The sequence below is a fragment of the Hymenobacter latericoloratus genome, from assembly GCF_014199535.1.
GTDB lineage: Bacteria > Bacteroidota > Bacteroidia > Cytophagales > Hymenobacteraceae > Hymenobacter > Hymenobacter latericoloratus.
Genome location: NZ_JACHNV010000002.1, coordinates 455,607 through 512,396, shown reverse-complemented (window position 1 = coordinate 512,396; position 56,790 = coordinate 455,607). Strand labels below are relative to the sequence as shown.

The following is a 56,790-nucleotide window of genomic DNA, read 5'->3' as shown; positions in this document are numbered from 1 at the left end:
CCGGCGAGTGTAACTTCTCTGACCACGGCGCTAACCGCCTGGGGGCCTCGGCCCTGATGCAGGGTCTGGCCGACGGCTACTTCGTGATTCCCTACACCATTGGGGACTACCTGGCCCAGACGCCGCCCAAGCCGGTTACCACCGAGCACCCCGCCTTCAAGGAGGCCGAAGCCGAAGTGCGCGCCCGCGTCCAGAAGCTCATGAGCATCAACGGCACCCGCACCCCCGATGATTTCCATAAAGCGCTGGGACACCTTATGTGGGAATACTGCGGCATGGCCCGCACGGCCGAGGGTCTGCAATACGCTAAAGCCGAGATTCAGAAGCTGCGCCGGGAGTTCTGGAGCGACTTGAAACTGGTAGGAACCGAGGCCGAAATGAACCAGGCTCTGGAAAAAGCCGGCCGCGTCGCCGACTTCCTCGAGCTGGGTGAGCTGATGGTGGACGATGCTTACCACCGCAATGAAAGCTGCGGCGGCCACTTCCGCGAGGAATACCAGACGCCCGAAGGCGAAGCCCTGCGCGACGATGAGAACTTTACGTATGTAGCGGCCTGGGAATACACCGGTGATAACCGGGCTTCGGCACTTCACAAGGAAGATTTGCGTTTCGAGAACGTGAAGCTCACCCAACGCAGCTATAAGTAGTGAGCCCGAAGGCAGGGGTAGCATTTTTCCTACCCCTGCCCTCCGCTTCACCCGCTCACTACCTTCTACTAACTACTCAATACTCTTGAAATAAAATGGCTGGAAGTAACCCCAATGCCAAACCCATGAACCTCACGCTGAAAGTGTGGCGGCAGAAAAACCGCAACGCGCAAGGCGGTATCGTGGATTACCAGGTAAAAGACATTTCGCCCGATATGTCATTCCTGGAAATGCTGGACGTACTAAACGAAGATTTGCTGCGCCAGGGCGAAGAGCCGGTTGCCTTTGACCACGACTGCCGCGAAGGTATCTGTGGCTCGTGCAACCTGTTCATCAACGGCCGGGCTCACGGCCCCGAGCCGGGCACAACTACCTGCCAGCTGCACATGCGCAAGTTCAACGATGGAGATACTATCACCATTGAACCCTGGCGTGCCAATGCTTTTCCCGTCAATAAAGACCTGAGCGTGGACCGCTCGGCCTTCGACCGGATTATTCAGGCGGGCGGCTACATCTCGGTAAACACCGGTGGCACCCCCGATGCCAACGAAATTCCGATTCCCAAGGACATTGCCGATCGGGCATTTGAAGCGGCTACCTGCATTGCCTGTGGCGCTTGCGTAGCATCCTGCAAAAATGCTTCGGCCATGCTGTTCGTGTCGGCCAAGGTGTCGCAGCTGGCGCTACTGCCCCAGGGCCACGTAGAGCGCAAGTCGCGGGTAGAAAACATGGTAGCCCAGATGGACAAGGAAGGTTTTGGGGCCTGCACCAACATTGGCTCCTGCGCGGCGGAGTGCCCGGTTGGCATTTCGCTGGAAAATATTGCCATCCTGAACCGCGAATTCCTGTCGGCTAAAGCTACTTCGAATAACCTGGCGTAAGGTTTCTGGTTATCTCAACAGGACTCCAGAAAAGCGAAACGGAAATCCGTTTCGCTTTTTTGTTGCTTTTTCGACCCACTATGCCGCGCCCGGTAAAGTTGTCGGCGCGGCTGCTTCATCATTTATCTTTTCTTTGATGATAACCATTATTGCCGGTACCAACCGGCCCAATTCACGCGCCCGGCGCGTAGCCGACTTTTATGCTCAGTTGCTGGCGCGGCAAGGAGCCTCCTCCCAACTGCTGGACCTAACGGAGCTTCCTCTGGATTTTACAACCTCCGCCCTGTACGGCAACACCGGCCGCCACGACGAATTTAACCGCCTGGCGGCCTTGGCTGAGAGTGCGGAAAAGCTGGTTTTTGTGGTGCCGGAGTATAACTGCTCCTTTCCCGGGGTATTGAAGGCGTTTATTGACGGGCTGCCCTACCCCGGTGGTATTCGCGGAAAGAAAGCCGCGCTGGTGGGCTTAAGCAGCGGCAGCCAGGGAGGTATTCTGCCCCTTAATCACCTCACCGACGTGCTCATGTACCTGGGCACCGCCGTTTTGCCCCAACGGGTGCGCCTGCCTTTCATTGATAAGTTTCTGACCGCCGAGGGCCTGATTACGGAGCCCCTCTATCAGCAGCTGCTGCAAGAACAGGCTGAAGCGTTACTGGCCTTCTAGCCTATGGTACAAAACGCTACTCGGCTGCAACCAAGCCTTCGTGAATGTTTCTACAGCCGGGCCATGAAGCGGAACCTGCCAGTGCCGGGCCTACGTTCGAGCTGAAAGTGCTATCTTGAAGTATCTGCTTACGCAACGCTGCTTATGGTTTCTTTTACCGGCATCCGCTTTCCGCAGTGGCTGGCGCCTACCCTAGTACTGCTCGGTAGCCTGCTGGTAGCCTGCAGCCCCACCGGCACGGAGGAAACCGACGAAAACCCTACCTCTGCTACCCCCTACACGCTGATTTTACCGACTAATCTGCCACAGAAAGTAGGTATACCCAGCGACAATCCGCTTACCGTGGAGGGCGTGGAGTTGGGTCGGAAGCTGTTTTATGAGGTTCGGCTTTCCCGGACCGGAACTCAATCCTGCGGCAGCTGCCACCAACAAAGCAAAGCCTTCACGGATGGGTTGGCGCGCGCCGTGGGGGTAGCAGGTCAGCCGCACCCACGCGGCACCATGTCGCTGGCTAATGTCCTGTGGGAAAAGACTCTGAACTGGGATGGCGCCGCTACCAGCTTGGAACAGCAGGCCCGGCTGCCCATCGAAAATCCCTTGGAGATGCACCAGTCGCTGGCCGATGGCGTGCGGAAACTGCAGCAAACTGACCTCTACCCGCCCCTGTTCCAGAAAGCCTTCGGTAGCTCCACTATCAGCGAAACCATGGTATTGAAGGCGCTGGCCCAGTTCGAGCGTACCCTGATTTCGGCCAACTCCCGCTACGATAAGTATCTGCGCAAGGAAGCCTCCCTGACGGCAGCGGAGCGGGCCGGGGCCGGCTTGTTTATCAATCATCCCAGCGAAGTGAGCGGCCTGTTTATCAGGGGCGCTACCTGTCATCACTGCCACACCAGCGAGGATGGCTTGTTCAGCTCCCCAGACTTCTTTAATAATGGCTTGGATGTAGCCTTCGCCGATGTAGGCCGCGCCGGTGTGACTGGCCAAAGCGCCGACCGGGGCAAATTCCGGGCTCCTACCCTTCGCAATATCGCCCTGACGGCCCCGTACATGCACGATGGTCGCTTCCAGACGCTGGAGCAAGTGCTGGACCACTACAATGAGCACGTTCAGCTTAACAGTCCGGGAATAGATCCGAATATGCTGCTGTCCAACACCCCGGGCGGTACCCGCCTGGATCTTACCCGTACGGAGAAAGCCCAGCTGATTGCTTTCTTGAAAACCCTGACTGACTCCACGTTCATTACGGATCAGCGGTTTTCTGATCCATTCAAACCCTAGCGTCACTTTCAGTACGCCGGAAAGCAGTAGGTTTGGCGTGTATTCGCTTTTGCTACGTGGCCACTTCTGCTACTCTTTCTACTCCGGCTGCTTCCCGAATCTATCTGCCTGCTTTTACCGGGGTAAGGGCGCTGGCCGCCTACCTGGTGTTTTTGCATCACTTCAACCCGTTTCGCCATAACCCCGAGTGGCCCCGGCTACACGCCTGGGTCTTGGAATTTCACATCGGTGTTCCGGTTTTCTTTGTTCTGAGCGGCTTTCTGATCACGCTCCGCTATGGGCAGCAACCGGTGCCGTGGCGGCGTTATATGGGCCGGCGTCTCGCGCGCATTTATCCGCTATACTTTTTGCTTTGCCTGGCTACTTACTATGCTTTCTGGCGGGCCAACCACTTTCTGCCGCATCATTTCTTCTTTAGTCTTACGCTTACGCAGGCCTTCTTCTCTGATGCCAAATACGCCGGCATTGCGCAGGCCTGGACCTTAACGGTGGAGGAAAGCTTTTATCTGCTGGCGCCCATAGCCTTCTGGCTGCTGCGCCGCCGCGTGCCGTTGTGGGTTCAGCCATTCGCCTTGCTGGGGGTAGGCCTTTTGCTGGTGTTAATGCTAAGTCCGGTGGGCGCCCACACGTATGGCTTCCTGGGCTCCTTTCGGCTTATGCTCCTGTTCTCTATATTCGGCAGGGGCTTTGAGTTTTACGCCGGCATGCAGCTGGCCAGGTGGTACCAGCAGGGACGGCTGCGCCGCTACCAGCAACCCGCTTTTCTGACCCTGCTGGGTAGTGGCCTGATAATAGCGGCCCTCAGCGGTATGGTCTGGACCAAAGGAGGCTATACGTACGGGCAGGAGCATGCTTTTGGCGTAGCTCTTAACAATGTAGTACTGCCTGGCGGAATTATTATGCTTTTTGCGGGCTTACTCACTGAGCCTACCTGGCTACGGTACCTGCTTTCTACCCGCATTTTCCAGATTCTCGGCAAAAGCTCCTACGCCTTTTATCTGATTCACCTGGGTTCCGTACGCGACTGGCTGGCGCTGCATCTGACCCCACACAATGGGTTGTTGTTCATCGTGCTTAATCTGCTGGCCATTGGATTGCACTACGTCATCGAGGAGCCGCTTAACCGGTGGTTACGGCCTGCTGTTGCGACAGTTCGCAGTGTTTAAGAACCTGTACCCCTACCTTTCCTTCCTATGCTACATTTTCGCCTAGCTGGCTTTCTTTGTTGCGCGGTGCTGGCTACGGCCTGCACGCTCACGCCCCAGGCCAAACACGGTCGCATGCTCAACCCCGATCGGGAACTAGCCGCTCCAGCGCTTATCCCCACTGATTCCGTTACATTGCCGGCCGATTCTCTAACATCCAGGCCCTAAAAAAAACACGCGCAGCTTCGTCCTAACCAGGAAAAAGCTGCGCGCGTGTTTTATCTGGCTGGAAAGTATTTTTTCAGCGCCAGGTTGGTGGGGTGTTAGTCCACGTTGTCGTGCAGGAAGCGGTTGTCGCCCAGCAGTTCGTTGTCGTCAGAGAGGTTAAAACGGCTGATGTTCTGCTCTGAGGAGGGTACCACGTTTTCCAGCTTCACCTGCCGCCGCAAATAGGCCGGCGTTTCCAGCTGGTCCTTGATGGCGTCGTTGGTGAGGCCGTTGCTCAGGGCTTGCAGACGTTGGCGGCGCTCCTCGGCCCGCGCATCCAGGGAAGGCCGCGGGAGTGTATGGTGAGTTACAGCCGGCTGAGTTGTCTGCTGCTGATACAACACAGGCTCCGGTGCCGGCGCGGAGGGAGCCGAAACCGCCGGGGGCACGTAAGCGGCCGGGGCAGGAGAAGCCTCCAGATCGTACTTCACTGGCTGGGCCTCCGGGGCTGCCGGCACTTGGGTACCAAAGGTAGGCACCACGGGCGCTTCCTGCCGATCCTTATCAAAGATGTTGATCTGCGGGTCGGGTTGGGTTGTGACCGTAGTGTTTTCGGGCTCACTGCTACGTGCTACCACATTGGTGATGTTGTGCGCGTCGCGGGCGAAGCCGGTGGCAATAACCGTTACCCGAATGCTCTGGCCCAAGGTAGGATCAATGCCGTGCCCGAAAATAACTTCGGCATTCTGGCCCGCCTTGTCCTGGATGTACTCCGTAATTTCGGTGAGCTCATCCATTTCCAGCTCGGCCTGGTCGCCCGACATAATGCTGAGCAGGATTTTCTGCGCCCCGTGAATGTCGGTGTTGTTAAGCAGCGGCGAGGCCAGAGCCTCTTCGGCAGCGCGCTGGGCCCGGTTCTCGCCTTCCGTGATGCTGCTACCCATTACGGCCGCCCCGGAGTCCTTCATGACGGTTTTCACGTCTTCAAAGTCCACGTTCACGTCGGCGGTAACCGTAATGATTTCGGCAATAGATTTGGCGGCAGTGCTCAGCACGTTATCGGCTTTGGCGAAGGCCGAGCGGATGGGCAGGTTGCCGTAAATCTCGCGCAGCTTATCGTTGAGAATTACCAGCACCGTGTCGCAGTTGTCGCTCAGCTCCTTGATGCCGTGCTCCGCCTGCTGACGCTTTTTCTTGCCTTCAAACATGAAGGGTGCCGTCACGATGCCAACCGTCAGGATGCCTAGCTCCTTGGCTACTTTGGCAATAACCGGGGCCGCGCCGGTACCGGTGCCACCGCCCATCCCGGCCGTGATAAACACCATTTTGGTGCCGTTACTAAGTAGCTCCCGAATTTGCTCGCGGCTCTCGATGGCCGCCTGCTTTCCCCGCTCGGGGTTGGCACCGGCCCCAAGGCCCTCGGTTAAGTCGGCCCCAATCTGCAGGCGGTTAGGCACGGTGGAAGACGCCAGCGCCTGCTTGTCGGTGTTGCAGATGACAAATTCTACATCCTTGATGCCTTGGCTGAACATGTGGTTAACGGCGTTGGAGCCGCCGCCCCCCACGCCAATCACCTTAATGATGGACCTAGACTGTGCCGGAATATCGAAAGTAAAATTCATGAGTTGGGGTCTTCGGGTCGTGGGGACTTGGGGTCTTGGCTGGTGGGTACTTGCAGTCTGACTTTGGTTGCCACCAAGGCAAAACCAAGACCCCAAGTTCCTAAGACCCCATCACCTAATATTGCTTATCGTCGAAGTCATCAATCAGCAGCCCTTTGGTGCGGCTGATGATCTTCTGAAAAAAGTCGCCAGCACCCGACGATTTCTTGGGTTGCTCGGGCGTCGGTTGTGCGGCCTGCTGGGGCTGGGGAGCCGCCGGCTGGGGCACGGTTGGTTGGGGCGCCGGCGCGGGAGTAGGCCGCACCTCCGGAGCCGTGCGGTAGTAATTCTGCTCAGGCTCCTCGTAGCTGCGCTGGGCTACCCGGTCATCGATGGAGCGGTAGCCGGCCAGCACCAACCCCACAGTGGTAGCGTACATCGGCGACTTTACCGCCTCGATTTTGCTCTTACCCAAGTGTTCGTTGGGGTAGCCAATGCGGGTATCCATGCCGGTTACGTACTCCGTAAGCTGCACCAGATTCTGCAGCTGCGAGCCACCACCCGTCAGTACAATGCCGGCGGCCAGCTTATCATGAAAGCCCAGGCGCTGAATCTCAGCGTACACCAACTCAATGATTTCCTCCATCCGGGCTTCGATGATGTACGCCAGGTTTTTGAGGGAAATTTCCTTGGGTGCCCGGTCGCGCAGGCCCGGAATGCTCACAATTTCGTACTCCGAGGCTTCTTCGGCAATGGCCTTGCCAAACTTCACCTTCAGCTGCTCGGCCTGGTTTTGCATAACCAGGCAGCCCTGCTTAATATCGGAAGTGATGATGTTGCCGCCGAAGGGTAGCACCGCCGCGTGTCGGATGATACCGTCCTTGAAAATGGCCAGGTCGGTGGTGCCGCCGCCAATGTCAATCAGAGCTACCCCAGCTTCCTTCTCCTCGTCCGAGAGTACCGACATGCTGGAGGCCAGCGGCTCCAGAATCAGGTTGTCGATTTCCAGCCCGGCTTTGGTAACACACTTATTGATGTTGTTAATGGCCGTGCTCTGCGCCGTGATGATGTGGAAGTTGCCCTCCAGGCGTACTCCCGACATACCCACTGGGTCCAGAATTCCCTCCTCGTAATCCACCTTGTAATCCTGGGGCATTACGTGGATGATTTCGGAGCCGGGCGGGGTTACCAGCCGGTACATATCGTTGGTGAGGCGGTTTACATCGCCCAGCGTGATTTCGTTATCCGTGGAAGTGCGCGTGATGCTGCCGTTATGCTGCAGGCTTTTGATGTGCTGCCCGGCAATGCCCACGTTTACTACCCCAATGTTGATGCCCGACTGTTCCTCGGCCTGCCGGATGGCTTTCCGGATAGCGTCCACGGTTTTGTCGATGTTGGATACAATACCACGCACCACTCCCTCCGACACGGCTTTGCCCATGCCCAAAATTTCGAGCTTGCCAAACTCATTCTTACGCCCTACCAGGGCGCAGATTTTGGTGGTGCCGATGTCGAGGCCGACTACAATCTTATCGTGTTGCATGGAAGGGAGGGCGAGAGAGTTGCGGTTGGTTGCAGGAAGTAGGCGGCTTAATGCGCTATAAGATAGCGCTTTAAACCAATAGTTTTATTCGCAGATTATCTGGTCTTTGAACTCGACGTTGACCCGATGGTAGGTATCCCAGCCGAGAACAGGGGGAATTTGACGGTAAAATACCATCAGTTTCGCAAATTTTTCCGAAATATTCTCAGGAAAGCCAAATTCAATACGTTGGTCGCCTACTTGCTGGGTAAAAGAGAGCTTGCCGTTAGGTTCAACGAATACTTCTGCTACCTGGGCGCGCCAGAAAGGCTTTTCATCGATGTAGCGCAAAAACTCCAGGTAGCGCCGGCCGGTGCTGTCCTGGAAAAAGCTGGCCGACAGGGGTTGTCCTCCGAGCCGGGAAATGGGCACTACCCGGGCCGTAAACAGCGGCGACAAGGGCAGTCGGCGGCCGTCGGCATCAAGGTAGCTGTCCCGACGGGTATCGCTGTGCACCAGGCGGGCAATGGGGCGGTTCTGGCGCACGTCGGCGTGCAGGTTGCCGGCCAGGTCGCGGTACACTTGCGCTTCCTTCACAAAGCTGTGGGCCTTAAGACGGGCCTCCAGATCCTTCAGATCCACGTCGGCGGGGGAAGCACCTTCCAGGCGGTCTTCCCCGTGGCGGGTCAGCAGGCTGGTCACCTCCCGCTCACTGATAAAGAAGTTATTGAACTCGTTGCTGATGGACACAATAACCCCGTTTACCGGCCGGGTAGCCTGGCGCACGGCTGCAAAGGTACCCAGCGCAATTAGCAGCACCAGGCAGCCCGTAGCAAACAGTAGGTTATTGGCTTTACGCTTCAGCTCCATTCCAGCGAAGATTCAAAATATTCCTTAATCTAGGCACCAACTGGTCAATATCTCCGGCCCCGACGGTGGCTAATACGTCAAAATTCGGATTGGTTTCGGCATTCCGCAAAATTTCTTCTTTTGTCTGGAGAGATTTTACGGGGGCGGTTATTTGGGATAAAATTAATTCCGACGTTACGCCGGGCATGGGCAGCTCCCGCGCCGGGTAGATATCCAGCAGCACTACCTCATCGGCAAGGCTCAGGCTCTCAGCGAATCCCGGCGCGAAGTCGCGGGTGCGGCTGAACAGATGGGGCTGGAACACTACCCGCAGCTGCCGGCCCGGGTACAGCGCCCGCAGAGAACGGAGAAACGCCTCAATTTCGCGTGGGTGGTGGGCGTAATCATCCACGTACACCTTGGGCTTGCCGGGCGTACCGGCCGTGAGAATAAATTCGAAGCGCCGTTTTACGCCCCGGTAGGCAGCCACAGCCGACTGCAGCTGCGCCGCCGAGAGGCCATGGAGCTGCGCCACGCAGGCGGCGGCCAGCATATTCTCGACATTGTGGTAGCCCGGCACGGCCAGTTCAAGCTCTTCCACCGAACCTTGCGGGCCGTGCAGGTTAAAGCGGAACCGGTGGCCTTCGGCCGTAATGTGGTCGGCGTACAGTTCCGGGCCCTGCTCCGGCGAGAGGCCATAGCGGATCACCTGCACCCCGGCCGGCGCGGCGGCTGCCACGCTGGGGTCGGCCGTGTGGTTGATGATGAGGGTGCCGCCGGGCTGAATCTGCCCCACAAACTGCCGGAACGACTCCACCAGAGCTTCTTTGTGGCCGTAAATGTCGAGGTGGTCGGCGTCGGTGCTTGTGACGATGGCCACCGTAGGAAATAAGGTCAGAAAGCTCCGGTCGTACTCATCCGCCTCCACAACTACTGGCGTAGTGGCGGTTGGGGCCGAAGCAGGGGGTAGCAGCAGGTTCGAGCCGAGGTTGACGGCAATGCCCCCCAGGAAGGCCGCGCTGGGTACGCCGGCGTGGTGTAGCAGGTGGGCCACCATGCTGCTGGTGGTAGTTTTGCCGTGGGTGCCGGCCACGGCAATGGTCGGGCGGCCCTGGGTGAGCAGACCCAGCACCTGGCTGCGCTTGCGGATATCGTAGCCCTGCTCCCGCAGCCAAGCCCACTCCTGGTGGTCCTGGGGGATGGCCGGGGTCAGGACGACCAACGTTTGGGCGGAGTTCTGGCGCACCTCAACCGGAATGTTGGCTACCGCGTCCTCGTAGTGCACGGCTATACCTTCGGCGCTCAGAGCTTCCGTTAGGGGGGTAGGCGTTTTGTCGTAGCCACTAACGGAGTGGCCGTTGGCCTGGAACCAGCGGGCCAGCGCCGACATGCCGATGCCGCCGATGCCCAGGAAGAATACGTGAGGAAAAGCCGCAACAGGGTTCAAGGTCGAGGAGTTGGTAAGGGGTAGTACTTAGGAACGGACGGTGGCGGGCAGCAGCTTTTCCAGCTCATCCACGATGGTAGCCGTGGCCCGGGGCCGGGCCAGCGCCCGGATGTTGGCGGCCAGCTGCCGCTGCCGGGCGGGGTCCTGGAGCAAGGCCAGGGCCTGGTCGTAGAGGGTGGCAGCCGCGTCGGCGTCGCGGACCAGCAGGGCGGCATCCTGGCGCGTGAGGGCCAGGGCGTTCTTGGTTTGGTGGTCTTCGGCCACATTGGGCGAGGGCACCAGAATGCTAGGCTTGCCGGTCAGGCACAGCTCCGACACCGACAAAGCCCCGGCCCGGCTAACCACCACATCGGCGGCGGCGTAGGCCAAATCCATGCGGCGTACAAACTCCAGGGCCTGCAGGTTACGAGCCGCGAAGGGAGCGGCTTGCTCCTGGGCCTGGGGGTAGTACGCTTTGCCCGTCTGCCAGAGCAGCTGCACCCCTGCTTCCTGCAGGCGCGGCAGCGCGGCGGCCGTGGCCTGGTTGAGGGTGCGGGCCCCCAGGCTGCCGCCAATTACCAGCAGCACCGGGCGGGCAGGGTCCAGACCGAAAAATGGTAGGGCCTCGGCCCGCTGCCCGTCGGCAATTTCGGTGCGCACAGGGTTGCCGGTGAGCACCAGCCGGTCGGCGGGAAAGAACTCCTCCATGCCCTCGTACGCCACGCAGATGCGCTGCACGCGCCGGGCCAGCAGCTTGTTCACCAAGCCGGCGTAGGAATTCTGCTCCTGAATTAGGGCGGGGATGCCGCGGGAGGTAGCGGCCAGCAGCACGGGAGCTGAGGCGTAGCCCCCTACCCCTACTACAGCGTCGGGCTTGAACATGTCAATGAGCTTGCCGGCCTTGCGCACGGCGCGCATCAACCGGATGGGGAACAGCAGGTTTTGGGGCGATAAGCTGCGCTGCAACCCCGTAATGTCAAGGCCCACAATCTCGTAGCCGGCCTCTGGCACGCGGGTCATCTCCATGCGGCCGTTGGCGCCCACAAACAAAATTTCCGCGTCGGGATGACGGCGACGCACCTCGTTGGCAATGGCTACGGCCGGAAAAATGTGCCCGCCGGTACCCCCGCCGGATATGATTAGCTTCATTGTTAAGCTGTTAGCTGATGGCTGATAGCTTTTCGGTGCAAAAGCCAATGGCCAACAACCATCAGCTAACAGCCACTATTTACGCGTACTGCGACACCCGCGGAATGCGGGCCGTGTCTTCGGGTTCGCCTACCATAGGCCGGATTTCCCGCTCGCCTCGGCTCACGGCCAGAATAATCCCGATGCTGATACCGGTGAAAATCAGGGAAGTGCCACCCATGCTCAGCAGGGGTAGCGGCAGGCCGGTAATCGGGCCCAGGCCCACGGCCACGCCCATGTTCACCATGGCCTGCAAGACTAGGCTAAAACTCAGCCCCGCCGAAAGCAACCCCCCGAAGGCCCCGTAACTGTTGATTACCGTTTTCAGCCCCCGATACAGGAACGCCAGGTAGAGAAACAAGACGACTACCCCCCCGAACAGGCCGTACTCCTCAATGATGATGGCGTAGATAAAGTCGGAGTACGGGTGGGGCATGATGTTGCGCTCCGTGCTCTTGCCAGGTCCCTTGCCGAACAGCCCGCCCGTGGCCTCGGCGATGTAGGCGTGCTCTAGCTGGAAGGGCACCGGCTTGCTCTTATCGGTGAAGCTTTCAATGCGGGATTTCACCGTACCCCACCGCTGCCCTACCGTCAGGGCCACGCCGCCTAAGGTCATTACAATCAGCACGGTAAGCATCATATGCTTGAGCGGCACCCGGCCAATAAACATTAGCAGCAAGCAGGTAGCAAACAGCAGCACTGCTGTGGAGGCATTGGATAGAATAATCAGCCCGCAGATAACGCCGACCCATATTATAACCGGTAGCAGGGTATTCTTGAAGTCTTCAACATGCTGCTGACGACGACTAAGCATAGAAGCCAGGTGCGAAATCAGGGCCAGCTTGGCTAAGTCGGAGGGCTGGAAGGTTTGGTTGATAACCGGAATAGTCAGCCAGCGGGAAGCGCCATTTACTTCACCGCCCATGATGAAGGTGAAGATGAGCAGGGGCACCGAAATGAGCAGGGCGTAGAGCGAGAGGCGGGAGTAGTAGCGGTAGTCGATGCGGTGGGCCAGCCACATAAAAAACAGGCCCACGAAAATCAGACTGGTGTGCTTGAAGAGGAAGTACTCCGTGTTGCCGCCCATTTTCTTATAGGCCAGCGTACCCGTGGCCGAGTACACCACGGCAATGGAAATAAACGAGAACAGCAGCACGATGCCCCACAGCACGGGGTCACCCTTCAGATTCTGCCGCAGCCAATTGGTAACAGGTTCCATACGGTGAAGTGGTGAGGTGGTGAGGTAGCTTGCCGGCCGGCTACCCCCGGCGGCTTAGTTAGAGGTTTGCTGTTCCTGCAGCGCGGCTACGGCCGCCGTAAACTGCCGGCCCCGGTCCTCGTAGTTGCGGAACAAGTCGAAGGAAGCGCAGGCGGGCGAGAGCAGCACTACGTCGCCGGGGGCGGCCAGCGCGGCGGCGCGCTGCACGGCCTGGGTTACGCTCTGGGTTTCCTCCAGGTGAGGCACTACGCCGCCAAAGCTGGCTTTCAGCTTCTCGTTGTCCACGCCCAGGCAAATCAGGGCCTTCACCCGCGACTTGGCCAGCGGAATCAGCGTCGTGTAGTCGTTGCCTTTGTCGGTGCCGCCGGCAATCCAGATGATGGGCTCCCGAATGCCGTCGAGGGCGTACCAGGCGGCCTCCACGTTGGTGGCCTTGCTGTCGTTGATGAAGGTAGCGCCGCCTACCTCGCCCACGGGCTGCAGGCGGTGGTCGGCGTTGCGGAAAGAGGCCAGGCCGGCTTCAATCTGCTCGGCCGAGAGGCCCGCAATGCGGGCGCAGAGCACAGCGGCCAGCATGTTCTGGCGGTTGTGCTGCCCAATCAGGGGCGAGCCGGCCACGCTGACTTCCTCCCCGTCGAGGCCCAGGCCGGGCACCAAGTTGGTGCACAGGCAGTCCTCGCGGGTGTAGTAGCCGGCCAGCTGAAAATCGGGGCGGCGATGCAGGCTGAACGGCAGCTGAATTACGGGCCGCAGCGCCGCCGGGAAGTAGCGCTGAATATTCTCGTCGTCGGCGTTGTAGATGAAGTACTGCTCGCTGTCCTGGCTCTGGGTGATGCGCAGCTTGGCCTGGGCGTACTGTTCCAGGGAGTAGCCGTACCGGTCAAGGTGGTCGGGGGTGATGTTGAGCAGCACCGACACCCAGGGCTGAAACTCGTAGGTGTCATCGAGCTGAAAAGAGCTTAACTCCACCACGTAGTACTCGTGCTGGTCCTCCATTACCTGCTCGGCCAGGGAGTAGCCCACGTTGCCGGCCAGGCCCACGCTCAGCCCCGCCTCCTTCAGCAGATGGTAGGTGAGCAGGGTGGTGGTGGTTTTGCCGTTGGTACCGGTAATGCAGATGCACTGGGCCTTGGTGTAGCGCCCGGCCAGCTCGATTTCTGAAATAATGGGCGTATTCTGGGCGCGCAGGGCCTGAATGACCGGGGCTTTTTCCGGAATGCCGGGGCTTTTCACTACCTCATCGGCCCGCAGAATCTCCTCCAGCGTGTGCTGGTTTTCCTCGAAGGGAATACCAGCCTGCGTCAGCTTCTGCTTGTAACGCTCCTGAATCGGGCTTTTATCCGACACGAATACGGTGTGGCCTTTGGCCTGCGCCAGCAGCGCAGCTCCTACCCCACTTTCCGCGGCTCCTAAAATGACGTAGTGCATGATTCGTTCTTTATAGATTTCCCGCAGAGGAGCGCAGAGGTTTCGGGGAGGCTCGCGGAGGACGTTCTTCTGCGAACCTCCCCGAAACCACTGCGCTCCTCTGCGGGAACCATCATTAGCGCAATTTGAGAGTAACCAGCGTCAGGACAGCCAGCATGATGCTGACAATCCAGAAGCGGGACACGATTTTCGATTCGTGGTAGCCCAGCTTCTGGTAGTGGTGGTGCAAGGGCGACATGCGCAGCAGGCGGCGACCTTCGCCGTACTTGCGCTTGGTGTACTTAAAGTAGCTCACCTGCACCATAACCGAAAGGTTCTCAATGAGAAACACCCCGCACAGCACCGGAATCAGCAACTCTTTGCGCACGATGATGGCCAGCACCGCAATAATGCCGCCAATAGCCAGGGAGCCGGTGTCGCCCATGAACACCTGGGCGGGGTAGGAATTGTACCACAGGAAGCCCACGCAAGCCCCCACAAAGGCGGTGCAGAAGATTACCAGCTCCCCCGAGTTGGGAATGAACATCACGTCGAGGTAGTCGGCCAGCAGAGCGTTACCGCTTACAAAGCAGAAGATAGCCAGCGTAATGCCGATGATGGCCGAGGTGCCCGCCGCCAGCCCGTCGAGGCCATCGGTGATGTTGGCCCCGTTGCTCACGGCCGTGATAATCAGGATGACGATGGGAATGTAGAAGAAGGCGTAGTACTCATTAAAGAAGTCGCCGGCGGTGGCAAACAGGTCGCCGTAGTTCAGCTCGTTGTTTTTTAGGAAGGGCACCGTGGTAATCATCAGCTTCACATCCTGGTACACGGTACTGGCATCCACAGCCGAGAAGGAGCCGTTGGGCAGGGCGTACTGGCGCACGGTCACGTCGTTGGAGAAGAACAGCACCCAGCCCACCGTGATGCCCAGTCCTACCTGCCCCAGTACCTTGAACCGTCCGGCCAGGCCCTCCTTGTCCTTCTTCACTACCTTAATATAGTCATCCACGAAGCCAATCAGCCCCAGCCACACCGTGCTCAGCAGCATCAGCACGATATAGATATTGTCGAGCTTGGCGAAGAGCAGCACCGGCACCAGAATGGCCAGCAGAATGATGAGCCCGCCCATGGTGGGGGTACCTTTCTTTTCAATCTGGCCCTGCAGGCCCAGGTCGCGCACCGTCTCGCCGATTTGCTTGCGCTGCAGCGCCCGGATAAGCGGCGCGCCAAAGAACTGCGCGATGATAAGCGAGGTAACTACCGCCAGCGCCGCCCGAAAGGAAATGTACTGAAACACACCCGCGCCCGGCAGGTGGTGCACTTTGTAGAGGTAGTCAAAGAGGTAATAGAGCATGGGCGCGAGGGTCAGCAGTTGGGGTTCAGAGGGTAGCCAAGCTGCAAAGGTTCAGGTTTTTTAAAGCTGGTCAAACGTTGCGTTTGTGCGTATTTTGGATTATTCAGCGCTATTTGCCTAATAACCCGAACATTTCGGTAAGCACCTGCTTGTCGTCGAAGTCGGTTTTCACCCCTTTAATTTCCTGGTAGGTTTCGTGGCCTTTGCCGGCTACCAGCACAATGTCGCCGGGCTGGGCCAGGGCTACGGCCGTCTTGATGGCTTCGCGCCGGTCGGCAATGGTCAGGACTTTGCCCTGGTTCTCGGTAGGCACGCCGGCCTGCATCTGGGCCAGAATATCGTTGGGGTCCTCGAAGCGCGGGTTGTCGGAGGTGAGCACGGCGCGGTCGGAGAGCTGAACGGCCAGGCGGGCCATGACGGGGCGCTTGGCCCCGTCGCGGTTGCCGCCGCAGCCCACTACCGCAATCACCTGCTGGCTGGGCTGGCGGATGTCGGCAATGGTTTGCAGCACGTTTTCCAGGGCGTCGGGGGTGTGGGCATAGTCCACGATGCCGGTAATCCGGTTTTTCGGCGACACCACCGGCTCGAACCGCCCCGGCGCCGAGGTCAGCCCCGACAGTACCGTTAGCACCTCGGTGGGCTCCTCCCCTAGCAGCACGGCGGCGCCGTAGATGGCCAGCAGGTTGTAGGCGTTGAAGACGCCAATCAGACGAAACTGCACTTCCCTACCATCCACTTCCAAGTGAAGGCCGTGCACGGCGTTTTCAATCAGGCGGCCGCGGAAGGTGGCGGCATTACGCAGCGAATAGGTTTCGCGGCGGCCCGCCACGTTCTGCAGCATCACCGGGCCGCGCTTGTCGTCCTGGTTGGTCAGGGCAAAGGCCGACTTGGGCAGCTGGTCGAAGAAGCCCTTCTTGGCCTTGAGGTAGGCGTCGAAGGTGCCGTGGTAGTCGAGGTGGTCGTGGGTAAGGTTGGTGAAGATGCCCCCGGCGAAGTGCAGGCCGGTAATGCGGTGCTGCACCACGGCGTGGGAGCTGACCTCCATGAACACGTGGGTGCAGCCGGCCTGGAGCATGCGCGCCAGCAGCTCATTGAGCCGGATGGCATCCGGTGTTGTGTGGGTGCTGGGAATTACTTCCTCGTCAATCTGATTCTGCACCGTGCTCAGCAGCCCGCAGTGGTAGCCCAACTCCCGGAACAGCTTGTGCAGCATGGTGGCGCAGGTGGTTTTGCCGTTGGTGCCCGTTACGCCCACCAGCTGCAGCTGGCGCGAAGGGTGCCCGTAGAACTCGGCCGCCATGCGGGCCATGGCTTCAGCGCTATCCGGCACCTGCACGTAGGTAGTGCCTGGGTGCAATTCGGCGGGCAGGTCCTCTACCACTACTACCGCAACGCCCTGTTCCAGGGCTTTGGAAATGAACTGGTGCCCATCGGTGGCCGTGCCGCGCAGGGCGAAGAATACGGCACCGGGCCCAGCCAGCCGCGAGTCGAGCGTGAGGCTGGTGACGGCTGCATCCGCCGGGCCGTGCTGGGAGCGGACCGGTACGGCGGCGAGGAGCGCAGAAAGAGAAGCGGAGTTATTCAACGTGGAGTTGGGTAGTACGTGGAGCCGGTTGGAGGGGGTAGCGGGGGCGCCCTCCGCCATCAGGCTTTCAGCTTATACTTGGGGGTAGGAGCCGCTTTGGCAGCGGCGCTCTTGGTAGCAGATGCAGGCTTGCGGGCGGCTGGTGCTACCGCCGCCGTTTTCTTGGTTGCCGCGGCCAGCTTGCCGCCGTTGTGGCTCTCGGCGCTGGCCGTGGCTTTGGGGGTGCGACCATCCGCCAGGGTAGCCAAGCCGGGGGTAGGCGGCGCAGCCGGGACCGGGGCCTGCTGGCGCCCGCCAATGGGCTCCAGCTGTAGCACCACGGTAGTGCCGCGCCGCGCCGCCGCACCCGCCGCCACCGACTGCGTTTTTACCCGGCCCGTACCCAGGGCCCGCACGCGCAGGCCGCGGTTTTCGAGTAAGAACAGGGCGTCCCGCAGGGTCAGGCCCTGCACGTTGGGTACCCGCCCGGGCCGCACGGCCAAGGGTTTCAGGTGCAGACTCTCGCCTTCCGAATCGGCGGGCATAGTGCGCACCCAGTCTTCGGCGCCGGTGGCGCCCTGGTGGGTTACGCCCAGCTTGGTGAACACCATCGACAACTCCTCCTGCATGCCGGCCGGCACGGCCGGCACCCGCGACTTGCGCACCGGCGCGCGGGCCAGCAGGGGCCGCTGCGAGGCCACGTCGCGGGCCATGGCCTTATCGGCAACCTCGCGGAAGACGGGCGCAGCTACATCGGCGCCGTAGATGCGCCCGTTTTTGGGCGAATCGACTACGACGATGCAGCTGTACTTGGGATTATCGGCGGGGAAATAGCCGCAGAAACTGGTAGAATAGGTGCGGGTGTAGGCGCCGTTCTTAAACTTCCAGGCCGTGCCCGTCTTGCCCGCAATGAGGTAGTCGTTGGTGCGGATGCCGCGGGCCGTGCCGTGCTCCACTACCCCCTCCATCATGGCCCGAACCTTCTGCAGGGTTTCATCGGAGCAGATTTTGGGAATGAGCACCTGGGTTTCAAACCGCTCCAGCACCTTATCGGCCTGCTTAATTTCCTTGACGATGATGGGCTGCACCTTCACCCCGCCGTTGGCTACGGCGTTGTAGAAGGCCAGCGTTTGCAGCGGGGCCAGCTTCAGCTCGTAGCCGATACTCATGGTAGTGAGGGAGGTACGGCTCCAGCTCCGGTCACGCGGGTCTTTGATGTAGGGGCGGGCCTCGCCGGCCATCTGAAAGCCCAGCGGCTTGTCCAGCCCGAAGTTTTTCAGATAAGTCGTGTACTTCTCGGGGGTTTTACCAAACACCTGGTCGGCCAGCATGGCTACCCCAATGTTGGAGGACTTCTCGAACACCTGCTGCAGGGTAATGCGGCCGTAGGGGTGGGAGTCGGTTTTCACGGCTCCGCCTATCTTTTTGGAGCCGGTGTTGCCCGTGTTAATCGTGTCCGTCAGCTGCAGGTCGGGATTTTCCTCGAAGGCGGCCATCATGGAAGCCAGCTTGAAGGTAGAGCCCGGCTCGGTGCGGCCCTGGTCGGCAATGGCGTAGTTGTAGTCCTCACGGTACACTCCTTCGTCCACCTTGCCTAGGTTGGCCACCGCCTTGATTTCGCCGGTTTTCACCTCCATCAGAATCACGGTACCGTACTGGGCGTTGTTTTCCACCAACGACTTGTATAGGGCATTTTCGGCCACGTCCTGGAGGTTAATGTCCAGGGTAGTCTTCACATCATACCCAGGTTGGGGCTTTACCTCGGTACCGTCGTAGATAGGTTTGTTGCCGCCGGGCAGGCGCTCAAACAGGGCTTCGCCATCTTTGCCCGCCAGGTGGCGGTTGAAGGTAAATTCCAGGCCAGCACCGTTCTTGTCCTCGTTCACGAAGCCAATAGTCCGCTGGGCCAGCCCCCCAAAGGGCCGGAAGCGTTTATCTACCTTCTCGAAAATGGCCCCGCCCTTGTTCTTACCCTCCCGGAAGATAGGCCACTTGGCCAGCTCCTTTTTCTCCTGGAAGTTGATCTGCCGGGAGTTCAGCCGCAGGTAGCGTACCGACGGCTTGGCATTTTTGGCGTCTTTCAGGCGGCGCTTGTACTCCGATTTTGTTCGGTCACCGAAGAAGCCGGCCAGCATTCCGGCCAGCGAATCGACTTTGGCGTCAAACAAGGACTGATTGACCACGCTCGGGTCCCAGGCTACCCGGTAGAAGGGCAGCGAGGTAGCCATAATGCTTTCGTTGTCGGAGTAGATGTTGCCGCGGGTGGCAAACACGGGCTGGTACACAATGCGGCGCTCCTGCTCCAGGGCGCTCCACTTGGCGCCTTCCTTGAACTGCACCTGCGTAATGCGCCACACAATGGCGCAGGAAAACAGGCACACGCCCAGAAAGGCCAGCCGAACGCGGGTGACGATGCTTTTTTTAACGTTTCCTTTCATTGCGGCGGGTAGGGGCAGAACGATTGGAAGATTCCGCAGCGGCTGGTTCGCCGTTGAGGTCGGTGCCGATAGGAGCGGGCGGGGCGCCAATTTCCACGGTGTCGCCCACGGCGGGGCCGCCGGCGCGGCGCAGGGAGTCGGCCTTGGCGCGGGCCGTCATGGCGGCCACCGAGTCGGCGGTGAGAATGGGCAGCATGTCCAGCTCGGCCTCATCGAGGCGGCCAGCGGGCACGGTAATGCGGAAGGGCGGCGAAGAGCTTTCTACCAGCCCGTAGGCGGCTACTTTACGGGCCACCTCGCTTTGCTTGCTGGCCTCCATATAGTCCGATTTCAGGGTGGTATAGTCGGCGCGCAGGTCTTCGGTTTCCAGCTTGAGCTTCTGGATACTGCGGTTCATGCGGGTGGCGTAGTGCGTATTCCCGATGTACACCAGCGTCAGGAACATGATAAAGAGCAGGTGGGGCAGGTAGCGTACCGGCAGCCCTTCCCGAAACAGCCCATCAACTTTGGTTACGCGCTCCAGCAGCGAGAACACACTCCAAGTGCTGCGCTTCTGCACGGCCGGCCGGGCCTCCCGCGGAGCCTTGGGGCGAGGCGGCGGAGCAAGCTCCGGTTCCGGCGGACGCACCGGCTCGGGCGCAATGGGCGCTACCTGCCGCGGAGCATTCACGCGGGGCTGGTTTGCGGGTCGGAGCGTATTGGTAGCCATTATTTTCAATTAGTACCTAAGAAGAAACCGCAAGTAAGAATGAGTAGCTTTCTGATGTCGCGCAAGCCTGCCGACAACTACCCTTTGCTCTTGGCACAACCGGCGCAAAGCCGGGTCCGGGACGAAAGCCGTCATTCTTCATGCTGAGTTCCTAATTCTTGATGGCGATGCGCAGCTTGGCCGAACGGGCGCGGCTGTTCAGCGCTATTTCCTCAGCGGAGGCCTCCACGGGTTTGCGGGTCAGGGCCTCGAAGGGCACGCTGCTGCGGCCGAACAGGTCTTTTTCCACCTCCCCGAAAAATTTGCCCTTGGCAATGAAGTTCTTCACCAGCCGGTCTTCCAGCGAGTGGTAGCTCATGACCACCAGCCGGCCACCGGGGCGCAAAACTTGGGCCGTTTGTTCCAGCATCTGCTGCAAGGCGGCCATTTCATCATTGGCCTCAATGCGCAGGGCCTGGAAAACCTGGGCCAGGTACTTGTTTTCCTTGCCGCGGGGCGTGACGGGCGCAATAGCCTTTTTCAGGGCGGCAATGGTGATAATGCTCTGCCCCCGGCGGGCGGCTACTACCGTCGCGGCCAGGGTGCGGGCGTTGGTCACCTCCCCGTACATGCCAAAGATGCGGTGCAGCTCGGCCTCCGAATACTCATTGATAATATCGGCGGCCGAGGCCTCGTCGCCGTCGGGGTTCATGCGCATGTCCAGGGGCCCGTCGAAGCGGGTGCTGAAGCCGCGCTCCGGCGTATCGAACTGGTGCGACGACACACCTAAGTCGGCCAGCAGCCCATCCACAGGCAGGGCGCCGTGGCGTTTGAGCTCCTGGTGGAGGTAGCGAAAGTTGCTGCGAATAAAGGTAAACTGGGGCCGGACCAGCTTTTCCGCCTCCCGCTCGGCGTCGGCGTCCTGGTCGAAGCTGTAGAGGTGGCCCCCCTCGCCCAGCCGCTCCAGTATGCGGGCCGAGTGGCCGCCACCCCCGAAGGTAACATCCACGTAGCGGCCGGCGGGCTGCAGGTCGAGGCCTTCGAGGCACTCCTGCAGCATCACGGGGCGGTGGTAGGCGGTATCGTTGTCGTACTCGTTCAAGGCGTTGCTCATGCGGCCAGGGGGCCGCCAGGGCCGGTTTCGGTGGTCAAAAATTTCTGGGCCAGCTTCGAGAAGCTCTGCTGGTCTTTGATGAGGAAGTCGTCGTAGCGCTCCGGGTCCCAAATTTCGCAGCGGTTGCCCAGCCCCACAATAATGGCTTCCTTCTCGATGCCGGCGTAGCGCAGCATGGTACGAGGCAGCATAAACCGCCCAATGGTGTCCAGCTCTACCTCCGTCATGCCCCGAAAGAAGTTACGCTGAAACTGCCGGTACTCCTCATTAAACTCGTCCAGCGCCATCACCTTCTCGTGAATCACGCGCCACGCGGCCCGGGGGTAGAGCACCAGGCAGGGCTCAAACCCGCGCACCAGCACCAGCTGATTGCCGGAGGCTTCGGGCAGATTGGCCTTCACCTTCGCCGGCAGCACCAGCCGACCTTTGGGGTCGAGCTTGCACTCGTATTCGCCGGAGAGCAGCTGGGTTATCATGTGGAAGTGGCGTGGGCATGGGAACGGGGTATAGCAAAAGTACGGAACCCGCCGGAAAAGGTCACCACGATTTACCATTTTCTACCACTTCCCAAATAGGCCTTTTCGGGCCGATTAGAAGCCTTTTTGGAAAACTGAGGGGGTAGAAAAAACCAGGCTTGCCAGAATGTCAGTCGCCACCAAGTAGCTTAATGGCCAGACCAAGGAGTGAGCCCGCGCGCAAGGGTAGGGAAAGATTCCGCACCTTTTGTTTCCGGATTCTATACCTGAGCAAGCGGCAGCTATGTCGTATATTTGCGGGGTAATGAAACGTCCGCTTCGTCATCGGCTCTTCAGCATCTGGCTGGCTCTGCTGGTGCTTACCACCTCGGTAGGCCTGGCGGTGCAGCAGCATACCTGCCGGGAAAGCGGCAAGCACACGGCGTCCGTTATTTTCAGTCCGGAGCGGCATGGCTGCCCGGCTCCCAAGCCTGCCGCCCACCACAACTCGCACCAGACCAACAAAGCCCAGCTGACCAAGGCGTGCTGCGAGTTTGGCGCCCACTTTCATAAGCTGGACGCGCCCTCGGCGGAGCTGGCCTGGGTAAAAGCCCCCGTACCAGCCCTGATGCCCGCGTGGCCCGCGGCTACCGTGTGGCCCTCGGTACCCCCTACCCCCCTGCGGCTCGCCGAAGCCCGCTGGCACGCCGCCGACTCCTCGCCGCCGTTGCGAGCCGGGCGGGCGCTGCTCACGTTTGTGGGCGTCCTCATCGTCTAGGGCTTCTCTTCTGCATCTGTTTCTCCACGGGGCTGAAAGGCCTTGTTGGGTTCCCGAAGAGAAATCCTAACTTCCTGACGATATGAACACTTTTCCCGGTCCGGGCCGTCTGCTGACGGCTGCCAGCTTCGTGCTGGGTAGCGCCCTTGCCGCTGCGGCCCAAACCCCCGATGCTTCTACGGCCCCCGTGCGCGGGCAGGTGCTCGATGGCACTACCAACTCGCCCGTACCCGGTGCGGTAGTGCGCTGGCTGAGCGCCCCCACCACCGCCGCTACTACCGATAGCCAGGGCTCTTTTTCCCTGGCTCGGCCCGCGGGTTCCGACGCCCGCCTCATCATTAACTTTCTGGGCTACCTCCCCGATACGGTGCAAGCCCCCGGGAGCAGCTACCTGCGCATTCCGCTGCGGCGCTCCGCCGAGCTGGGCGAGGTAACGGTAGAAGGCCGCGCCCCCTCCTACTCCGGCCTCACGCCCACTAACACCCAAGTAATTACCAGCCGCGACCTGACCAAATCGGCCTGCTGCAATCTGGCGGAAAGCTTTGAAACCAACGCCTCCGTAGAGGTTTCTACCACCGATGCCGTGTCGGGGGCCAAGCAGATTCAGCTGCTGGGGCTGGATGGGGCTTACTCTCTGCTGACTATTGACAACCAGCCGGCCCTGCGCGGACTGGCCTCGCCTTACCGCCTGGGCTACCTGGCCGGCCCCTGGATTGAGAGCATCGATATTATTAAGGGCATGGGCTCGGTGGTGAATGGCTACGAAAGCATTTCGGGCCAGGTAAACGTGCGCCTCAAAGAGCCCGATAAAGCCGAACGGCTGCTGTTCAACGCCTATGGCAACGACCTGGGTAAGTTCGACCTCAACCTGAACCTGGCCACGCCCCTCAGCAAAAAGGTAAGCACCGCTCTGCTGCTGCACACCGACCACCTGGGCCGCCGCGTGGACCGTAATAAGGATGGCTTCCTGGACCTGCCGCTGGCTACCCAATACAACCTCTTCAACAAGTGGAAGTACCTCTCGGGCAATGGTTTGGTGATGGAGGTAGGGGTAGGCGCCCTGCGGGAAACGCGCCAGGGCGGGCAGCTGGGCTACCGCGAGGATAACCCCGGCGGCTTCTACGGCACTACCCAGGAAACCAACCGCTACACCGGCTACGCCAAAACCAGCTATACCTGGCCCGGCCGGCCCTACCAGAGCCTGGGGCTGATGCTCAGCGGCACCGACCACGACTTTACTTCCCGCTACGGGGTGCGCACCTACGATGGCACCCAGCGCACCGGGCAGGCTACCTTGCTGTTTCAGAGCATCATCGGCACCACGGCCCACACCTACCGGGCGGGCCTGAGCTTCCTGCACGACGACTACCACGAGGTGTACAAAACCGGCTTCACCTACCCTACCGAAACGCCGGCCCAGCGCTACGCCCGGGAGCACCGTAACCGTCTGGAGCAGGTGCCTGGGGCCTTCACGGAGTACACCTACCAGAACAGCCGCAACCTGACGGTAGTGGGTGGCCTGCGCCTCGACCGCCACAACCTTTACGGCTGGTACCTGACGCCGCGCCTGAACGTGAAGTACGACCCGGCTAAGAACACTGTGCTGCGCCTGGCGGCCGGTCGGGGCTTCCGGACGGCCAACCCCATTGCCGAAAACTCGGGTATGCTGGTCAGCTCCCGCGAGTTTGTGATTAGTCCGGTGCTGCGGCCCGAAACGGCCTGGAATGTGGGCGGCTCGTTCACGCAGTACTTCAACGCCTTCGGTCGGCCGGGCACGTTCATTACCGACTACTACCACACCGAGTTTCAGAACCAGGTGGTAGCCGACCCCTATACCAATCCCGAGCAGCTGATTATCACCAATCTGGATGTTACGGGGGGGCGCTCCTACTCGCGCAGCTTCCAGGCCGAAGTGCAGGTAGAGCCGGTGAAAGGGCTGCACGCCAAAGCAGCCTACAAGTACCTCGACGTAAAGACCACCTACGCCGGGGAGCTCCTGCCTAAAGTGCTTACGCCCCGGCACCGGCTGTTCCTGAACCTGGGCTATGCCACGGCCTTCGATAAGTGGCGGGCCGACTTCACGGTGCAGGGCTTTGGCAAGCGCCCCCTGGCCCACGCGCCGGGTAGTGAGGGCCACTTGCACGGCTCGGGCGAAGGTACGCTGGCCTTCGCTCCGCGCTACGCTTTGCTGAACACCCAGCTTACCCGCGCTTTCAAGCGGTTTGAGGTGTACGCGGGGGTAGAGAACCTGACCAACTACCGCCAGCGCAACCCCATTCAGGGCGCCTACGCTCCTTTCGGCCCCGACTTTGACGCGGCCATGATCTGGGGGCCGATTTACGGCCGGCTGACCTACGCCGGGCTGCGGTTTACTATTAACTAGCGTCGGGCTTTACTGGCGCGTACATTTGGCACGCTTCTTTCACCAGGGCGGGCGGCACTTTCTTCTAACCCCTTGCTGTTTCTTCTTTATGAAACTTCTGACTTCCTTCTTCCTCGCTTTCTCCTTCCTGTTCCTTTCCGTTAGCACGTTTGCCCAGGGCAGCAAGCCCAAGGCCAAAGGCCCGGCCACCGAAACGCTGCAGGTAAAGACCTCGGCCGTGTGCGACATGTGCAAGACTCGTCTGGAAAAGGCCATGGCCTACGAGAAGGGCGTACAGCAGGCCAACCTCGACGTTCCGAGCAAAATCCTGACGCTTACCTACCGGCCCGATAAAACCACGCCCGACGCCCTGCGGGCCGCCGTGCAGCAAACCGGCTACGATGCCGACGACAAAACCGCCGAAGCCCGCGCCTACGACCGGTTGCCCGAGTGCTGCAAGAAAACCAATGCCACTCACTAGTCTGGCTTGAGTTATATCCACAGAAAAAGCCCGTTTGCAGCTTGCAGACGGGCTTTTTCTGTGATGAAAGACTATTGGTTCAGGCAGCGGCCACCGGAGCTGGTACCATCTGGATTTCGAATTGCAGGTTGGCTTGAAATGCCAGTGGGCGCGTGAGCCGGCGCCGGTTGGTACCCGAAATTTCGAGCGTAAACCACTCAGAGCGCAGAAACTCCAGCAGGTTGGGCTGGCCCTGCAGTTCCATGTTAATGCGCGAGGAATGGATGTTGTGGGGGCCGAAGGTGGCAATGGGAATTTTGCGGCTGTTGGCCGTCAGAAAGCAGCTACCACTCTCCAGTGCTCCCAGGGTGGGCGTACCCCGGCCGATGGCCTGGCCGGCGGGCTGGTCCCAGGTCAGGTAGGCTTCGCGCAGGGTAACAGCCGTAACGCCGGGGTGGGTCAGCGAGGCCAGGCAAGGCAGGGTGCCGGGCAGGGTAGTTTCGCACAAAAAAATCAGGTCCATGCCGGGGTCAATCCGCAGGTTGATGGCCCGGGTACTGAGGCCAAAAGCGGTCCGTAACGAACGCCGCAGCCCTTCGTGGTGAGCAATGGTGAGCGTTACGCCCAGTACCACGGGCGGCACGGCGGCTGGGACGGGTGCGGGAATAGTTTTCATAGCCGGAATGGGCAAAAAGAACCGCCCACTCAAACGGGGGCAGCAAGTAGGCTAAAGGCAGCGAAAACCTGTGGCAACAGTATTTCTGTTTACGGAAGAAGTTAACAATGTGCTACTTATAGTTTCAGATAAAGTATAGCAACTCCCCCATAAAGTCGACCAGCAAACTCCTATACCCGTCTAAAATTGTTTTCTTTCAATAAATAATAAGACGATTCAGTTTTATCTTTTTATATTGAGGCTGTTACCTGGAATGATAGTCTCTGTATGAAAATCACCTGCCTGCTTCTCGATGACGATCCGCTTGTGCTGGACCTGTTACAGGCCTACGTGGTGATGACCGACATCTTGGATGTGAAAGCCGCCTTCACCGACCCGCTGGAGGCGCACCGCTACCTGATGGAAAACCAGGTGCAAGTGCTGTTTTCGGATGTAACCATGCCCCACCTCAGCGGGCTGGACCTGGTTCGCTCCCTGCAGCAGCCCCCGCTGGTAGTGCTCATGACGGCCTACCCCCAGTACGCCATGGAAGGCTTCAACCTCGATGTCATCGACTTTTTGCTGAAGCCTATTTCCCTGGACCGTTTTCTGAGGGCCGTGAACAAGGTAGCCGGCATTCTGCGCGTGAACACCGTGGGCTCCGATGCCCAGGCCGATGCCTTGACTGGCTGGGGCTCCTTCTTTATTCGCACTGATGCCCAGTTTGTGCGCCTGCACTACCGCGAAGTGCTCTACATCGAGGCCCTGAAGGACTTCACCAAAATCAATACCTCTGATGGCCGCACGCACCTGACGCTGGTGAACCTGAAAAACCTGGAGGAGCAGCTGCCACCCGGCCTGTTTATCCGCACGCACCGCTCCTACCTGGTCAATGCGGCTCGCATTGATTCTGTGAGCAATCTGGAAGTAAAGGTGGGCGGCCACGCGCTGCCCCTGGGCCAAACCTACCGGGAGCGGGTAACGGAGCGCATCGTGAACCGCTCCCTGATCCGGCGCCAGAACTAACCCCGGGTCGGGCAATTCAGGTAGATAGGTAGTTAGCTAGCCGCTTCTTTGGCCCGCCACAGCCGCCACCACGGCAGGTAGGGCTGGTCGTGGTGCTCGTAGTGATACCCGAAAAAGTAGCAACTGACAAAAGCCCATATATGCTGCCGCAGCTGGCTGCGCGACTTGTGCGGGTTGTCGGGGGCGTGTTCGCCGCGGTGAGGCAGGTAGGTACCGAAGTAAAACAGCTGCAGGGTAGCCAGCACGGCCGGCACCATCCAGAAGGCAATGACATTAGCCTGCGGGAAAAACAGTTTCAGCACGTTATACGTGAGGGCCATCAGCAGCACCTGCGCCACGGTCACGTAGTTCCAGGCAAAACGCACAAACCAGAACAGAAAGCCGGGGTGGCGGCCATCATGGAAGTCCGGGTCGGCCTCGGTGCCGACATGGCGGTGGTGGGCGTGGTGCTTGGGCAGCATGCGCGGAAACCAGTTGAAGGCGAACAGGCCCGCCGTGAGGGTTCCGATGGCGTCGTTCAGGCGCTTATGCGGGCTTACTACCCCGTGCATGGCGTCGTGGGCCGTAATGAAAAGCCCGGTGTACAGGTGCATCTGCAGCAAAGCCAGCAGGTAGGGCCAGGGCGTGCGCCAGTTGGGCTCATAGAATGCCAGGAGGTAGGCCAAAAGCCCGGCCCAAGCGGCCACAATAAGAGCGGCCATCAGCACGCCTTTGTTGCCCAACGGGGTAGGCCGCACCCGACGCGAAGGCGTAACGAGCAGCGCCGTATCCGGGCTAGCGGTTGTCAGCGGGCTATGTACTTCCTCCTCACGCATGAGTTCACAAACGCATTTACAGGGCCAGCAGGGCGTCGCGCACTTGCTCCATCTGCCACATGGGCGTGCTGGTAGCGCCGCAAATCCCTACCGACTGCCCCGGCTGAAACCAGGAAGGGCACAGCTCCTCCACTTTGGAAATGAAGTGAGTAGCCGGGTTGGTTTCCTTGCAGACCTGATAGAGCACTTTACCGTTGGAGCTCTTGGTGCCCGACACAAACACCACCTGGTCAAACTGAGCGGCAAACTTCCGCAGATCTTTGTCGCGGTTACTTACCTGGCGGCAGATGGTGTCGTTGGCGTTTACCAGGTAGCCGCGCTGCTCCAGCTCGTCTTTGATGCGGTAAAACGAGTTGGTGCTCTTGGTAGTCTGGCTGTAGAGGGTGATGTTGGCCGGCAACTCGTGGCGCAGCAGCTCCTCCAGATTCTCGAACACCACGGCGTTGCCACTGGTTTGCCCCAGCAGGCCCCGCACCTCGGCGTGGCCGTGCTTGCCGTAGATAAATATCTGGTCCTGACGGTCGTAGCTGGTTTTGATGCGGTTTTGCAGCTTCAATACCACGGGGCAGGAAGCATCCACCAGCGTCAGGTTGTTTTCCAGGGCCATCTGGTAGGTGCTGGGCGGCTCGCCGTGGGCCCGAATAAGCACGGCTTCATTGCGCAACTGGGCCAGTTCATCGTAGTTGATGATGCGCAGGCCGCGCTGCTCCAGGCGCTCTACTTCTTCATCGTTGTGCACAATGTCGCCGAGGCAATACAAATATCCCTGCTCATCCAGCAGGTCCTCAGCCATCTGAATAGCATAGATTACGCCGAAGCAGAAGCCGGAATTGGGGTCGATGCGGACGCTCAGGTGGTGCGGCATAGCGAACAGAGTAACTGTCGAGGTGGCCAGAAGGTTACAGCGGCCAGAAGATACAAGAAGTTTGATGTTCTGACCGCTACAGCCAAGCGGGGCCCGTTTTCGTAACAAAAACCCGCAGCCAAAAGTTAACACTCAGGCCCAGTGAGTCTTGCCTTTCTCGCGAGCTGACTCAAAGGGCAGGCAGCCAATTTTTTACCCTGCATTCCCCGTTCTCCGGAGCATTACGCAGGCGGCACTGGCGTCCGGCCTGATGGCCCTACGGTTCAGCTAAAGATACGATCTGAGCCAACACGTACGCCAAAAGGCCCGACCTAGATTCAGGGCCGGGTCACTTACTACACCAGCGGCAGCGGCGCCGGGCAGGACTAGAAAGAGCCGAACGCCTTGCGCTGCTCCAGGTCCCGGATTACTTTTTCCTCCATGGGGCTGGCCCGCAACACTTCCCGGTTGCGCCAGAAACCCGCGTCGTAGCGCTGCTTGGCGGCTTGCTTCAGGTCGTTGTAGTTGGCCCCGGTCGATTTGTAGCCCTTGGCGGCCGGGCGGGCAGTGTATTGGTAAAAAAACAGATTCCCGCTGATTTCGGTGGTATCCGGCTTGCCTTCGTAGCTGAGCACAATGCGCTGAGCGGCCCGGATGGATTGAATCCGGCTCAGGGAGTCCCGATGAGGCACGAAGTCGGTGGTCATGTGCATGGTTTGGGAGGTAAGGGTTGTGCCCTCCCGCAGCTGCATCGACATCAGGTTTTCAATGGGGATGCGGGCTTCAATTCGGCGCAGCGCAGCGGTAGCAAAGTCGATGTAGAGCGTACCCTGGGGTACAAACCGGTCGAGGTTGGGGCGCGGTCCGTAGTCGATAACGGCCGTTTCCTGCCCTTTGTCTTCCAGCACCTGGCGCAAGGTGAAGGTGAACTGCTGCGGGCCCAGTGGGCTCAGCGGCACCGACAAGGACCGACGGCTGGGCTTGGGGTCGAACACCGGAATCAGGCGCAGGGCCGCCGAAAAGTTGCTCATGTCCACGCCCGTATCTTCGTTGGCAGTACCGTAGCGGGCCTGCTCCAGCTGCCAGCCATTAATGCCCTGGGGCGAGAAGCGCACATCGTAAAAAGCATCCAGAAACTCGGTGTAGTGACTGTTGTGCTGCTGTTTTTGGCGGTAAAAGGCCTTGCCGTACTGCTCCTCCTTCTGGTGGCGGGCCAGCTTGGCGTAGGCCCGTTGCACCAGCTCAGTGGCTACCTGCTGGGGGTTGCGCACGCGCACCTCGGGCAAGGCCACGGTACTGGCCTTCAGGGTCACGGTAAGGGGGCCAGGGGTTGTAACCTCCAGCATAGCAGGCGTGTAGCCCAAGCTGACCACGGCCAGTTTTTGGGGGAGCTTGGCTACGCGCAAACTAAACTCACCGGCCTCGTTGGTAGCGGTGCCGGGCTCGGCGCCGGGCGGGCCTACGTTGGCAAAAGGCACCGGCCGATGCTGCTCGTCGAGTACTTTTCCTTTCAAAACGAGTTGCTGAGCCTGAGCCAGCGAAACGGTGGTGAGGGCCAGGGTCAGAGTTAAAGCGTAGTTCATCTATCAGGTTGGAAATTGCGGGCTGGGGGGGCTGCCTACCCCATCTTAGGTGGCATAAAAACGAGGAAGCAGCACTTTTGATGTATTAACCTCCTTTTTTCCACGAATTCCTTCCTTGCCCAAAGTGTGCCAACTATACCCGGCCCCCTTAAGCAGCCCCCTGCTACCCCCTTGGCAGACCGCAACCCGGCAGCCTACAGGTAAAAAAAGCTCCTGCGGGGCAGAAGCTTTTCGGCAATAGCAAACGGTAGGCAGCCCTACAGCTGCCGCAGCTTTTGCGCCTCGGCATCGGATACGTGCCCCCGATCCACCATGAAGGTGCGCACCAGCCCAAACGATTCGGCATCGAGGCCGGAGTTGGGGTGCCGGAGCAGGGTAGCAACCAGAAACTGACGGTCTTCCTCTACGTGCGGGCTCAGACCCAGAAAGCCAGGCAGGTTGCTTTCCACACTCAGGCGCAGAAACCGGATTTCCGCATTATCGGAGTCCAGCTTCACGGCCTGCTCAAACAGCTTGCTGGCGTTTTGCACGTAGGTCAGCTTGTTGAACATAGAAGCGTCGCGGGCCCGAATGGCTTCGGCGGCAGCCTTGTAGGCCAGCACCACGGCGTCCTGCTTGTTGTAGGCGGCCATGAGCTGATAGAACTTCTCGCCGGCTTCTTTACTGGCGGCGGCCTGCTGATACTGGCGGCGCAAATGAGTTACAGCGTACGGATTGGCTTCGGTGGACACGAGGGCGGAAAGGGTCAGGAGAAAAGAGAGAAACAGAGGTCGGAGCAGCTTCACGCGGCGCAGGATTTGTAGAACAATAAGGAAGCAAGCAGCTGCAAAGTTGTTCATAAAATCCGGGCCAAAAATCAGTTAAGCTACACCCGCGCCAGCCGATACCGGAAATAAGACCCCAGCAGCAGCAGAAACTTGGTGTTGTTGGGTACGCGCACCCGCTCGCCCAGGATGCGCTGGGCGGGCAGCTGCCGAATCTTATGGAAGAGCTTGAGGTAGTACACGTAGGCCAGGTACACGCCCAGGCGCGCGGCCCGCGGCAGCTGCACAATGCCGGCGTAGCCCGCCTCAAAATCCAGCCGGATGTCGGCTTCTATGCGCTGCTTCACTTCGTCGGTAAACCGCTCGTACTGCACGCCGGGGAAGTACACGCGCCCCCGCTCCTCGTAATCGGAGCGGATGTCGCGCAGGAAATTTATTTTCTGGAAGGCCGAGCCCAGTCGCCGCGCCGGCTCGCGCAGGCGCTGAAACAGCGCCTCGTTGCCCTCACAAAAAATACGTAGGCACATCAGCCCTACCACCTCCGCCGAGCCGTAGATGTACTGCTCGTAGAGCGACTGGTTATAGCTCCGGTCGTCGAGGTCCATTTCCATGCTGAACAGGAAGGCGTCAATAAACTCCCGGTCGATGCCGTACTCGTGCACCACGTCCTGAAAAGCGTGCAGCACAGGGTTCAGGCTGATGCGCAGGTCCAGGGCCTCGTAGGTCTGGCGCTTGAAATCCTGAAACAGGGCTGCTTTATCGTGCTCGTGGAAGGTATCCACAATTTCATCGGCCCAGCGCACGAAGCCATATACCGAGTACACCGGCAGGTGAAACCGCTTATCAAGGGTGCGGATGCCCAGCGTGAAAGAGGTGCTGTAGCGTTTGGTAATCAGCTTGCTGCACGCCCGGCTGGTTTCGGTAAAAAGAGCAACGTGGTCCATGTTTTTGAATTAATAACTAAGAATTAGTAATGAAAAATTGGCCTCTGCTGCAGTGCTTCGTGCCGTGGGTTTCTTCCGTTTTACCAATTCTTAATTCTTAATTAGTAATTCCTAATTCTCTTTCTCCACCTCCCCGGCCACTACCTGCCCCGATATAAGCGAAGGCGGCACGCCCGGACCAGGCACCGTAAGCTGACCCGTAAAATACAGATTACTAACTTTTTTGCTTTTCAGCGCCGGCTTCAGAATGGCCGTTTGGCGTAAGGTATTGGCCAGGCCGTAGGCATTGCCCTTGTAGCTGTTGTAGTCCTGCCCGAAATCCTGGTGGGCGTAGCTGCGCTTATACACCACCGCGTCGCGGATGCTGGTGCCGCAGTGGCGCTCCAGCCGGTCCATAATCAGGTGGTAGTAATGCTCGCGGGTTTCCTCGGGGTCGGGCAGGTTGGGGGCCACCGGAATCAGCAGGAACAGGTTTTCGCAGCCTTCGGGGGCCACGGAGGGGTCCGTCTGTGAGGGCGCCGACACGTAGAACAGCGGGCGGGTGGGCCACTTCGGGTCTTCGTAGATTTCTTCGGCGTGCAGGCTGAAGTCCTCGTCGAAGAAGAGGTTATGGTGCCGCAGCTGGGGTAGGCGCTTGTTTACGCCCACATAAAACAGCAACGACGAAGGCGCCATCGTGCGCGAGTCCCAGTACTTCTCGTCGTAGTGGCGCCACTCGGGGGCCAGCAGGCGCTGCTCGGCGTGGTGGTAGTCGGCGCCGGCCACCACCACATCGGCAGCGCGGAAGCCGGCGGCGGTTTGCACGCCGGTGGCGCGGCCGCGCTCCACCACAATTTCCTGCACGGGTGCGTTGTACTCAATCAGCACGCCGCGCTCCTGGGCCAGCTGCACCATGCCTTCCACAATTTTGTGCATGCCGCCCATGGGGTACCAGGTGCCCAGGGCCAGGTCGGCGTAGTTCATGAGCGAGTACAGGGCCGGCGTATTCTCGGAGGTAGCCCCCAGGAACAGCACCGGAAACTCCACCAGCTCCAGCAGACGCGGGTCCCGGAAAAACTTGCGCACATGCTTGTGCATGCTCTGCAGCAGATCCAGGCGCACGGCATCCACTACCAGGCGCGGGTCCATGAACTCCAGCAGGGAGCGGCCGGGCATGTGCACGAATTTACCAATGCCCACCTCGTACTTGTAGGCCGCCTGCCGCAGAAACTCATCGAGGCGGGCGGCGCTACCGGGCTCGTAGCGCTCAAACAAGGCCCGTAGCTCGTCCATGCGGGCCGGAATATCTACCGTTTCCTGGTTCTTGAACACTACCTGGTACGAGGGGTCTAGGCGCACCAGCTCGTAGTAATCCGACACTTTTTTGCCGAAGCGGGCAAAGTACTGCTCGAAAATATCAGGCATCCAGTACCAGCTCGGGCCCATGTCAAAGGTGAAGCCCTCGGCCCGGAACACGCGGGCCCGGCCGCCTGGCCCTTCGTTTTTTTCCAGAATGGTAACGCGGTAGCCGCGCTGGGCCAAGGAGGTAGCGGCGGCCAGCCCGGCAAAGCCCGCCCCGATTACCAGGACATGTTTAGAAGTAGAGGCAGCAGTCAAACGAGCAGGGTATTGGTAAAGGTTAATGCGCGAAGATGTAAACTATTGGAGTAGCAGCCGACCATTGGCTTTTCTAGATACTCCCAAGCTCAACAGATGTTTCAGAAAACAGGCCATTGTACCCTCCTACCCCGCAAAAACAGACGGGCCGCGAACCACGCCGCCAGAAGCTAACGTTGTCCGCGGCCCGCGATACGCCCGGGGCGGGTCTGTACTCTCTCCCTATTCCCTACACGCCGGGGGCGTATGTCTTCAGCGCCTGCTTCAGTTCTTTGCGGGCGATGTGAATACGGTTCTTAACGGTTCCAATCGGAATCTGCAGCTTCTCCGCAATTTCCAGGTACTTGTAGCCGATGTAGTACATCATGAACGGAGTCCGGTAGTCGGCCGAAAGACCGGCAATGGCTTCGTTGATATCTGTTACTACGAAATCGGAGGTAGCACCGTTGTGCGTAATGTAGTTTTCGTCGGTATTAAAATATTGGAAATACTCCGTGCTATCAATATTGCTATTGCGCTTGGTAATCTTGTTGTAGTTGTTAATGAAGGTGTTGCGCATGATGGTGTACAACCACGCCTTCAGGTTGGTGCCCGCCTTGAACTTGTCCTTGTTCAGCAGCGCTTTGAGCAGGGTTTCCTGTACCAGGTCCTTGGCATCGTCGGCGTCGCGGGTCAGGTTCATCGCCACGGGCTTAAGGGAGTAAGAAATCTTCTGTACTTGGTTGGTGAATTCCAAAGAGGTCATACTTGTTTAGCTTTTCGTGGCAAAAGGTTAAACAAATATACGAGCGTATCTGAAATTATCAGTACCTACACTAATTTATTTTTTCTCCTGCCGTCTTCCGCCGCAAAAATCAACTACTCGATTATATCTAACTGACAATCAATATATAACCAGCAATATCTTTCTTTTCAACCGAAAGCTTTGCTACCCCTCCTGCCCATCAGAAACCCCATTTAGGCCTACGCAAACGCCCGGCCGAACGGATGTTACTCCTACGGCCGGGCGGCGGGTTTGTTGAACCAGAATAGGTTACGCTTTTATGAAGCTTCGGTAGGCAGCTCCACCTTTCGGTCGCAGGCGCAGGCGCAGATGCCTTCGGCCAAGGCAATAAAATCGGTGATTAACCGCAGCCGAACCGCATTGGGAGGCATTTTGAAATTTAGCTGGGCTAGTGGGCCGTACAGGAATAGCGTGATGTCGGGACATATCTGGTGCAGCTCATTCACAAAATCCTGTACCTCATCCCGTTCCGGAACGGCCGTCAGAACGGTGAGGGCGGCGTAGGGCTGGTAGGCGCTGCACACCGCTTTTAGCTCCGATACGGGCAGGTTCTGGCCCAGGTACAGCACATGGTGGCCCCGGGCCCGCAGGATATAGTTCATGAACAGCAGGGCCAGCTCGTGCATTTCGCCTTCGGGCAGGAACAACACCCAGCGCCGGGCATTGGCCGGCTGCACGGGGGGTAGGGCGTCGGTGGCAGCCATCAGCTTCTGGCGCAGCAGGTTGGTAACCAGGTGCTCCTGGGCCGGATTCACGGTGCCGGTCTGCCACATCACCCCTATGCGCTGCAAAAACGGGTAGGCCACGTGCAGAATAGCCTGCTCAAAGCCAGCCTGTTGAATGGCCTGATTCAGTAGATTCGTTAGCTGCAGCTCATTCATTTCCAGCATGGCGGCCAGCAGCCCGTTTACCTGCTGGCAATAGTTGTGCGCGTCGTCGTCGCAGGAAACAACGGCGTTGGCCAACTCCTGCTCCGTGAGCTTAGCCACCTGCGAGATGCGGTAACCCCGGTTACACAGGGTAGCCACGTTCAGCAGACGGCGCAAATCGTCGTCGCAGTAGGTGCGGATGTTGGTGGCGGTGCGCACCGGCCGGAGAATACCGTAGCGCTGCTCCCAGATGCGGATAGTATGCGCCTTGATGCCGGAAAGCTGCTCCAGGTCGCTGATAGAAAAATGTCCCACTATACTTGTTCTCCCTCTCAATTACTTATGCCGAAGCGCCGGACTGCGGCGAACGGAATACCCGCGTTGGGGCGGGCTTGCGCAGAGCCAGCGCGAAATATTTTGGCGATACCCACAGCAGACCAAATTCCTCGGAGCCGTCGCGGCCAGTGGTTTTGTGGTGCATTTTGTGCGCCATGTTCAAGGCCCGCAAGTAGGTGTTGCGCGACTTCCGCCAGAACCGCAGCCGACCGTGAATAAGCACGTCGTGCACGAAGAAATAGAGCGTGCCGTAGGCGGCAATCCCTACCCCCATCCAGAACCGGAAGTCCTTGGCCTCAGAGCCGTAGATGATGAGCAGCATCGACAGCGAGCCGTAGAACAGAAAAAAGAAATCGTTGCGCTCGAAGCGGTGCGGGTGCCGCACGTGGTGCGAGCGGTGCAAAAACCACAGCGGCCCGTGTAGCACAAAGCGGTGCATAAACCAGGCCACGAATTCCATTCCGAGAAAGGTAGCCGTCGTAACGGCCACGGCTGCCAGCGTTGTCATGGGGCTAAAACCACCGCATTGTTAAGAAGTTTGAAAAAGTTTAAGGGAGGAAGTTACCAATCTTCCCGAAAACTGCCATTCGGGTGCCGCAGCTTATCAGGTTTTACCGCTTTACGCTGCTGCCAGACTACTTGCCGGCAAAGCAACAGCCGCCTTTTGCGGGGCGGCTGTTGCTTTATAAGTGCGCAGAAGCGGCAAACCTAGTTTTCCCAGGTTATTTTCTCTTTGGCTAGGAAGGCGGCAATACCGCGGCGGCAGTCGTCGGAGGCGCGGGCTTCGGCGTTCAGGCGGGCGGCGTAGCGCAGGCTGTCCTCCAGGGGCATTTCCGGCACACGGGCCAGCATTTCCTTGGTAGTTTCCATGCTCTGGGCCGAGTTTTCCACGCACAGGCGGCGCGCAAACCGGTACACCTTGTCGGCCAACTCGGCCCCAGGTACCAGGAAATTTATCAGCCCAAAATCTAAAGCCTGCTGGGCCGGAATCACGTCGCCGGTGAGCAGGAGCTGCTTGGTACGGGCCTCTCCTATTTTGCGCAGCAGAAACACACTGACAATGGCGGGCAGGAAACCAATCTTCACCTCCGTGTAGCCAAACTTGGCTTCCGGCACGGCAAAGGCGAAGTCGCAGATAGTAGCCAGCCCGCAGCCCCCGGCCAGCGCGTGGCCCTGCACCTGCCCGATGACCACCTTTTTGAGGGTATAAATCTGGTGGAAGAGCTGCATGAGGTTGGTGGAGTCGGCTAGGTTATCGGTGTAGCCGAAGCCCTGCAGCTCCTGGATGTAGCCCAGGTCGGCGCCCGCACAGAACACGTCGCCCTCGGCCCGCAGCACAATCACTTTGCACGCCTCGTCGTCCTCGGCAAACTCGAAGGCCTGCTTGAGCTCCGTAACCATGTCGGCGCTGAGGGCATTGCGCTTTTCGGGTCGGTTGAGGGTAATGTATCCGATAAGATCCTGCGCCTCATAGCGAATGAAACGGAGGTCTTCCAACTCCTGAGTGGGCATGTTTTCCATAGTCCGGCGCGTTGCAATCGGTGAGAGGAGGGCTTCCCAAGCAGAGAACTACCCCCTCGCGGAGCAGCTAAAGCCAAAGGACGCGAAAACCAAACGTAACAAAATTGATGCTACGATACATGCTATAGCGTAGGCGGGGGCCTACAAGTTTCGCCGAAGCCCGGCGGCTGCCCTACCTACGGCCCCGCCTGAACGGTAAATGCCCCGCGCGTGGTTACATCATAGGTCTGAAAACCAGCTACCTGCAGCAGAGAATCCTGCCGGGCCACGTACCAGCTTTTGCACGAAGAATCGAACACAACGGGCGCCTTGGTTCCGAAAGTGGCGGCCAGCTCCTCGGGCCTTACGCGGGCGTTGCGCCGTAGCACAATAGCCTGCAAACCAGGTAGCGGCTGGCGGGCCGGACTCAGGCGGCTGCTCACAAAGGCTACCCGCAGTCCGCGCCACGCGGCCAGGATCAGGCCCGGCTCGGCGACCCGCGCGGGCACCGGACAGCCCCGCCAGCCTACCCAGTGGTTTACCTGCCGGGCCTCGCGCTGAATGCTGCCCGGCACAATGCGGTAGGTACGCTCGGTTTCCGTGAGGGGCAACGAATCGACGGTGACAACTTCGGCAGCCGCGCCCTGCCAGAACCCGACTACGGAGCGGCGCGGAATGCTGTAGATAATCAGGCGGGCATCGGGAGCCAGCTGGTGGGCGGCCCACACCCGGCTGCTTTCCAGCACGGCTAGCAGCGCGCAGGCCACGCCCAGCCACGGCAGGCGGCGCAGGCGCAGGAACACCAGTACGGTCAGGATGAAGGCGAAGAGCAACCAAGTCTGCGGAGCCGTGAGGTGAATGCCTGAAATCAGGGCGCCCGGCAGCAGGCGGCCGATGGAAAAGATGTACTCATTGAACAGCCAGATCATCCACTCAAACACCCGCGCTACCAACTGCGGCAGCCAATCGAGGGCGGCTGCGGCACCCGTTGAAAGCAGCCCTACCGTAGCTACTACCCCCTTCAAAGCCAGCAACCCTAGCCCCACGTACACGGCCAGACTCGAAATCGGGACGGCCACCAGGTTGGAGGCCAGAAAGCTGAGCGGAAACTGATGAAAGTAGAACAGCCCCAGTGGGAACGTGGCTACCTGGGCCGCCAACGACAAGGCTGTGGCCTGCCAGACATAGTCGAGCCCCTTACCCAGCCACTGCCACGATTTCCGGACGGTTTTGGGTTGCCAGGGCCGCTGCCGCTCCAGAAAATACGCCTGCGGCTGCAGCCAACGGGCTATGCGCGGCTGTAGATACACGATGCTGAGCACGGCCAGAAACGAGAGCTGAAAGCCTACGTCGCAGAGCAGATACGGGTCGTAGCACAGCAGGAAGAAAGCGGCCGCAGCTAATAGGTTGTACATGGAAGTCTGCCGACCACTGGCTCTCCCGATAATGATAAAGGAGAACATCACGGCCGCCCGCAGCACCGAAGCCGATAGTCCCGTCAGGAAAGCGTAGCTCCAGATGGTGGCCAAGCCCAGCAGCGCCGTCACCAGCCGAAACCAGGGCCCGCGCCTACCCGGCAGACGGCCTAGCAGCCACGTCACGGCCCCAAACAGCAGCCCCACCTGCAACCCCGATACGGCCATGATGTGGGTGGTACCGGTGTTGGCGTAGGCCTGCTTGGTTTCCTGATCTACCTCGTCCTTAATGCCCAGCACCAACGCTGAGGCCAGGGCATATTCGCGCCGGGCGTGCACGTACTGCCGGAATACGCCATCGAGCACCCGCGCTGCCCGCATGGCCGTAGCCCGCAGAATGCTGGGCGGAGCGGTGGCAATTTTCTGGTACTGATCGGGGTGGATGAACTGCTGGTGGTACACCTGATGATACTGCAGGTAGCGGCGGTAATCAAACTCGCCGGGATTGAGGGGCGGCTTGCTCGGGGCCGGCGCCCCGCGCACCAGCCACACGTCGCCGTACTCTGGGGCCCCTACCCCCTCCTCCCGCGGAATACTTACCCGAATGCCGCCCCGCGCCGGCTGCCACTGCCCCGCCACCCGCACCGCCGACACGCGCACAGTAGTGGCGTAGGTGGCCGGCCGCGTCACGGTGTAATCGTCCACCACGGCCCGGTAAAACTCCACGCGACTCTCGAAACGGTACAGGTGGTCGGGGGCCCGGCTTTCGGTGGCTTGCTGGGTCAGCGCCGCCCCGGCGGCATAGAGTACCACAATGGCCAGCAGCCCGGCTGCATCGGTGGCTGCCGGCCCTGGTTGGCGGGCGCTCCACAGCTGCGCCGCCACAAATAGCAAGGTTAAACCAGCTACGATTGGTAGCAGATCAGGCAGCTTTTCGCCGGTGCAGAGGTAGGTAAGAATGCCCGCCATAAGCGGCAGCACCAGCCGCAAGAAGGCATTCGGGGCCCATTTAATTTCCATAGCAACACAAACTGAAGCGCCCGTTAATCGGGTCAGTAAAAGCGCATTCTTATCGGGTATTCAAAATGAGGAAAATAAGCTAAACGACAAAAGGCCGCCCGGCTCCTTGGAACAGAAACCGGGCGGCCTTTTGTCGTTTTACTGCGAAGCAGACTTACTTCTTCAGCTGCATCTGGTAGTGCTCAATGTCGGCCTCCACGAACTTCTCGCCCACCTTCTCGAAGCCGTGCCGCTCGTAGAAGCGCACGGCCGGCAGCTGAGCATTCAGGTACACCGTGGCCTCCGGATACTGGGCGCGCACATCCTGTACCACGGCCGCCAGCAGCGCCGCTCCTACCTGCTGGTTGCGGTAGGCTTCCAGCACAGCGAATCGCTCCAGCTTTACGCCTTTCTCCGTGACACGCCAGCGGGCCGCGCCGCAGGGCTTGCCCTCGTCGGTGCGGGCCAGGTAGTGGGTGGCATCGGTGCGGTCGTGGGCGTCGTTTTCCAGGTCGGCCGGCACGTTCTGGCCCAGCACGAAAACAGTGTGGCGCACAGCCAGGGCCTCATCCAGCTCAGGCGACTGGGGGCCGGAAATACGGGTTACGAGCACAGGCTTAAGGTAGGTTTTAACGGTAGAAAGGAGGTAGGACGCGGTTACGACCACCCTTTGGATTAGCAGCGAAGGTAGCAACTTCGCCTATGCCTAAAGCAAAACAACCACCCATCAGGTGGCTGTTCTGGTAAGCTACTGCGGCCCAAGCTACATCTGCTGCTCCTGATTCACGGGCAGGTCGCGGGTGCCATCGTCCTCGCGACGGGCATCGGGGTGCTTGCCGGGGTCGTGGTGGGCAACTTCGTCCTGGCGCCGGCGGTAGGACTGCTGGTACTCCCGGGGCGGGCGGTTGGCCTGCTCCTTCTGCTGCTGCACATCGAACTTGTCGTAGGCCTGCACAATCTGCTTCACGAGGCGGTGACGCACTACGTCTTCCGAAGTCATTTCCACGAAGCCGATGTCGCGCACGTCGCGCAGAATATCCAGAGCCTGAATCAGCCCCGATTTCTGCTTGGTGGGCAGGTCAATCTGGCTCCGGTCGCCGTTCACCATCACCTTGGCGTTCGGGCCCATGCGGGTCAGAAACATCTTCAGCTGGCTGGGCGTGGTGTTCTGGGCCTCATCCAGTAGTACGAAGGCATTGTTCAGCGTCCGGCCGCGCATATAGGCCAGGGGCGCAATTTCAATGGTCTTGTTCTCGAGGTAGAACTTGAACTTCTCGGGCGGCAGCATGTCTTCCAGCGCGTCGTAAATCGGGCGCAGGTAGGGGTCCACCTTCTCCTTCATGTCGCCGGGCAGGAAACCCAGGCTTTCGCCAGCTTCCACTACCGGGCGCGAAATGATGATTTTCTTGACCTCCTTGTTTTTCAGGGCCCGCACGGCCAGGGCCACCGAAATGTAGGTTTTACCCGTACCGGCCGGCCCCAGCGCAAACACCAGGTCGTTCTTGAGTACGGCATCTACCAGGCGCTGCTGGTTGGCCGTTTTCGCTTTGATAACGCCGCCCTTGGCCCCGAACAGAATCACGTCGGGCGAGGCCGCCAGCATCCGGTCCTGCTGATCTTCATCGGCCGACGAGAGGTACTGGCTCACGGTTTTGTCGGTAATCTGTCCGTACTGGTGGTAGTGCTCCAGTAGGGCCGAGAGAATTTCGTTGATGCGGCTAATCACAGCCGTCTGGCCCTGGATTTTGATTTCGTTGCCGCGGGAAATGATTTTACTGCCCGGAAAAGCAGCGGCCAACTGGCGGATATTTTGATTATCGGGCCCCAGGAACTCAACCAGGGACACGTTTTCGAGCGTGATGACTTTCTCGACCAAACTAGAGGGAATTTAAGTGCGAAAGGAGAAGAAAAGAGCGAGCGGGCCGAACCCGCGGAGCCTCCTGCCTGGGGTAACAGCAAAAACGAGCGAATCGTTGCTGCTCCCGTTTCGCGGCAAAACACCTACTTTTGCCGCCCCCGCAGGGGTCCTGGCAATAGTACGAATAACTCCGAATTTCCGGTCATGGGCTTGATAACGTTTCTGTCTGACTTTGGGTACCGCGACCATTACGTAGCGGCCGTTAAGGCGCGGATTCTGCAGTTGGCCCCGCAGGTGCCGGTGCTGGATATTACCCACGGCATCGAGCCCTTCAACATTGCCCACGCCCAGCACGTGCTCAGCTCCGTGTACCAGGATTTTCCGGCCGGCACAGTGCATTTGATTGGCGTAAACGACCAGGGCTCGCCCCGCGGGGCCTGGCACGCGGCCCGCTTTCAGGGGCACTACTTTGTGTCGGCCGACAATGGTCTCCTACCCCTGCTCTGCGACGGCAAGCCCGAGGAGCTGGTGCTGCTGAGCGCCGGCCCGGCCCCTACCCCCTCCCCCACCCGCGACCTGCTGGCCCCGGCTGCCGTGCGCCTGGCCCAGGGTGAAGCCCTAGTGTCGTTAGGAACTGCGGCCACGGAGGTGTATCAGCTCCTGAACCGGCAGCTGCGCCTGCAGGACAACCGCATTACGGGCCACGTGGTGCACGTTGACCATTACGGCAACCTCGTGACGGACATTACGCGCACGGCGGTGGAAGTAATTGGCCGCAACCGCCCCTTCACTATTCATTTCGCCCGCGAAACCGTGCGCGACATCGCAGTGCATTTCCAGGCCACCCCTCCCGGTGAGGCCGTCTGTGTTTTCAACAGCACCGACCAGCTTTGCATCGGCATTAATCAGGGAAATGCCTCGGAACTGCTGGGTCTGTACTTTGACTCCCAGGTGGACGTGCGCTTCCCCTCCGATGGACTTTCCTAAGGTATGAATCGAGCCAGATTGTGGCTCATAAGGCTGTAAACAGGCCTTTTGCTTTCATGTATTTATTATGTTAAGTATATGATGCCACAATGTCATTCTACTTCCACTTGCTTTTCACTTCTTTTTAGACTGCCCCACCTATGCTGATTCGGATTGTCCGCATGACTTTTGAACTGGAAAAGGTGCCGGAATTTCTGCAGATTTTTCGGAATTCGGAGCACCTGATCCGTCAGATGCCGGGATGCCGGTTCCTGGAGCTGTGGCAGGATGCCGATCAGCCCGCCGTCTTCTGCACGCATAGCCACTGGGACTCCGCCGATGCGCTGAATGCCTACCGCCGCTCCGAGCTGTTTGGGCAGGTGTGGCCCGCTACCAAAACCCTGTTTGCCGCTCCCCCGGTGGCTTTCTCCGTTCATCAGGTAGATGCTGCCTCCCTACCCGCCGATATAGCGTAAAGCCCGGGTGGCGCTGCTCGTCTTCATAACCGGCTCATCGTTCGCCCAACTGGCTCATCCCTACCCCACCCACCCGCGTAAAGGGTGCAAGCTGTTTGCTTAGCTCCACCACTGCCCTTCCTATGACTCCCGACTACTTCGAGTTTTATGAACTGCCCGAAACCTTCCGGCCCGACGAAGCCGCGCTGAAGCGCCGCTACTACGCCCTCAGCCGCGAATACCACCCCGATTTCCACGCTACCGAGAGCCCCGAACGCCAGCAGGAAATTCTGCAGCTGGCTACCCTGAACACCAACGCCTACCGCACCCTCTCCCACCCCGACCAGCGCATGGCCTACATCTTAGGGCGGCACGGGCTGATGGAGGAAGGAAAACAGGAGCTTCCCGCAGATTTTTTAATGGAAGTAATGGACCTCAATGAGCAGCTGATGGAGCTGGAATTTGAGCTCGACCCAGCCGCTGCGGAACGGGTAGCCACGGAAGCCAACGCTCTGAGCGACACGCTCGATGCCGGCATTGAGCCGGTGCTGGCGGGCTACGAAGGTCTGCCCCAGGATGCCCGGCCCCAGGCCCTGGAACAGGTGCGCACTTACTACCTCAAAAAACGCTACCTGTTGCGCATTCAAGAAAGTCTGGCTAAGTTTGCTGCCCGATCCTGAACAACGGTCCGCGTTGTTCCTCTTGCCCAGATGGCGGAATCGGTAGACGCGTTGGTCTCAAACACCAATACCGCAAGGTGTGCCGGTTCGACCCCGGCTCTGGGTACTAGAATACAATTCCAAAAAGCCTGAAAAGCTGCGAATCTGGCCACAGAAGCAGTTTTTCAGGCTTTTTGCATTCTAGCCCTTCCGGGATAAATTCCTATATGTGGCCGGATTTGCGCTACCAAATCCGCTACCAAAATGAAGGTCACATTCACCCTCCGGGAAGACAAGACGGACCGCGCCGGCCTGGCCCCCGTCTTCGTATGCGCCAGCTTCGACGGGCTGCGCCTGCAAACCACCACCAAAGAAAAATGCCGGCCCGCCGACTGGAACCGGGACAAGCAGCAGTTCCGCCGCTCCCTGCCCGGCTACCAGGACGCCAACGCCTACCTCGACAGCCTAACCCTACGGCTGCATGCCCGCTACCGGGAGCTGCGTTCCGCCGGCATTGCCCCTACCCCAGCCCTCATGCGCGAGGCCGTGCACCCCATGGCCGAGGTAGCCCCGCCGGCCGAACCTACCCTATTGGAGCTGTTCGACCAGTACCGCGAGGTGCTGCGCGGCCGGGGATTCGCCTTCAACACCCTGCGCCACTACGGTACGGCCCGCAACTGGCTGCAGAAATTTGAGCAGGCCCATAGCAAGAAAACCGTGTACCTGGCCGACTACACCTTGGCTTACCACGACGACTTTATCCACTTCCTCCGCCTCAAACATGGCTTAGGCCCCAACGGCATCTTCACCATCCTCAAGGACGTGAAAACCTTTCTCCGCCACCTCCAGCGGGAGCGAGGCCTCACGCTCGGCCTGGACCTCGACCGGATGCAGGTGCGCTGGACCGAAGCGCCCAAGCACTTCCTCTCCGCCGCCGACCTCACGGCCCTGGCAGCCGTGGCCATCCCCGATACGTTGGTGCCCGTGCGCGACGTGTTTCTGTTCTGCTGCTACACCGGCCTGCGCTACTCCGACGTCCAGCAGCTCCAACCCGCCAACCTGCACCACTGGAACGGCCACCGTATCCTCAAGCTGGTCCAGGTAAAAACCCGCCGCCCAGTCAGCATCTACCTCACGGCCGCCGCCGAAGCCATCCTCGACAAGTACGCCAACACCGAGCGCCTGCGCCTGCTCCCGGTTTACGTCAACCAAGTCATGAACCGCGGCCTTAAGCGGCTCGGCCACCTGGCAGGGTTGACTACTCCGGTTGAAACGATGGAAGTGGTAAACGGCCAAGTGGTCAAAACGTCGGTACCAGCCTACGAGCTGCTGACTATGCACACGGCCCGCCACACCTTCGCCACGCAAAGCCTGCTGCGGGGCGTGTCGCCGGCCGTGCTGCAACGGGTGATGGGCCACAGCAAGCTGCAGACCACCATGCACTACGCCAAAATGGTCGAAGACTTCCAGCACCAGGCCCTACAGCTGGCATGGGACGGCCCCACCACTTCAACTCCCCCTTTGGTAGCCGGGGAAGTTTGCGTAGCGGCCACCGCCGCTTAAATCTCATTCCCTCACAGACAAGCCCCGCCAACTACCAGGTTAGCGGGGCTTTTCTTATGCAGTTAGGCTACAGTACTATACTACCTCCTTCTCAAATATTCAGCGGCCGGGCCTCATTCTTGTCGTAAGAGCTAGCTCCCACGCCCGCCGAGTTTTCCTGCAGGTAGCGTTTCACCTCGCCCCGGTCGTGGCCCAGCAACTCAATCACCTCCCACAGCCGCTCCGCCGTCACGTCCGGCTGACTCGGAATGTAGGTCGAGATGTACCCCAGCACCATCCAGATCTGCGTAATATCCGCCGCCGGCAGGTCGTAGGGTTTCACCGTTGAGTTATCCGATAGCAAATCCACCATGCCTTTACGGTCCGTTACCCGGCGCGGAATCCGCTTGAGCAGGATGTTTTCGTGGGTGACTACCACGTAAATCTCCCCCGGTTTCAGCAGGTCCCACCGGTCCACGTAGCTACACACCACAATATCCCGGTGGTTGATGGTCGGCTCCATACTGTCCCCATTCACCTCAAACGCCCGGTACGAGCCGTGCTCGAAGCCCGGAATCTGGTAGGGCCGCATCTGCTCCAGGTACGCTGCCTCGTTGTACGAGCGGGTATAGCCCGCCTGCGCCCGCGCCGGAATCAGGATGGTGTTGTCGTTGCCCACCTTATCCACCGTTACCGCCAGCACCCGCAGTCCATTGGCCAATGCTTGCGAAGTTGACATGGCATCTGCCTCCTTCCGTTTAGGCGCCGAAGGCGCAGCATCCGTGGCCTTTTCTCCGAACATACCGCCGCGCCCCATCAACAACCACTCCGCCGATACCTCCGGCCACATAGCCAGAAAATCTACCAAAGTAGGATAACTCGGCTCGGCGCCCTTCAAAATCTTGTACAGCTTGCTGGTGGTGCTGTAGCCCAGTTTTTGAGTGGCTTTATTGACGTTCAGGCCGTAATAATCCAGCAATTGCTGAATACGGTCCGATACGCTGACAGGTGTGGCGGCAGGGGCAGCAGAGGAGTGTTCCATAATTTTTTAGCACTTGAGTGTATTATTAGCACTCAAAGATTTTTATGTTTGTGTGCTAAGGTAGTGAACAAACATCACTTATACACCAAAATACACAAATTCATGGAACAAAATACTAATGAGCCCACCGAGTTCCAGCAAATCCTGCAGCGGTTGGGCACCGGCAACACCGTCGTCCGCGACACCATTGCCTTACTGGCGGAGCGTGGCCTTAAGGTCAGCCGCTCCGCCATGTACCAGGCCCTCGACGGCCGCAGCAACCGCCGCGAGCTGATTGAGGCCTTTCTCGAAACGGCCGAAGCCGAGTTTGAACGTCGCCGGCAAGTGCGGGAACGCGCCGCCCGCCTAATCCACAACGCCTGATGCAAACCGTCGTCCTCATCCCCGAACCCGAGTGGCGCCAGATTCTAGGCCGCCTCGAAAAGCTCGAATCCGCCGAGCAGCAGCGCACCACCTCCGCCCCCGAGCCCGACGCGGTGCTCTGCGTCCGCGAGGCCGCGGCCTTTCTCGGCATGAAGCCCGAGAACATCCGCAAAGCCCGCCGCCAGGGCCGCCTCAAAGGCGTGCGCATCAACGAGAAAGAGTGGGGCTTCTACCGCTCCGAGCTGAAGCGCTACCAAAACCGCTACGTGCGCTACCTCGACGCGGCAGCGCCTTCCCAAGCCGCCTGAAGTAGAGCTACTACCGCTACCGGCTTGTCTATTGGATATGGTTTAACCCTTCACGTCCAATCCCATGCAGCTTGTAGTGCTTGTTTCCGAAGCCGAGTGGCATACGCTCCACGCCGAAGTGGCCCGCTTAGGCGCGACCCTCGCCCAGCTTCTCGCCCCTTCCACCCCGCCCGACGAGGTACTGACCACCCGCCAGGCCGCCGCCTACATCGGCCTCAGCGAGGAGGCCCTTCGCCGGGCCCGGCGAGTCGGCCGCATCCAGGGCGTCCGGCTCAATGAAAAGGATTGGGGCTTTCGTCGCTCCGCCCTCGACCAGTACCCGCGCCGCTACTTCCGCACCTCCTTCCGGCCCGGTCCCCTACCGCCATCTTCCCCTAATTCATCCGATTCCACTGCCCAATGACTACGCCCTTACTGCCCATCGTCGGCCCCGACGCGCCCGCCCCGCGCTCCATCATCCGCATCCAGAAAGCCCGCGTCAAAAATCAGCAGCTTACCTGCGAATTCACCGAGCAGCGCACCGACGACGCCCCACCCCGCGCCTTTACCCTGGCCGCCCAGGAACAGGTTCACCCCGACCTCCTCCACTGGCTCTCCCAGCTCGTCCCCCACCTCTGCCTGCTCACCGAGCAGCTAACCGAAACCGCCACCTACTGGCCCGACGACGACACCGGTACCCTCCCACCCCATTTCGAGGCCTTCACCCTCACCGGCTTCAGCGTCGGCAACGGGGGCCGGGGCGTCACCCTCATCGGCCAACGCCAGCTCGCCGGCGGCAAGGTCCTCAACCTCACCAGCCCCTACGTCTCCTTCGACGACGAACAGCCCGCTTACGCCTACGCCGGCCTGCTGGAAACTGCCCTCGACGCAGCTCTTACCGAAGTGGAAGCCGCCCTGCGCGGCAAGTGCACCGAGTACCGCCAGCTCGACCTCTTCGAGCCGACCGCTGAGCCTGGCTCCGCCCTCATTCCCCTGATTCCCGTGCCGGCCCATGCATGAATTACGTCCAGCACACCCGCGCCGCCCACCAGCAGCTGGCCGCTCAGTCCGCGGCCACCCCGCACCACGTCAGCCTGTATTGGGCCCTGTTCTTCGAGTGGAACGCCGCCCGTTTCCCCGCCGACCTACCCCTCGACCACGCCGCCCTGATGCGGGCCGCCCACATCGGCAACGAGAAAACCTACCGCGCTGCCCTGCGCGACCTTACCGCTTGGCAACTGCTCACCTACCAGCCCAGCCACACCCGCTACCAACTCAGCACCTGCCGGCTAGCCGACCTCTCTGCCACCCCAAGCATCGGGAGCGAATCTGCCTCCCATGCCCCGCTCTCATCGGGGGCAGAAGTGCCCGCGCTGCCCACCACTGGGGCCAGTTCTGCCTCCGCTACTCCTGACGCATCGGGGGCACAAATGCTCGAACCAGCCCGGGCAGTACTGCCCCTCATGCCGCCCGCATCGGGGCCAGAAGTGCCCCCACACTCCTTATATAGGAAAACAGGAGGTAGTAGTAAACACTCCACTACAAAACCTACTCCCTTCGGTCGTAGTGAGGCGCCGCACCCCGAAAAAAAAATAGGTCAGCCAGTCGCGGCGGCCGTGGACGACGAGCTTTCAGCGGTGGAAATTCTGCTGGAGGATACCCCGCTCGCCGATTCCGCCCGCCCCCATGGCCGGGGCGCCCACACGGCCACCATCCGCCAGGCCGCGGCTACCCCCCGCCCCGGCCGGCCGACGCGCCCGGAAATCACCTTTGCCGAGTCCGAGTACGCCGACGTGGAGAAGTTCATCCTGGCCTTCGAGGGCACCGATTACGCCCTGGCCGACCTGCGCCTCTACCACGAGAAAGTGCGCCTCTGGCGCGACCGAAAAACCGGCGAGCCGCCCCGCCGCCGCGACTGGCTGGCCACCGCCCAGCGCTTCATGCTCAACGACGCCCATGACAACCGCCTCAAACTCGCTCCCCCAACCCCGCCCCACGGGACACCTGCCGGCCCCGGCGGGCCCCAACCCGGCAGCACAATTGATGCGCTTTACGAGCAATTCTACCCTCGGCGTCCTGGTTAGCCAACCCACCTCCGAGGCCACGGCTATCCTCGTCGCCCAGCTCAGCGCCGGCCTTACCCTCGAGCAGGCTGCCGCCGCGCCCAAGCTCTTCCAGCTCAGCCGCCAGTACGGCGAGGACGAAATCCGCAAACTGCTGGCCGTCATCCTCCGCGCCTTCGTCGACTCCGTGCGCGTACCCGACAAGCCCACCCCCGCCGACGTCCTGGACCTGGCCGACACCCTGCTCCAAACCTACTCCCACGACTCCCTGCGCGACATCGTGCTGGCCCTCAAACAGGCCCGCACCGGTGGTACCATCTTCTACCAAGCTCTCGACCCCGCCACCATCTACGGCCTGCTCCGCGCCTATTTCGAGCGCAAAGCCACTTTCCTCGAACAGCGCCACCTCGACCAGAAGGCCCGCAGCACCAGCGCCGAGCAGAACGCCGTGGGCCGCCTACAGCAAGCCGCCCCGCACCTACTGGCCGGCATCGGCCGCCAGCTCCCGCCCGACCACCCCAACGTCGAGCACCTGCGCCAGCGCCTCACCCTAATCAACCTCAAAGAGAAGCGCGGCCTCCTCCCGCCCGACCAAGCCCAGCAGCTGCGCGACGAAACCCACGCCGCCGCCCAGCGCCGCCCCCGCCCCGACTGGCAACCCAGCCCCGAAGCCCAACAGCTCATCGACGCCCGCCACCGCGCCGAAGACCGCCGCTTGGCGGAGAAATACCGTCCCAACCCCGCCGCCTGACTCTCAATTCACATGTATTTCCTTCGCCACAGGCTTTACCCACTCTTGGTAGTCGCAGCCATAAGCAAAATTCGGGCAGCCGTAGAAGCTCCAGGGCTTGCCCTTGGCACTGACGCCGGTCTTCAGAACCAGTTCCGTGGTCTGGCACGCCGGGCAACGGCGCCCGACCGACGAGCCCGACGCCGGGCTCCCCTGGCCTTCCAGCTCTAGCACAAACTTCGATTTGGACGTTGGGTCCGATAACAGAAAGACTTGCTCCTTGGCTCGGGTCAAAGCTACGTAAAACAGTCGCCGCTCCTCTCCGTTGGCAAATTGGTCGGCGGTGCTTAGCACTAGACCTAACACTGGGTCATCGGCCATTTCCGAGGGAAAGCCCCGCCGCCCGGTGTTGCAGTTCAGCACCACCACAATATCCGCTTCCAATCCCTTCGACTTGTGCACCGTCAGGAAGGGTAGCTGCAGCGTTTGGGGCCTCCCGGCCGCGTCTGTGTAATCGTAATAGAGCGTTGACCGCGTTGCATCCACCCGGAAGACCCGCATAGTGTTGCGGATGCGGCGGAAGTCAAAAGAGTAGCGCCCCAGCAGCAGAAGCTCTTTGTGGGCTAGGTTCGACACAGTAGCAATCAGCTCCTCCAGCAGCTCCACCAGCGTCACTGTATCGTCTTGCTGGCCCGCCGGAGTGGCTACCACCCGCAGCTGGGTCCGTCGGCCTGGCAGCCCACTGCGCAAATGCTTGGGTGTTTGGCTAGGGTTGCGGGTAATAAAGGTGCTCGACTGGCCCAGTAGCGGTTCGTGAAAACGGTAAGTCGTTTCAATGCGCGAAAGCAGGCTATGGCCAAAGTGCTGCCCAAAGTTCGTGAACAAGGCCAGGTCGCTGCCAGCGAAGCGGTAAATCGACTGCCAGTCGTCGCCCACGCAAAACAGCTTGGTGGCCGGGTGCCGTTCAGTCAGGGAACGAATTAGCTGAGCCCGTCCCTGCGAAATATCCTGAAATTCATCAATGATAATGTAATCGAAACTCCGTCCATACCGGCCGGTGCGCACATAGTCCGTGGCTCGGTTAATCAGGTCGTTGAAGTCAATTTCCTCTCGCCGCGCCAGCTCTTGGGCATAGCGTTCTACCAACGGCTCTATTATGGCCAGGAAGTGTCGGTTTCGCTCCCGCTCATGTACTGCGGGCACCCGCTCGTTGCGCGCCCGCACCTGCTCCACGGTGCTGTTGCTGGATTTTAGATGTAGTAAAAACGTGCGCAACAGCGTCTGAAAGGAGCCTACTTCATCCTCCGCCACCGTGCTTAGGATTTCCCAAACCTCGGCGGCGGTCTTGGGCCGCAGCCGAATACCGTACTCCTCTAATTGCTTCCGCAATGCTTCTGTGAGCCGATGCTCACTGTGCTGGTAGCTATAGGTCTCAAGCAGCATCGTCCCGTGTTTCCGACTGGTCTGGCGGGCCCACTCAATCTTCTCCCAGTACCGGGTCCTAGCTTCTAATACGCTCTGGCCCGACTTGGCAAAGAAGGCCGGCACGTTGCCATTCTTGTCCACCCCGAAGTGTTCTAGGTACACCCGCTTTCCATCCTGTACAATGGTGAAGTCGGGCTTCCACTGCGCGTAGTGCGCGGTGGCTGTGGGGTGCTCGTAGGGGGCTTCGTAATAGTATTCGATATTGTTCAGGTACAGAAAGTTGGCAATGTGACACTCCTCCGCGCTCTTCACCGCTTCCCGCTGGTAGGTCACCCGGCCATTGGCTTCCTGCTTCGTAGCCCGGTAGGGTTGCATCCCAAAGTCCCGCAGGAACTGAATGTACTCGCCCCGGCTCCGAAATGCCTCGTTGGGTTTCTGGGGCTTGAGTTGGCGCAGAAAGAAGTCGATAACCAGTTCGGCATAGGCCGGTTGTCGGAGCAGGTCCTGCAGCGCCCCGGCTATAAACGTGTTAAGTTGGTTTTCGTCGTACAACGAGGGCTGCCGCCCTTCCACGGCCGTAATAATGTCCTTACCGAACTTATGAAAGGTACGCGGCTCGATGCCAGCAATACCTATCCGCTCGGCCAGCGTCGCCGCCGATTTATTGGTAAACGAAATCAGCAGAATCCGCTCAGGAGCCACGCGGTACCTGTCCAGCACATACTGCACCTTGCCCACAATGGTCGTTGTTTTACCTGAGCCAGCCCCCGCTACCACCAGATTATTGTCCTCGTCGCTGACGATGGCCTTGCGCTGCTGCTCATCCAAGCTGCGACCCTCCACCCGGCTGAACAGGGCATCATACCGTGCCAGCTCCCGGGCCACAAAGCCCTGATTGAACTTCGCCCGCATTGCTTCCCCATCGGCGTAGTAGCTCACAAACGCCGTTAGCAGCCCTTTTTCAGTTGCTGACAAGTCGGTTTTTAGATACTGACCCGCTTCTACGGCTTGTTTCAGTTCCTCGTACTGTCCCTGCCAGGTGTGCAGGACGTAGTGCCTGAAATAGCCTGCTTCTGGGACTAGGTAATGCCGAAAGGCCCGCTCGGCCTGCTCAACTTCTTCTAGGCGCAGGCGCAGCGCCATGGTACTACGCTGCCGCTTTGCCTGCCTGGCGTGCTGCCAAAAAACTATCAATAACAGGAGCAATGCTCCGATAATTAGGTAATAAAGCATGTATTCAAATACTCTCCAGAACCGAGTAGATGACCGGCTTTGGGGCAATTGTGCGGAATAAAAAGAACAAAGCTACTTCTCCTACCGCACTTTTTATCTAGGGGCTTCGCCTTATTCCCTGCGCTTAGTGGTATGTTCTATCCAACTTTCTGCTCCCTTACGCTCAAATGAATGGAGTCTTTTAGCAGGTTCTCAAGATACCCTAACAACGTAGCTCCAAATGCGGGATTTAGGCCCTCCTTATGGTCGAGAACATCCGCGAAATAGACGTGGGCCGTCACGGATTGATTCGGCATCAGCCCACTAGCCTGGAAGTCTTGCTGCTGCGCCTTGCCTTGTCTTGTTATTCCGGGATAGAGCAGCAAGCCGTGGGGGGATTTCCACAGGTGACAATACGCATACAACTGCTGCAGATCAGCGGCGGCTGGTCGCTGGTGCTTCGGCAGTTTCCACTTGGTATCCAGCACAAAGCACTGCCCCTGAATCGTAACGGCTAGGTCCGGCCTGATGCGCACGCTTCCCCAAAATGATTGCTGATTTTGCACCTTCACCTTCGCCCGGCTCCCGGCGGCCCGGCGCAGTTGCTTGGCCACGTACAGCTCAAACAGGCGGTTCATGTCAAAAAGCAGCGCCACGGCTTCGGTACCTCCCCCCTGAATAGTAGGGCTACTATGGTTCAGAAGTAACAGGGCTAGCTCCAGGGCCGTCCGATAGGGCTCCGTTTTCCTGGTCAGTCGCGGCATTTCGGCCGGAACGGCTACCGCAGCAACTTCGGGCCAGTGCAGTAATAAAGTGCGGGCCCGGGCCGCCAGGCTTGTCCCTCGTGCCTGACCAGCCGCTACCTGCAGAGCCATTCGTATTAGGCTATTTAACGGGTGCGCCACGTCGTATACCTGCGCCCGGGTAAAAAAATGCTCCCCGTGGCTCAGATTATGACGTAGCTGTTGGGCGAAAAGCAGCTGGCCTTTCAAGGCTGGTCGGTTTTCGTCCGTGACGCGGTAACGCTTCACCAACCCTCGTTGCAGCAAACTTTCGGCCGCTTGCACAAAAGCAGCTACGAACAAATCCAGCATGGCGTGAGGCGCCTGCGCTAGCTGCGCAGCTGCTGGAACGGCTACGGGCATCTCGTACACGCGTTGAAGCATCTGCAGTAATACGTGCTTCCATTGGCCTGCGCCGGTAATCGTGCGTGCCGGATCATCCGCTTTTGGCAAAATCTCCAGCGTCAACCCGGGCAGCTGGATGATACCCACGTAGCTCGACAGGCGCAGCGTCTGGTGCCCTGCCGTAAACCAGGCAGCCCCGTGCCGGGCCTGAAACTGCAATAGTCGTCGTTGCTGCTCCGAAGTCACGCGCACCCGCTCATGCTCATAGGCTACCAGGTAAGCGGAAGTCAAGGCCATGCCAGCAGGGTTACGTCGTTTGATAAATCCGGCGGAACGCTTCCTCCGACCAGTCTTTGTCCAGGGGAATGTGGTAGACCGAGCGCTCTTCTCCCCCGTCCAAATCATCGTCGAAGCCTGGCATCAACTGGACTGTGCTGGTCTTCACCTCCACAAAATCGGCCCCTAACACCTGCCCGATGCGGCCCCATCTTCCGTGGAAATACTCCTGCAACTGCGGAATTACTTTGTTGCGGAACACTCGGCGCAGGTCATCTAAGTCGGTTACTTCCAGCAGCCAGGCGTGCCCCAGCTGATGGTCCCGATCCAACAGGTACTCCAGTCGCTCATTAATCACCCGAAGCAGCTTGCTCAAGTCGAGGTGCTGTGCGTCCGTCGGCTCACCCAGCGGGTCTAGTAATTCGGGTTGCGGTAGCATTTCCACAAAACCAAACCGCCGCCGCAGGGCCGTATCCAGTGCCTCCACGCTACGGTCAGCCGTGTTCATGGTCCCTAGCAGGTACAGATTCGGTGGTACCTTGAACCCGGTTTTGGAATACGGCAGCGTCAACGTCAGCTCGTTTTCACCGCCCACACGCTTGTCTTCTTCCAGCAGCGTTATTAATTCCCCGAAGATGTTAGCCACGTTGCCCCGGTTAATCTCATCCACAATCAGCACGTAGCGCGGGGCTTCTCCAGCCAACTTACTCAGGGGTGCTATTTCGGCCGCTTCTGCATTCGGTGTCGCCGGGCGGCGGGCCGCTTCAAAATCCTTCAAACCCTTGAAAATCGCCCACTGCAGGGACACGTTCGGGCCACCCAGGAGCCGTAGCTCACGGTACACCTGCTGAATATCATCGGGCTGGTCGTACTTGGCGTAAATGCCCCGAATCCACTCACGCCCGATTCGGTGTTTCATCTGGGCGCTGTTCACGTGTTCCAGTATCAACGTTCCGTCCGCATCCACTTTCAGTACGTCTGCGGGATGCCCCTGGCGCGTGTTCAGCCGGGGCCGCTGGCCTTTCTGTAACTGCTGGCTCAAGCTATCCAGATAGGCTGCGTACGATTCATCGAACGTGTCCTCGGCCACCAGTGGTGCACTGTCGGCTTTACCGTCCTGCTGCGCCTGCCATATCTTTCGGGCTTCGCGGGCCAGGCGCTTGAACACCCCATCGGCAACGGCGTAATTCAACTGCCCGTTCGATGCTGGCTCCGGCTTGATGCCCTCCACAAAATCCTCGTAACTAAACGACTGGTGGAAGGTCACAAACTCTACTTGCCCCCGCTGGCGGTAGTCGTCCACCAAGGCCAATAGTTCCTGGCGCTTATCATCATACGCATCCACCACTTCCGCAAACTCCCGCCCTTCCAGCAGCGCAATAGTCCAGGCCATCGTAGCGTGCGTCTTGCCCGTGCCTGGAGGTCCGTACAGAATCTGGTTTAGGGGATGCACAATTTCTTCGGTCTGCGGCTTGTCTGGAGTCACGGTCGTTTGTTGGTTTTTGACCGGCAGCGGCTTACCATGAAATATAGCCTGCACATTTTCGGAGCTATTCACGCGGCTAATGGTATGCCGATACCCGACCGGCAGCTCAAAGGGTTTAACATCAGGTTGCCACTGCACCTCCACGCGCATTCCATCACCCGGATTGTGCGTAACCGTTCCCAGCCCTTTGATGCGGAGCATCCCCACCTTATGCCCTTTCTTCCCGCTCACGAAGGACGACTTTAGAGCCACCATGGCCCCCACCGGAATGCTGCGCACCCGTTTTTCCACATCTACCTTACCATCGTGGTCATGGCTCCAGTAACCTTTGGCTAGAAAATCAGCCGTCATATCTACTAGCTGTCCGTTGGGTGCCTGCATGGTGCCCAGGGCGAAATAGACGGGTGTATTCATTAAAATTGGTATCAAAAAATGGACTTCTAAATGTTGTTACCCAAAGCACCGCTTTGGTTTGTGGCAGCGTAAGCAGCCCTCGTGACCAATTATACTATCATTGCCCGAAACTAGCCGGGCGGCGCGGAATTGCAGAATAGTTGGGAGGTAAACCTAAAAGTTTTCTACGAGCCAGATGATATCATAAACTTACTTCATCTTAGCAGCAAAAAGTAGCTAGCAGTTGAGCAAGTCAATATTTTCAGAGAGGCTACACGTGGTCATCTAGTGCTTTTATACTCCACAGCTACCCGCTCGCTCAATTGGTATTCCATGTATTTGCGGGCACTGTGCAATCATCCTTCTTTATGCTTCATCTTACTCGCCCCCTCGCCGTCGTCGACCTAGAAACTACCGGTCTGAGTCCCTCCACCGACCGTATTGTCGAAATTTCTATCCTCAAGGTCTACCCCGACGGTACCCACGAGCACAAAACCCGCCGCCTTAATCCGGAGCAGCCGATTCCTTACCATGCTACCGCCGTGCACGGCATTCGCCAGGCCGACGTAGCCCAGCAGCCCACTTTCCGCCAAGTAGCCAAGGCACTGTTAGCCTACCTTGACGACGCTGATTTGTGCACCTTCAATGGCCGCCGCTTCGACGTGCCTCTCCTGGCCAAGGAATTTGCGCGGGTGCAACTGAACTTTCCGGCGCCGGCCACCCAGCACGTCGACGTTTTCGACTTATTCCGCCTGCTCCATCCCCAGCTTCCCTCCCGAACCCTATCCGCTGCGGTACAGCACTATCTCCAGCGTCCACATACCGGTGCCCATCAGGCCAAAGCCGATGTAACGGCCACCTTCGAAGTGCTACAGGCCATGAGCCGCAGCCAGCTACCCGAACTACTCCGGCTGCGAGGCAGCTCTCCGCATCTCACTGGCCTCTGCCCCATGGAACTCCATGAGCTTTGCCTGGGCTTGGCCGCCCCCCGTCCACCGGCAGGTTCCCTAGCTGTTGCATCACTTCCCGCTCCCAGCTTGCCCGCCGCCCCCGACCTACAACCGCTCCTAGCCCAACTTCTGGGCCTGTGCAGCGGTATTCTGGCCGATGGCGAAGTCAACGAAGCCGAAGCGCGGTTCTTTGCCGACTGGTTGCGCACCCATGCGCCCGCTCAACCGGTCTGGCCCTTTAGCGACTTGCTCACGCGCGTCGAGCGCATCTTTGCCGACGGAGTCTGCGACGCCGCGGAGCGGGCGGAACTCCGGGAAGTCATGACGGCCCTGCTCGACGAACCAAGACAACCGGCTCCCTCAACGCCTGCCTCCGACCAAGAGCTGCCGCTGTGCGAGCCAGCTCCCCACCCCGTCCAGTTTGCTGGTCGCCATTTCGTCGTAACCGGCAAGTTTGCGTATGGCACCCGCGCCGCAGTTTTCGCCGCCATTCAGGCCCTGGGCGGGGTGCCCTCCGATGCTGCTCCCTCCGCTGGCACGCACTACGTGGTAGTGGGCGCAGCCGGCAGCCCC

Annotated in this window: 51 protein-coding genes and 1 tRNA gene (2 of these 52 running past the window's edge); 21 read left to right on the top strand and 31 right to left on the bottom strand. The window is 59.7% G+C overall.

The window, feature by feature from the left end; translation table 11 throughout:
* The 5 genes from GGU46_RS07945 to GGU46_RS07925 all read left to right on the top strand — a co-directional run.
* Positions 1 to 647, top strand: the end of a protein-coding gene (locus GGU46_RS07945; RefSeq protein WP_183403011.1) for a fumarate reductase/succinate dehydrogenase flavoprotein subunit. 1,288 nt of this gene lie to the left of the window's left edge; the window shows 647 of its 1,935 coding nt (coding positions 1,289-1,935); its start codon lies off the left edge, out of view; it ends in the stop codon at positions 645 to 647.
* Positions 648 to 772: 125 nt separating this feature from the next.
* Positions 773 to 1,528, top strand: coding sequence for a succinate dehydrogenase/fumarate reductase iron-sulfur subunit (locus tag GGU46_RS07940; protein WP_183403478.1), 756 nt, complete (start codon positions 773 to 775; stop codon positions 1,526 to 1,528).
* Between the two features lie 136 nt (positions 1,529 to 1,664).
* Complete coding sequence (locus GGU46_RS07935; RefSeq protein ID WP_183403010.1) at positions 1,665 to 2,192, top strand: NADPH-dependent FMN reductase; 528 nt, start codon at positions 1,665 to 1,667, stop codon at positions 2,190 to 2,192.
* A gap of 144 nt (positions 2,193 to 2,336) precedes the next feature.
* A complete protein-coding gene (locus GGU46_RS07930; RefSeq protein ID WP_183403009.1) occupies positions 2,337 to 3,473 on the top strand; it encodes a cytochrome-c peroxidase in 1,137 nt (378 codons plus the stop codon).
* Positions 3,474 to 3,529: 56 nt separating this feature from the next.
* The gene (locus GGU46_RS07925) at positions 3,530 to 4,639 is read left to right on the top strand and encodes an acyltransferase family protein (protein WP_183403008.1); all 1,110 of its coding nucleotides are present in this window, start codon (positions 3,530 to 3,532) and stop codon (positions 4,637 to 4,639) included.
* Between the two features lie 302 nt (positions 4,640 to 4,941).
* Here GGU46_RS07925 and ftsZ read toward each other — a convergent pair whose 3' ends face one another.
* From ftsZ to mraZ, 13 genes are all read right to left on the bottom strand, one after another.
* Positions 4,942 to 6,447 (bottom strand): cell division protein FtsZ, encoded by a 1,506-nt coding sequence (ftsZ, locus tag GGU46_RS07920; protein WP_183403007.1) that lies wholly within the window; start codon positions 6,445 to 6,447, stop codon positions 4,942 to 4,944.
* 115 nt (positions 6,448 to 6,562) lie between these two features.
* Positions 6,563 to 7,969: a cell division protein FtsA gene (gene ftsA / locus GGU46_RS07915; RefSeq protein ID WP_183403006.1), complete on the bottom strand. Its 1,407-nt coding sequence runs from the start codon at positions 7,967 to 7,969 to the stop codon at positions 6,563 to 6,565.
* 84 nt (positions 7,970 to 8,053) lie between these two features.
* Positions 8,054 to 8,818, bottom strand: coding sequence for a cell division protein FtsQ/DivIB (locus GGU46_RS07910; protein WP_246398850.1), 765 nt, complete (start codon positions 8,816 to 8,818; stop codon positions 8,054 to 8,056).
* Entirely contained in the window at positions 8,802 to 10,244 is a 1,443-nt protein-coding gene (gene murC, locus GGU46_RS07905; protein ID WP_262890932.1) for a UDP-N-acetylmuramate--L-alanine ligase, read from the bottom strand. The genes GGU46_RS07910 and murC overlap by 17 nt, the downstream gene beginning before the upstream one ends.
* 27 nt (positions 10,245 to 10,271) lie before the next feature.
* The gene (gene murG / locus GGU46_RS07900; protein WP_183403005.1) at positions 10,272 to 11,372 is read right to left on the bottom strand and encodes an undecaprenyldiphospho-muramoylpentapeptide beta-N-acetylglucosaminyltransferase; all 1,101 of its coding nucleotides are present in this window, start codon (positions 11,370 to 11,372) and stop codon (positions 10,272 to 10,274) included.
* Between the two features lie 79 nt (positions 11,373 to 11,451).
* Positions 11,452 to 12,630, bottom strand: a complete 1,179-nt coding sequence (locus GGU46_RS07895) for an FtsW/RodA/SpoVE family cell cycle protein (RefSeq protein WP_183403004.1) — start codon at positions 12,628 to 12,630, stop codon at positions 11,452 to 11,454.
* 54 nt (positions 12,631 to 12,684) lie between these two features.
* Positions 12,685 to 14,058 carry a UDP-N-acetylmuramoyl-L-alanine--D-glutamate ligase gene (gene murD, locus GGU46_RS07890; protein ID WP_183403003.1) on the bottom strand — a complete coding sequence of 458 codons (1,374 nt, stop codon included), beginning with the start codon at positions 14,056 to 14,058 and terminating at the stop codon, positions 12,685 to 12,687.
* Positions 14,059 to 14,173: 115 nt separating this feature from the next.
* Positions 14,174 to 15,394 carry a phospho-N-acetylmuramoyl-pentapeptide-transferase gene (gene mraY, locus GGU46_RS07885; protein ID WP_183403002.1) on the bottom strand — a complete coding sequence of 407 codons (1,221 nt, stop codon included), beginning with the start codon at positions 15,392 to 15,394 and terminating at the stop codon, positions 14,174 to 14,176.
* Between the two features lie 109 nt (positions 15,395 to 15,503).
* Complete coding sequence (locus GGU46_RS07880; RefSeq protein WP_183403001.1) at positions 15,504 to 17,039, bottom strand: UDP-N-acetylmuramoyl-L-alanyl-D-glutamate--2,6-diaminopimelate ligase; 1,536 nt, start codon at positions 17,037 to 17,039, stop codon at positions 15,504 to 15,506.
* A complete protein-coding gene (locus GGU46_RS07875; protein WP_246398852.1) occupies positions 17,039 to 19,396 on the bottom strand; it encodes a penicillin-binding protein in 2,358 nt (785 codons plus the stop codon). Before GGU46_RS07875 ends, GGU46_RS07880 begins: the two co-directional genes overlap by 1 nt.
* Positions 19,380 to 20,105, bottom strand: coding sequence for an FtsL-like putative cell division protein (locus tag GGU46_RS07870; RefSeq protein WP_183403000.1), 726 nt, complete (start codon positions 20,103 to 20,105; stop codon positions 19,380 to 19,382). Before GGU46_RS07870 ends, GGU46_RS07875 begins: the two co-directional genes overlap by 17 nt.
* 151 nt (positions 20,106 to 20,256) lie before the next feature.
* Entirely contained in the window at positions 20,257 to 21,198 is a 942-nt protein-coding gene (gene rsmH / locus GGU46_RS07865; RefSeq protein WP_183402999.1) for a 16S rRNA (cytosine(1402)-N(4))-methyltransferase RsmH, read from the bottom strand.
* Positions 21,195 to 21,674, bottom strand: a complete 480-nt coding sequence (mraZ, locus tag GGU46_RS07860) for a division/cell wall cluster transcriptional repressor MraZ (RefSeq protein WP_110979524.1) — start codon at positions 21,672 to 21,674, stop codon at positions 21,195 to 21,197. The genes rsmH and mraZ overlap by 4 nt, the downstream gene beginning before the upstream one ends.
* A 304-nt stretch (positions 21,675 to 21,978) precedes the next feature.
* Between mraZ and GGU46_RS07855 the strand changes: the two genes are divergently transcribed.
* From GGU46_RS07855 to GGU46_RS07845, 3 genes are all read left to right on the top strand, one after another.
* Positions 21,979 to 22,431 (top strand): HYC_CC_PP family protein, encoded by a 453-nt coding sequence (locus tag GGU46_RS07855; protein ID WP_183402998.1) that lies wholly within the window; start codon positions 21,979 to 21,981, stop codon positions 22,429 to 22,431.
* Positions 22,432 to 22,513: 82 nt separating this feature from the next.
* On the top strand, positions 22,514 to 24,814 hold the full coding sequence (locus GGU46_RS07850) for a TonB-dependent receptor (protein WP_183402997.1): 2,301 nt from the start codon (positions 22,514 to 22,516) through the stop codon (positions 24,812 to 24,814).
* A gap of 88 nt (positions 24,815 to 24,902) precedes the next feature.
* Positions 24,903 to 25,274, top strand: a complete 372-nt coding sequence (locus GGU46_RS07845) for a heavy-metal-associated domain-containing protein (protein ID WP_183402996.1) — start codon at positions 24,903 to 24,905, stop codon at positions 25,272 to 25,274.
* A 79-nt stretch (positions 25,275 to 25,353) separates the two neighbouring features.
* Here GGU46_RS07845 and GGU46_RS07840 read toward each other — a convergent pair whose 3' ends face one another.
* The gene (locus GGU46_RS07840; protein WP_183402995.1) at positions 25,354 to 25,929 is read right to left on the bottom strand and encodes a hypothetical protein; all 576 of its coding nucleotides are present in this window, start codon (positions 25,927 to 25,929) and stop codon (positions 25,354 to 25,356) included.
* A gap of 267 nt (positions 25,930 to 26,196) precedes the next feature.
* Between GGU46_RS07840 and GGU46_RS07835 the strand changes: the two genes are divergently transcribed.
* Positions 26,197 to 26,934: a LytR/AlgR family response regulator transcription factor gene (locus GGU46_RS07835; protein ID WP_183402994.1), complete on the top strand. Its 738-nt coding sequence runs from the start codon at positions 26,197 to 26,199 to the stop codon at positions 26,932 to 26,934.
* Positions 26,935 to 26,966: 32 nt separating this feature from the next.
* Here GGU46_RS07835 and GGU46_RS07830 read toward each other — a convergent pair whose 3' ends face one another.
* From GGU46_RS07830 to GGU46_RS07770, 13 genes are all read right to left on the bottom strand, one after another.
* Positions 26,967 to 27,635, bottom strand: coding sequence for a fatty acid desaturase (locus tag GGU46_RS07830; protein ID WP_183403475.1), 669 nt, complete (start codon positions 27,633 to 27,635; stop codon positions 26,967 to 26,969).
* Positions 27,636 to 27,765: 130 nt separating this feature from the next.
* Positions 27,766 to 28,614, bottom strand: a complete 849-nt coding sequence (locus tag GGU46_RS07825) for a 4-hydroxy-3-methylbut-2-enyl diphosphate reductase (RefSeq protein WP_183402993.1) — start codon at positions 28,612 to 28,614, stop codon at positions 27,766 to 27,768.
* A gap of 365 nt (positions 28,615 to 28,979) precedes the next feature.
* Positions 28,980 to 30,176: a carboxypeptidase-like regulatory domain-containing protein gene (locus tag GGU46_RS07820; RefSeq protein ID WP_183402992.1), complete on the bottom strand. Its 1,197-nt coding sequence runs from the start codon at positions 30,174 to 30,176 to the stop codon at positions 28,980 to 28,982.
* Between the two features lie 257 nt (positions 30,177 to 30,433).
* On the bottom strand, positions 30,434 to 31,015 hold the full coding sequence (locus GGU46_RS07815; protein ID WP_183402991.1) for a hypothetical protein: 582 nt from the start codon (positions 31,013 to 31,015) through the stop codon (positions 30,434 to 30,436).
* A 26-nt stretch (positions 31,016 to 31,041) separates the two neighbouring features.
* Entirely contained in the window at positions 31,042 to 31,884 is an 843-nt protein-coding gene (locus GGU46_RS07810) for a phytoene/squalene synthase family protein (RefSeq protein WP_183402990.1), read from the bottom strand.
* A gap of 111 nt (positions 31,885 to 31,995) precedes the next feature.
* Entirely contained in the window at positions 31,996 to 33,480 is a 1,485-nt protein-coding gene (locus tag GGU46_RS07805) for a phytoene desaturase family protein (RefSeq protein WP_246398854.1), read from the bottom strand.
* Between the two features lie 229 nt (positions 33,481 to 33,709).
* A complete protein-coding gene (locus GGU46_RS07800) occupies positions 33,710 to 34,225 on the bottom strand; it encodes a sigma-70 family RNA polymerase sigma factor (RefSeq protein WP_088843003.1) in 516 nt (171 codons plus the stop codon).
* Positions 34,226 to 34,521: 296 nt separating this feature from the next.
* Positions 34,522 to 35,448, bottom strand: a complete 927-nt coding sequence (locus tag GGU46_RS07795) for a MerR family transcriptional regulator (RefSeq protein ID WP_183402989.1) — start codon at positions 35,446 to 35,448, stop codon at positions 34,522 to 34,524.
* Positions 35,449 to 35,473: 25 nt separating this feature from the next.
* Entirely contained in the window at positions 35,474 to 35,977 is a 504-nt protein-coding gene (locus GGU46_RS07790) for a sterol desaturase family protein (protein ID WP_183402988.1), read from the bottom strand.
* 200 nt (positions 35,978 to 36,177) lie between these two features.
* A complete protein-coding gene (locus tag GGU46_RS07785) occupies positions 36,178 to 36,990 on the bottom strand; it encodes an enoyl-CoA hydratase/isomerase family protein (RefSeq protein WP_183402987.1) in 813 nt (270 codons plus the stop codon).
* A 176-nt stretch (positions 36,991 to 37,166) separates the two neighbouring features.
* Positions 37,167 to 39,404 (bottom strand): ComEC/Rec2 family competence protein, encoded by a 2,238-nt coding sequence (locus tag GGU46_RS07780; protein ID WP_183402986.1) that lies wholly within the window; start codon positions 39,402 to 39,404, stop codon positions 37,167 to 37,169.
* Positions 39,405 to 39,558: 154 nt separating this feature from the next.
* Complete coding sequence (locus GGU46_RS07775; protein WP_317171878.1) at positions 39,559 to 39,996, bottom strand: GNAT family N-acetyltransferase; 438 nt, start codon at positions 39,994 to 39,996, stop codon at positions 39,559 to 39,561.
* A 150-nt stretch (positions 39,997 to 40,146) separates the two neighbouring features.
* Positions 40,147 to 41,259 carry a PhoH family protein gene (locus GGU46_RS07770; RefSeq protein WP_183402985.1) on the bottom strand — a complete coding sequence of 371 codons (1,113 nt, stop codon included), beginning with the start codon at positions 41,257 to 41,259 and terminating at the stop codon, positions 40,147 to 40,149.
* 186 nt (positions 41,260 to 41,445) lie between these two features.
* Here GGU46_RS07770 and GGU46_RS07765 point away from each other — a divergent pair, with 186 nt between their 5' ends.
* From GGU46_RS07765 to GGU46_RS07745, 5 genes are all read left to right on the top strand, one after another.
* Entirely contained in the window at positions 41,446 to 42,228 is a 783-nt protein-coding gene (locus tag GGU46_RS07765) for an SAM hydrolase/SAM-dependent halogenase family protein (protein WP_183402984.1), read from the top strand.
* Between the two features lie 140 nt (positions 42,229 to 42,368).
* The gene (locus GGU46_RS07760) at positions 42,369 to 42,683 is read left to right on the top strand and encodes a putative quinol monooxygenase (RefSeq protein ID WP_183402983.1); all 315 of its coding nucleotides are present in this window, start codon (positions 42,369 to 42,371) and stop codon (positions 42,681 to 42,683) included.
* Between the two features lie 122 nt (positions 42,684 to 42,805).
* Positions 42,806 to 43,342, top strand: a complete 537-nt coding sequence (gene hscB, locus GGU46_RS07755) for a Fe-S protein assembly co-chaperone HscB (RefSeq protein WP_183402982.1) — start codon at positions 42,806 to 42,808, stop codon at positions 43,340 to 43,342.
* A gap of 24 nt (positions 43,343 to 43,366) precedes the next feature.
* Positions 43,367 to 43,448 (top strand) — tRNA-Leu (locus tag GGU46_RS07750).
* A 137-nt stretch (positions 43,449 to 43,585) separates the two neighbouring features.
* Positions 43,586 to 44,884 carry a site-specific integrase gene (locus tag GGU46_RS07745; protein ID WP_183402981.1) on the top strand — a complete coding sequence of 433 codons (1,299 nt, stop codon included), beginning with the start codon at positions 43,586 to 43,588 and terminating at the stop codon, positions 44,882 to 44,884.
* 91 nt (positions 44,885 to 44,975) lie between these two features.
* Here GGU46_RS07745 and GGU46_RS07740 read toward each other — a convergent pair whose 3' ends face one another.
* The gene (locus GGU46_RS07740; protein WP_183402980.1) at positions 44,976 to 45,905 is read right to left on the bottom strand and encodes a S24 family peptidase; all 930 of its coding nucleotides are present in this window, start codon (positions 45,903 to 45,905) and stop codon (positions 44,976 to 44,978) included.
* A gap of 102 nt (positions 45,906 to 46,007) precedes the next feature.
* Here GGU46_RS07740 and GGU46_RS07735 point away from each other — a divergent pair, with 102 nt between their 5' ends.
* From GGU46_RS07735 to GGU46_RS07710, 6 genes are all read left to right on the top strand, one after another.
* Complete coding sequence (locus GGU46_RS07735; protein WP_183402979.1) at positions 46,008 to 46,268, top strand: hypothetical protein; 261 nt, start codon at positions 46,008 to 46,010, stop codon at positions 46,266 to 46,268.
* Entirely contained in the window at positions 46,268 to 46,576 is a 309-nt protein-coding gene (locus GGU46_RS07730) for a helix-turn-helix domain-containing protein (protein ID WP_183402978.1), read from the top strand. The genes GGU46_RS07735 and GGU46_RS07730 overlap by 1 nt, the downstream gene beginning before the upstream one ends.
* 64 nt (positions 46,577 to 46,640) lie before the next feature.
* Positions 46,641 to 46,979 (top strand): helix-turn-helix transcriptional regulator, encoded by a 339-nt coding sequence (locus GGU46_RS07725; RefSeq protein WP_183402977.1) that lies wholly within the window; start codon positions 46,641 to 46,643, stop codon positions 46,977 to 46,979.
* The gene (locus GGU46_RS07720; protein ID WP_183402976.1) at positions 46,976 to 47,575 is read left to right on the top strand and encodes a hypothetical protein; all 600 of its coding nucleotides are present in this window, start codon (positions 46,976 to 46,978) and stop codon (positions 47,573 to 47,575) included. Before GGU46_RS07725 ends, GGU46_RS07720 begins: the two co-directional genes overlap by 4 nt.
* Positions 47,572 to 48,639: a hypothetical protein gene (locus GGU46_RS07715; protein WP_183402975.1), complete on the top strand. Its 1,068-nt coding sequence runs from the start codon at positions 47,572 to 47,574 to the stop codon at positions 48,637 to 48,639. Before GGU46_RS07720 ends, GGU46_RS07715 begins: the two co-directional genes overlap by 4 nt.
* Positions 48,599 to 49,369, top strand: coding sequence for a hypothetical protein (locus tag GGU46_RS07710; RefSeq protein ID WP_183402974.1), 771 nt, complete (start codon positions 48,599 to 48,601; stop codon positions 49,367 to 49,369). Before GGU46_RS07715 ends, GGU46_RS07710 begins: the two co-directional genes overlap by 41 nt.
* A 3-nt stretch (positions 49,370 to 49,372) precedes the next feature.
* Here the strand turns inward: GGU46_RS07710 and GGU46_RS07705 are convergent, their stop codons facing one another.
* From GGU46_RS07705 to GGU46_RS22080, 3 genes are all read right to left on the bottom strand, one after another.
* On the bottom strand, positions 49,373 to 51,916 hold the full coding sequence (locus GGU46_RS07705) for a UvrD-helicase domain-containing protein (RefSeq protein ID WP_183402973.1): 2,544 nt from the start codon (positions 51,914 to 51,916) through the stop codon (positions 49,373 to 49,375).
* Positions 51,917 to 52,143: 227 nt separating this feature from the next.
* Entirely contained in the window at positions 52,144 to 53,409 is a 1,266-nt protein-coding gene (locus GGU46_RS07700) for an McrC family protein (RefSeq protein WP_246398858.1), read from the bottom strand.
* 10 nt (positions 53,410 to 53,419) lie between these two features.
* On the bottom strand, positions 53,420 to 55,288 hold the full coding sequence (locus GGU46_RS22080) for an McrB family protein (RefSeq protein WP_246398860.1): 1,869 nt from the start codon (positions 55,286 to 55,288) through the stop codon (positions 53,420 to 53,422).
* Between the two features lie 347 nt (positions 55,289 to 55,635).
* On the opposite strand from GGU46_RS22080, the gene GGU46_RS07690 reads away from it, so the two are divergent.
* Positions 55,636 to 56,790, top strand: the 5' portion of a protein-coding gene (locus GGU46_RS07690) for an exonuclease domain-containing protein (protein WP_183402971.1). 114 nt of this gene lie beyond the right edge of the window; 1,155 of the gene's 1,269 nt are visible here — the first part of the coding sequence; its start codon is at positions 55,636 to 55,638; the stop codon falls past the right edge of the window.

What these genes read in the sequence shown, in the direction of transcription:
- GGU46_RS07825 (WP_183402993.1), bottom strand. Translation starts at nt 28,614, where the DNA reads ATGCCGCACCACCTGAGCGTCCGCATCGACCCCAATTCCGGCTTCTGC.
- GGU46_RS07930 (WP_183403009.1), top strand. Translation starts at nt 2,337, where the DNA reads ATGGTTTCTTTTACCGGCATCCGCTTTCCGCAGTGGCTGGCGCCTACC.
- murG (WP_183403005.1), bottom strand. Translation starts at nt 11,372, where the DNA reads ATGAAGCTAATCATATCCGGCGGGGGTACCGGCGGGCACATTTTTCCG.
- GGU46_RS22080 (WP_246398860.1), bottom strand. Translation starts at nt 55,288, where the DNA reads ATGAATACACCCGTCTATTTCGCCCTGGGCACCATGCAGGCACCCAAC.
- GGU46_RS07730 (WP_183402978.1), top strand. Translation starts at nt 46,268, where the DNA reads ATGCAAACCGTCGTCCTCATCCCCGAACCCGAGTGGCGCCAGATTCTA.
- GGU46_RS07895 (WP_183403004.1), bottom strand. Translation starts at nt 12,630, where the DNA reads ATGGAACCTGTTACCAATTGGCTGCGGCAGAATCTGAAGGGTGACCCC.
- GGU46_RS07785 (WP_183402987.1), bottom strand. Translation starts at nt 36,990, where the DNA reads ATGGAAAACATGCCCACTCAGGAGTTGGAAGACCTCCGTTTCATTCGC.
- GGU46_RS07830 (WP_183403475.1), bottom strand. Translation starts at nt 27,635, where the DNA reads ATGGCCGCTCTTATTGTGGCCGCTTGGGCCGGGCTTTTGGCCTACCTC.
- GGU46_RS07855 (WP_183402998.1), top strand. Translation starts at nt 21,979, where the DNA reads ATGAAACGTCCGCTTCGTCATCGGCTCTTCAGCATCTGGCTGGCTCTG.
- GGU46_RS07765 (WP_183402984.1), top strand. Translation starts at nt 41,446, where the DNA reads ATGGGCTTGATAACGTTTCTGTCTGACTTTGGGTACCGCGACCATTAC.
- GGU46_RS07710 (WP_183402974.1), top strand. Translation starts at nt 48,599, where the DNA reads ATGCGCTTTACGAGCAATTCTACCCTCGGCGTCCTGGTTAGCCAACCC.
- GGU46_RS07810 (WP_183402990.1), bottom strand. Translation starts at nt 31,884, where the DNA reads ATGGACCACGTTGCTCTTTTTACCGAAACCAGCCGGGCGTGCAGCAAG.
- rsmH (WP_183402999.1), bottom strand. Translation starts at nt 21,198, where the DNA reads ATGAGCAACGCCTTGAACGAGTACGACAACGATACCGCCTACCACCGC.
- GGU46_RS07910 (WP_246398850.1), bottom strand. Translation starts at nt 8,818, where the DNA reads ATGGAGCTGAAGCGTAAAGCCAATAACCTACTGTTTGCTACGGGCTGC.
- GGU46_RS07815 (WP_183402991.1), bottom strand. Translation starts at nt 31,015, where the DNA reads ATGAACAACTTTGCAGCTGCTTGCTTCCTTATTGTTCTACAAATCCTG.
- GGU46_RS07835 (WP_183402994.1), top strand. Translation starts at nt 26,197, where the DNA reads ATGAAAATCACCTGCCTGCTTCTCGATGACGATCCGCTTGTGCTGGAC.
- GGU46_RS07940 (WP_183403478.1), top strand. Translation starts at nt 773, where the DNA reads ATGAACCTCACGCTGAAAGTGTGGCGGCAGAAAAACCGCAACGCGCAA.
- mraY (WP_183403002.1), bottom strand. Translation starts at nt 15,394, where the DNA reads ATGCTCTATTACCTCTTTGACTACCTCTACAAAGTGCACCACCTGCCG.
- GGU46_RS07935 (WP_183403010.1), top strand. Translation starts at nt 1,665, where the DNA reads ATGATAACCATTATTGCCGGTACCAACCGGCCCAATTCACGCGCCCGG.
- GGU46_RS07780 (WP_183402986.1), bottom strand. Translation starts at nt 39,404, where the DNA reads ATGGAAATTAAATGGGCCCCGAATGCCTTCTTGCGGCTGGTGCTGCCG.
- GGU46_RS07845 (WP_183402996.1), top strand. Translation starts at nt 24,903, where the DNA reads ATGAAACTTCTGACTTCCTTCTTCCTCGCTTTCTCCTTCCTGTTCCTT.
- GGU46_RS07850 (WP_183402997.1), top strand. Translation starts at nt 22,514, where the DNA reads ATGAACACTTTTCCCGGTCCGGGCCGTCTGCTGACGGCTGCCAGCTTC.
- ftsA (WP_183403006.1), bottom strand. Translation starts at nt 7,969, where the DNA reads ATGCAACACGATAAGATTGTAGTCGGCCTCGACATCGGCACCACCAAA.
- GGU46_RS07720 (WP_183402976.1), top strand. Translation starts at nt 46,976, where the DNA reads ATGACTACGCCCTTACTGCCCATCGTCGGCCCCGACGCGCCCGCCCCG.
- murD (WP_183403003.1), bottom strand. Translation starts at nt 14,058, where the DNA reads ATGCACTACGTCATTTTAGGAGCCGCGGAAAGTGGGGTAGGAGCTGCG.
- GGU46_RS07745 (WP_183402981.1), top strand. Translation starts at nt 43,586, where the DNA reads ATGAAGGTCACATTCACCCTCCGGGAAGACAAGACGGACCGCGCCGGC.
- ftsZ (WP_183403007.1), bottom strand. Translation starts at nt 6,447, where the DNA reads ATGAATTTTACTTTCGATATTCCGGCACAGTCTAGGTCCATCATTAAG.
- GGU46_RS07840 (WP_183402995.1), bottom strand. Translation starts at nt 25,929, where the DNA reads ATGAAAACTATTCCCGCACCCGTCCCAGCCGCCGTGCCGCCCGTGGTA.
- GGU46_RS07735 (WP_183402979.1), top strand. Translation starts at nt 46,008, where the DNA reads ATGGAACAAAATACTAATGAGCCCACCGAGTTCCAGCAAATCCTGCAG.
- GGU46_RS07700 (WP_246398858.1), bottom strand. Translation starts at nt 53,409, where the DNA reads ATGGCCTTGACTTCCGCTTACCTGGTAGCCTATGAGCATGAGCGGGTG.
- mraZ (WP_110979524.1), bottom strand. Translation starts at nt 21,674, where the DNA reads ATGATAACCCAGCTGCTCTCCGGCGAATACGAGTGCAAGCTCGACCCC.
- GGU46_RS07715 (WP_183402975.1), top strand. Translation starts at nt 47,572, where the DNA reads ATGAATTACGTCCAGCACACCCGCGCCGCCCACCAGCAGCTGGCCGCT.
- GGU46_RS07740 (WP_183402980.1), bottom strand. Translation starts at nt 45,905, where the DNA reads ATGGAACACTCCTCTGCTGCCCCTGCCGCCACACCTGTCAGCGTATCG.
- GGU46_RS07790 (WP_183402988.1), bottom strand. Translation starts at nt 35,977, where the DNA reads ATGACAACGCTGGCAGCCGTGGCCGTTACGACGGCTACCTTTCTCGGA.
- GGU46_RS07820 (WP_183402992.1), bottom strand. Translation starts at nt 30,176, where the DNA reads ATGAACTACGCTTTAACTCTGACCCTGGCCCTCACCACCGTTTCGCTG.
- GGU46_RS07800 (WP_088843003.1), bottom strand. Translation starts at nt 34,225, where the DNA reads ATGACCTCTTTGGAATTCACCAACCAAGTACAGAAGATTTCTTACTCC.
- GGU46_RS07875 (WP_246398852.1), bottom strand. Translation starts at nt 19,396, where the DNA reads ATGAAAGGAAACGTTAAAAAAAGCATCGTCACCCGCGTTCGGCTGGCC.
- GGU46_RS07725 (WP_183402977.1), top strand. Translation starts at nt 46,641, where the DNA reads ATGCAGCTTGTAGTGCTTGTTTCCGAAGCCGAGTGGCATACGCTCCAC.
- GGU46_RS07705 (WP_183402973.1), bottom strand. Translation starts at nt 51,916, where the DNA reads ATGGCGCTGCGCCTGCGCCTAGAAGAAGTTGAGCAGGCCGAGCGGGCC.
- GGU46_RS07880 (WP_183403001.1), bottom strand. Translation starts at nt 17,039, where the DNA reads ATGGCGGAGGGCGCCCCCGCTACCCCCTCCAACCGGCTCCACGTACTA.
- GGU46_RS07870 (WP_183403000.1), bottom strand. Translation starts at nt 20,105, where the DNA reads ATGGCTACCAATACGCTCCGACCCGCAAACCAGCCCCGCGTGAATGCT.
- hscB (WP_183402982.1), top strand. Translation starts at nt 42,806, where the DNA reads ATGACTCCCGACTACTTCGAGTTTTATGAACTGCCCGAAACCTTCCGG.
- GGU46_RS07760 (WP_183402983.1), top strand. Translation starts at nt 42,369, where the DNA reads ATGCTGATTCGGATTGTCCGCATGACTTTTGAACTGGAAAAGGTGCCG.